The organism is Roseateles sp. GW821-FHT09G09 (genome assembly GCF_059415965.1).
The window spans coordinates 1,019,722-1,077,392 of record NZ_JBWKOG010000001.1; the positions used below are offsets into that span (position 1 = coordinate 1,019,722).

45 protein-coding genes and 1 tRNA gene (2 of these 46 only partly in view) are annotated in these 57,671 nt (G+C 69.3%); 30 read left to right on the plus strand and 16 right to left on the minus strand.

Annotated elements, in window-relative coordinates:
* Nucleotides 1-3,997 carry the 5' portion of a YhdP family protein gene (locus tag AC07O8_RS04420; protein WP_495046868.1) on the minus strand. It extends 272 nt beyond the left edge of the window, so the window shows 3,997 of its 4,269 coding nt (coding positions 1-3,997); it begins with the start codon at nucleotides 3,995-3,997; the stop codon falls past the left edge of the window.
* A gap of 25 nt (nucleotides 3,998-4,022) precedes the next feature.
* On the opposite strand from AC07O8_RS04420, the gene glnE reads away from it, so the two are divergent.
* The 4 genes from glnE to AC07O8_RS04440 all read left to right on the plus strand — a co-directional run bounded on the left by glnE (nucleotide 4,023) and on the right by AC07O8_RS04440 (nucleotide 10,578).
* Complete coding sequence (gene glnE, locus AC07O8_RS04425) at nucleotides 4,023-6,791, plus strand: bifunctional [glutamate--ammonia ligase]-adenylyl-L-tyrosine phosphorylase/[glutamate--ammonia-ligase] adenylyltransferase (protein ID WP_495046869.1); 2,769 nt, start codon at nucleotides 4,023-4,025, stop codon at nucleotides 6,789-6,791.
* A 21-nt stretch (nucleotides 6,792-6,812) separates the two neighbouring features.
* Complete coding sequence (locus AC07O8_RS04430; RefSeq protein WP_495046870.1) at nucleotides 6,813-7,445, plus strand: rhomboid family intramembrane serine protease; 633 nt, start codon at nucleotides 6,813-6,815, stop codon at nucleotides 7,443-7,445.
* A gap of 9 nt (nucleotides 7,446-7,454) precedes the next feature.
* The gene (locus AC07O8_RS04435; RefSeq protein ID WP_495046871.1) at nucleotides 7,455-8,339 is read left to right on the plus strand and encodes a DMT family transporter; all 885 of its coding nucleotides are present in this window, start codon (nucleotides 7,455-7,457) and stop codon (nucleotides 8,337-8,339) included.
* Nucleotides 8,340-8,937: 598 nt separating this feature from the next.
* Nucleotides 8,938-10,578, plus strand: coding sequence for a hypothetical protein (locus AC07O8_RS04440; protein ID WP_495046872.1), 1,641 nt, complete (start codon nucleotides 8,938-8,940; stop codon nucleotides 10,576-10,578).
* A gap of 71 nt (nucleotides 10,579-10,649) precedes the next feature.
* On the opposite strand, the gene AC07O8_RS04445 is transcribed toward AC07O8_RS04440, so the two are convergent.
* Nucleotides 10,650-11,291 carry a response regulator gene (locus tag AC07O8_RS04445; protein WP_495046873.1) on the minus strand — a complete coding sequence of 214 codons (642 nt, stop codon included), beginning with the start codon at nucleotides 11,289-11,291 and terminating at the stop codon, nucleotides 10,650-10,652.
* A 302-nt stretch (nucleotides 11,292-11,593) separates the two neighbouring features.
* Between AC07O8_RS04445 and AC07O8_RS04450 the strand changes: the two genes are divergently transcribed.
* Both AC07O8_RS04450 and AC07O8_RS04455 read left to right on the plus strand, forming a co-directional pair.
* Nucleotides 11,594-14,563 (plus strand): sensor histidine kinase, encoded by a 2,970-nt coding sequence (locus AC07O8_RS04450; RefSeq protein WP_495046874.1) that lies wholly within the window; start codon nucleotides 11,594-11,596, stop codon nucleotides 14,561-14,563.
* Between the two features lie 131 nt (nucleotides 14,564-14,694).
* Entirely contained in the window at nucleotides 14,695-15,480 is a 786-nt protein-coding gene (locus AC07O8_RS04455; RefSeq protein ID WP_495046875.1) for a class I SAM-dependent methyltransferase, read from the plus strand.
* A 66-nt stretch (nucleotides 15,481-15,546) separates the two neighbouring features.
* Here AC07O8_RS04455 and AC07O8_RS04460 read toward each other — a convergent pair whose 3' ends face one another.
* Both AC07O8_RS04460 and AC07O8_RS04465 read right to left on the minus strand, forming a co-directional pair.
* Nucleotides 15,547-16,506: a quinone oxidoreductase family protein gene (locus AC07O8_RS04460; RefSeq protein WP_495046876.1), complete on the minus strand. Its 960-nt coding sequence runs from the start codon at nucleotides 16,504-16,506 to the stop codon at nucleotides 15,547-15,549.
* Between the two features lie 26 nt (nucleotides 16,507-16,532).
* Nucleotides 16,533-17,246 (minus strand): SDR family oxidoreductase, encoded by a 714-nt coding sequence (locus AC07O8_RS04465; protein WP_495046877.1) that lies wholly within the window; start codon nucleotides 17,244-17,246, stop codon nucleotides 16,533-16,535.
* A 132-nt stretch (nucleotides 17,247-17,378) separates the two neighbouring features.
* On the opposite strand from AC07O8_RS04465, the gene AC07O8_RS04470 reads away from it, so the two are divergent.
* Nucleotides 17,379-18,266 carry a LysR substrate-binding domain-containing protein gene (locus tag AC07O8_RS04470; protein ID WP_495046878.1) on the plus strand — a complete coding sequence of 296 codons (888 nt, stop codon included), beginning with the start codon at nucleotides 17,379-17,381 and terminating at the stop codon, nucleotides 18,264-18,266.
* A gap of 99 nt (nucleotides 18,267-18,365) precedes the next feature.
* Here the strand turns inward: AC07O8_RS04470 and AC07O8_RS04475 are convergent, their stop codons facing one another.
* Entirely contained in the window at nucleotides 18,366-18,977 is a 612-nt protein-coding gene (locus tag AC07O8_RS04475) for an AraC family transcriptional regulator (RefSeq protein WP_495046974.1), read from the minus strand.
* 38 nt (nucleotides 18,978-19,015) lie between these two features.
* Between AC07O8_RS04475 and AC07O8_RS04480 the strand changes: the two genes are divergently transcribed.
* Nucleotides 19,016-20,029 (plus strand): aldo/keto reductase, encoded by a 1,014-nt coding sequence (locus AC07O8_RS04480; RefSeq protein WP_495046879.1) that lies wholly within the window; start codon nucleotides 19,016-19,018, stop codon nucleotides 20,027-20,029.
* A gap of 112 nt (nucleotides 20,030-20,141) precedes the next feature.
* Here AC07O8_RS04480 and AC07O8_RS04485 read toward each other — a convergent pair whose 3' ends face one another.
* From AC07O8_RS04485 to AC07O8_RS04500, 4 genes are all read right to left on the minus strand, one after another.
* Complete coding sequence (locus AC07O8_RS04485) at nucleotides 20,142-20,447, minus strand: putative quinol monooxygenase (protein ID WP_495046880.1); 306 nt, start codon at nucleotides 20,445-20,447, stop codon at nucleotides 20,142-20,144.
* 299 nt (nucleotides 20,448-20,746) lie between these two features.
* The gene (locus AC07O8_RS04490) at nucleotides 20,747-23,461 is read right to left on the minus strand and encodes an ATP-dependent Clp protease ATP-binding subunit (protein ID WP_495046881.1); all 2,715 of its coding nucleotides are present in this window, start codon (nucleotides 23,459-23,461) and stop codon (nucleotides 20,747-20,749) included.
* 189 nt (nucleotides 23,462-23,650) lie between these two features.
* Nucleotides 23,651-24,322 carry a BON domain-containing protein gene (locus tag AC07O8_RS04495; protein WP_495046882.1) on the minus strand — a complete coding sequence of 224 codons (672 nt, stop codon included), beginning with the start codon at nucleotides 24,320-24,322 and terminating at the stop codon, nucleotides 23,651-23,653.
* A 112-nt stretch (nucleotides 24,323-24,434) separates the two neighbouring features.
* Nucleotides 24,435-24,854, minus strand: a complete 420-nt coding sequence (locus tag AC07O8_RS04500; protein ID WP_495046883.1) for a PRC-barrel domain-containing protein — start codon at nucleotides 24,852-24,854, stop codon at nucleotides 24,435-24,437.
* A 272-nt stretch (nucleotides 24,855-25,126) separates the two neighbouring features.
* On the opposite strand from AC07O8_RS04500, the gene AC07O8_RS04505 reads away from it, so the two are divergent.
* The 8 genes from AC07O8_RS04505 to AC07O8_RS04540 all read left to right on the plus strand — a co-directional run bounded on the left by AC07O8_RS04505 (nucleotide 25,127) and on the right by AC07O8_RS04540 (nucleotide 34,193).
* On the plus strand, nucleotides 25,127-26,227 hold the full coding sequence (locus AC07O8_RS04505; protein WP_495046884.1) for an LLM class oxidoreductase: 1,101 nt from the start codon (nucleotides 25,127-25,129) through the stop codon (nucleotides 26,225-26,227).
* 36 nt (nucleotides 26,228-26,263) lie between these two features.
* Complete coding sequence (gene htpX, locus AC07O8_RS04510) at nucleotides 26,264-27,166, plus strand: protease HtpX (protein ID WP_495046885.1); 903 nt, start codon at nucleotides 26,264-26,266, stop codon at nucleotides 27,164-27,166.
* 58 nt (nucleotides 27,167-27,224) lie between these two features.
* Entirely contained in the window at nucleotides 27,225-28,682 is a 1,458-nt protein-coding gene (locus AC07O8_RS04515) for an NAD(P)/FAD-dependent oxidoreductase (protein ID WP_495046886.1), read from the plus strand.
* Nucleotides 28,683-29,010: 328 nt separating this feature from the next.
* Entirely contained in the window at nucleotides 29,011-29,850 is an 840-nt protein-coding gene (locus AC07O8_RS04520; protein WP_495046887.1) for a helix-turn-helix transcriptional regulator, read from the plus strand.
* A 283-nt stretch (nucleotides 29,851-30,133) separates the two neighbouring features.
* Nucleotides 30,134-31,753 carry a sigma-54 interaction domain-containing protein gene (locus tag AC07O8_RS04525; protein WP_495046888.1) on the plus strand — a complete coding sequence of 540 codons (1,620 nt, stop codon included), beginning with the start codon at nucleotides 30,134-30,136 and terminating at the stop codon, nucleotides 31,751-31,753.
* Between the two features lie 227 nt (nucleotides 31,754-31,980).
* Nucleotides 31,981-32,331, plus strand: a complete 351-nt coding sequence (locus tag AC07O8_RS04530; protein ID WP_495046889.1) for a GntR family transcriptional regulator — start codon at nucleotides 31,981-31,983, stop codon at nucleotides 32,329-32,331.
* Nucleotides 32,328-33,200: an ABC transporter ATP-binding protein gene (locus tag AC07O8_RS04535; RefSeq protein WP_495046890.1), complete on the plus strand. Its 873-nt coding sequence runs from the start codon at nucleotides 32,328-32,330 to the stop codon at nucleotides 33,198-33,200. The genes AC07O8_RS04530 and AC07O8_RS04535 overlap by 4 nt, the downstream gene beginning before the upstream one ends.
* A gap of 93 nt (nucleotides 33,201-33,293) precedes the next feature.
* Nucleotides 33,294-34,193, plus strand: coding sequence for a hypothetical protein (locus AC07O8_RS04540; protein WP_495046891.1), 900 nt, complete (start codon nucleotides 33,294-33,296; stop codon nucleotides 34,191-34,193).
* A gap of 45 nt (nucleotides 34,194-34,238) precedes the next feature.
* Here the strand turns inward: AC07O8_RS04540 and AC07O8_RS04545 are convergent, their stop codons facing one another.
* The 4 genes from AC07O8_RS04545 to AC07O8_RS04560 all read right to left on the minus strand — a co-directional run bounded on the left by AC07O8_RS04545 (nucleotide 34,239) and on the right by AC07O8_RS04560 (nucleotide 35,996).
* The gene (locus AC07O8_RS04545; RefSeq protein WP_495046892.1) at nucleotides 34,239-34,817 is read right to left on the minus strand and encodes an NnrU family protein; all 579 of its coding nucleotides are present in this window, start codon (nucleotides 34,815-34,817) and stop codon (nucleotides 34,239-34,241) included.
* 67 nt (nucleotides 34,818-34,884) lie between these two features.
* The gene (locus tag AC07O8_RS04550) at nucleotides 34,885-35,139 is read right to left on the minus strand and encodes a hypothetical protein (RefSeq protein ID WP_495046893.1); all 255 of its coding nucleotides are present in this window, start codon (nucleotides 35,137-35,139) and stop codon (nucleotides 34,885-34,887) included.
* Between the two features lie 38 nt (nucleotides 35,140-35,177).
* Entirely contained in the window at nucleotides 35,178-35,312 is a 135-nt protein-coding gene (locus AC07O8_RS04555; protein ID WP_297523812.1) for a hypothetical protein, read from the minus strand.
* 168 nt (nucleotides 35,313-35,480) lie between these two features.
* A complete protein-coding gene (locus tag AC07O8_RS04560) occupies nucleotides 35,481-35,996 on the minus strand; it encodes an Lrp/AsnC family transcriptional regulator (RefSeq protein WP_495046894.1) in 516 nt (171 codons plus the stop codon).
* Between the two features lie 197 nt (nucleotides 35,997-36,193).
* Between AC07O8_RS04560 and AC07O8_RS04565 the strand changes: the two genes are divergently transcribed.
* The 6 genes from AC07O8_RS04565 (at nucleotide 36,194) to AC07O8_RS04590 (ending at nucleotide 42,863) form a co-directional block, all read left to right on the plus strand.
* Nucleotides 36,194-37,288: a saccharopine dehydrogenase family protein gene (locus tag AC07O8_RS04565; protein WP_495046895.1), complete on the plus strand. Its 1,095-nt coding sequence runs from the start codon at nucleotides 36,194-36,196 to the stop codon at nucleotides 37,286-37,288.
* Between the two features lie 84 nt (nucleotides 37,289-37,372).
* The gene (gene amaB, locus AC07O8_RS04570) at nucleotides 37,373-38,878 is read left to right on the plus strand and encodes an L-piperidine-6-carboxylate dehydrogenase (protein WP_495046896.1); all 1,506 of its coding nucleotides are present in this window, start codon (nucleotides 37,373-37,375) and stop codon (nucleotides 38,876-38,878) included.
* Nucleotides 38,871-39,974 (plus strand): 2-oxoadipate dioxygenase/decarboxylase family protein, encoded by a 1,104-nt coding sequence (locus AC07O8_RS04575; RefSeq protein ID WP_495046897.1) that lies wholly within the window; start codon nucleotides 38,871-38,873, stop codon nucleotides 39,972-39,974. Before amaB ends, AC07O8_RS04575 begins: the two co-directional genes overlap by 8 nt.
* Complete coding sequence (locus AC07O8_RS04580; protein ID WP_495046898.1) at nucleotides 39,968-41,389, plus strand: FAD-binding oxidoreductase; 1,422 nt, start codon at nucleotides 39,968-39,970, stop codon at nucleotides 41,387-41,389. The genes AC07O8_RS04575 and AC07O8_RS04580 overlap by 7 nt, the downstream gene beginning before the upstream one ends.
* 78 nt (nucleotides 41,390-41,467) lie before the next feature.
* A tRNA-Leu gene (locus AC07O8_RS04585) sits at nucleotides 41,468-41,552 on the plus strand.
* A gap of 234 nt (nucleotides 41,553-41,786) precedes the next feature.
* Nucleotides 41,787-42,863, plus strand: coding sequence for a LacI family DNA-binding transcriptional regulator (locus tag AC07O8_RS04590; protein ID WP_495046899.1), 1,077 nt, complete (start codon nucleotides 41,787-41,789; stop codon nucleotides 42,861-42,863).
* A gap of 76 nt (nucleotides 42,864-42,939) precedes the next feature.
* Here the strand turns inward: AC07O8_RS04590 and AC07O8_RS04595 are convergent, their stop codons facing one another.
* A complete protein-coding gene (locus AC07O8_RS04595) occupies nucleotides 42,940-44,493 on the minus strand; it encodes a tryptophan halogenase family protein (RefSeq protein WP_495046900.1) in 1,554 nt (517 codons plus the stop codon).
* 180 nt (nucleotides 44,494-44,673) lie between these two features.
* On the opposite strand from AC07O8_RS04595, the gene AC07O8_RS04600 reads away from it, so the two are divergent.
* The 6 genes from AC07O8_RS04600 to glk all read left to right on the plus strand — a co-directional run bounded on the left by AC07O8_RS04600 (nucleotide 44,674) and on the right by glk (nucleotide 52,927).
* Entirely contained in the window at nucleotides 44,674-47,118 is a 2,445-nt protein-coding gene (locus AC07O8_RS04600; RefSeq protein WP_495046901.1) for a TonB-dependent receptor, read from the plus strand.
* Nucleotides 47,119-47,123: 5 nt separating this feature from the next.
* Nucleotides 47,124-48,425, plus strand: coding sequence for an ABC transporter substrate-binding protein (locus tag AC07O8_RS04605; RefSeq protein ID WP_495046902.1), 1,302 nt, complete (start codon nucleotides 47,124-47,126; stop codon nucleotides 48,423-48,425).
* A 10-nt stretch (nucleotides 48,426-48,435) separates the two neighbouring features.
* Nucleotides 48,436-49,443 (plus strand): carbohydrate ABC transporter permease, encoded by a 1,008-nt coding sequence (locus AC07O8_RS04610; RefSeq protein ID WP_495046903.1) that lies wholly within the window; start codon nucleotides 48,436-48,438, stop codon nucleotides 49,441-49,443.
* A complete protein-coding gene (locus AC07O8_RS04615; protein WP_495046904.1) occupies nucleotides 49,430-50,254 on the plus strand; it encodes a carbohydrate ABC transporter permease in 825 nt (274 codons plus the stop codon). The genes AC07O8_RS04610 and AC07O8_RS04615 overlap by 14 nt, the downstream gene beginning before the upstream one ends.
* 146 nt (nucleotides 50,255-50,400) lie before the next feature.
* A complete protein-coding gene (locus AC07O8_RS04620; RefSeq protein ID WP_495046905.1) occupies nucleotides 50,401-51,777 on the plus strand; it encodes a GH1 family beta-glucosidase in 1,377 nt (458 codons plus the stop codon).
* A gap of 151 nt (nucleotides 51,778-51,928) precedes the next feature.
* On the plus strand, nucleotides 51,929-52,927 hold the full coding sequence (glk, locus tag AC07O8_RS04625; protein ID WP_495046906.1) for a glucokinase: 999 nt from the start codon (nucleotides 51,929-51,931) through the stop codon (nucleotides 52,925-52,927).
* Nucleotides 52,928-53,102: 175 nt separating this feature from the next.
* On the opposite strand, the gene AC07O8_RS04630 is transcribed toward glk, so the two are convergent.
* Both AC07O8_RS04630 and AC07O8_RS04635 read right to left on the minus strand, forming a co-directional pair.
* On the minus strand, nucleotides 53,103-55,124 hold the full coding sequence (locus tag AC07O8_RS04630) for a M13 family metallopeptidase (protein WP_495046907.1): 2,022 nt from the start codon (nucleotides 55,122-55,124) through the stop codon (nucleotides 53,103-53,105).
* A 136-nt stretch (nucleotides 55,125-55,260) separates the two neighbouring features.
* A complete protein-coding gene (locus AC07O8_RS04635) occupies nucleotides 55,261-56,271 on the minus strand; it encodes a DMT family transporter (protein ID WP_495046908.1) in 1,011 nt (336 codons plus the stop codon).
* A gap of 138 nt (nucleotides 56,272-56,409) precedes the next feature.
* Between AC07O8_RS04635 and AC07O8_RS04640 the strand changes: the two genes are divergently transcribed.
* Entirely contained in the window at nucleotides 56,410-57,288 is an 879-nt protein-coding gene (locus AC07O8_RS04640) for a LysR family transcriptional regulator (RefSeq protein WP_495046909.1), read from the plus strand.
* A gap of 75 nt (nucleotides 57,289-57,363) precedes the next feature.
* On the plus strand, nucleotides 57,364-57,671 hold the 5' end (the start) of the coding sequence (locus tag AC07O8_RS04645) for an enoyl-CoA hydratase-related protein (protein ID WP_495046910.1). It continues 493 nt past the right edge of the window; the window shows 308 of its 801 coding nt (coding positions 1-308); the start codon lies at nucleotides 57,364-57,366; the stop codon falls past the right edge of the window.

Below are 57,671 nucleotides of genomic sequence, written 5' to 3' on the forward strand. Positions count from 1 at the left end.
CCAGGTCGGCGTTGCCCTCGATGAGCACGGCGGCCTGCAGGCCCTTCATGCGCAGGTTGTCGCTGCGGGCCACGCCCTTGCCGATCTTGATGTCGCCGGTGACGTTGTCGAAGGCGAAACCCTCGGCGAACACGTCGCGGAAGTCCAGCATCAGTCGCCGCGGGATGGACTGCAGGCTCAGCACGCCCAGCAGCCGCCCGACGCCGGGCTCGGCCTTGAGGAACTGGCCCTTCTCCATCTCGACGTTCAACTGGCCGCTCATGCTGGCGTAGTCGGGCGAGAGCGGCGAGCCCTGCCAGGCCACCTGTCCGGTGAGTTCGCCCTTGCCGCCGCGCAAGACCTGGCCCTGGCCGAGCCGCTCCAGCAGCCTGCCTGCGTCCGCGACGTCCAGCTTCCAGTCGAGTTCGGTGCGGCGCAAGGCCTGACCCGGCTCCGGCGCCCACTTGCCGGACGCGCTCAGCGTCGCGTCGGGGCTCTTGAGCACGAGCCGGCCGAGGCGCCAGTCGCGCGCGTCGCTCTGCTGCTGGGCGTCGATCTCGAGCCGGCCCAGCCGCTTGCCGCGCAGCTCGAAGTCCTCGACGACGATGTCCAGCGTGGGCACCGACTTCGGCTGCTTCTCGAGCAGCTGCTCGACGCCGTCGACGTCGCTGCGGGGCACGGACAAGCGCGACAGCCGCGCATAGACGCGGCCGGGCTGGTTGGGCTTCGCGGCGCGGACCTCGATGAGGCCGCTCAACTGCTGCGCGTCCATCGAGACGCGCCAGCCCGCGCCGGCGTCGTGCGAGATGCCGGCCGTGACCGCATTCAGCGTGCGGCCCGCGACCTGCAGGGTCTGCGCCTTCAGCGTGAGCTGCGACGGCGCATAACCGCCCTCGGCCATGCCCTCGGTCGCGCTGTCGAGCGCCGCGCCTTCCTTCGCGCCGCTCAGTCCCGGCAGCGCGGTCTGCCAGGCGTCGGCGTTGATCTGGTCGAAGGTGGCGCGGGCGACAACGCCCTGCGCCGGCAGCTCGGGCAGCTTCTCGCGCACGGCGACCGCGCCGCGCAGGACCTTGGCCTCGTGCGTCACGTCGCGCTGGTAGAGCGCCTGCAGCGGGCCGGCCTCGACGCGCAGCTCTTCGCGCTGGGAGCCCGCCGGGGCCGCGATCGCCCGCGTGGCGATGCGCAGGGGCCAGGTCTCGTCGGCGGCCTTGCGCATCGGCGCCGGCAGGTTCACCGCGATGCCCTGCATCGGGCTGGCGACGGTGATCTCCGTCTGTCCGCCCTTGAGCACGCCCAGCTCGAATCGCACGGCGGTCTGGCCGGTCATCACCGAGGCGACCTGGTGCAGGCCCAGCTCCGGCGCATTGCGCAGCGCATCGGCCGTCACCGTGCCCGACGCGGCGAAACGCATCGAGCCGTCGGGCTGGCTGCCGCCGTCGAAGCTCGCGTCGCCGCCCAGCACGCGCGCCTGACCGCCGCGGATCTGCAGCCCCTTCTGGTCGAAGCTCACCAGGGCCTTCGCCTGGCCGAGCAGCGGGGTGTCGGGCCGCAGGCGCACGTCGTTGCCGGTCAGCGTCACCAGGCCCTTCACCGTCGTGTCGTCGATGTGCATCAACGGCAGCCGCAGGTTGAGCTTGAGCGTCATCGGACCGGTGGCGCTGGTGTTGTCCAGCACGTGGCTGGTCAGCGCCGCGACGGGGGAACTCTTCACGTAGCGCAGGGCGTCCCCCAGCGCGCCGCGCGCCTGGCCATCGATTTCCAGCACCGGGGCGTGGTGGTACAGGTCGGGAATCGCGCCCTGCACATTGGCCAGGTCCACGCCCATCAGCCTGGCCTTGGCGTTGCGGATGCTCATCGAGGCGCGGTCGAAGATCAGCTCGGTGTCCAGCTGCTCCATCACCGGCCAGGGCGACTGGAAAGCCGGGTGATCGTCCTCGGCGGGATGGCTGGGCACGTAGGCCAGCGTCAGGTTGCGGACCTGTCCGGAGACGCGGAACTGGCCCTTGCTGCGCGGCGCGTCGAAGGGGAACTCGAGCAGGTCGCCCTGCAGCCGCACCTGGATCTTGTGGACGCTGCCGTCGCGGATCGCGTCGCGGACGTAGCGCCGGGCGTCACGCCCCATCGAGGCGGGCAGGTAGCGCAGCACGCGCGGCGCGCGGATCTCGTCGATGCGGCCGGTCAAGTCGAGCTTGCCGGCGTCGTGCGGGCGCTTGCCGTCGCCGCTCTGCCAGGAGCCGTCGATCTCGGCGCGCAGGTCGTCGTTGGCGATGCGCACGCCGTTGAACTGCACCGACCAGCGCGTGCGGGGCTCGGCGGGGGCCGAGGCCGCGCTCGCCACCGGGGCCGCCGCCAGCGGCCCGGTCGCCGGCGCCATGAGGGGGACAGCCACAGGCACAGGCACAGGCACAGGCGCCGGCGCGCGTTTGCCGCCGGCGAGCGGTGCCGGACGCTGCGCCTGCCAGCGCAGGCTGGCCTGCGCCTGCTTGAGCGGCACGGACGCTTCCTCGAAGACGCCGGGCAGCGTCACCTGGCCGTCGTTGATCGCCAGCGTGGCGGTGCCGCCCTGCTCATTGGCGTCGAACTGCAGATCGGCGCCGCTGACGCCGGGCCGGCCGGTCGGCGGCGCGGAGCCTGGATCCGCGGGAGACTCCGGCGCCGCGGCCGTCAGGTGCAGGCCTTGCAACTGGCCCTTGGCCCGGTAGCTGCGCGGCGCGTCGAGCGGGCCGTCCCAATGGAGTTGCAGCGCATGGAGCAAGCCGCCGGGTTTCATGTCGGCGATCAACTGGCGCTGCGATTCGGCCAGCGGCAGCCGGGCCAGGATCTGGGAGCCCAGCGTCAGGTCCAGCTGCTGCGCCTGGAAGTCCCCGCCGGTCAGCAGACCGGTCTTCGGGTCGCGCTTCACGTCCAGCAGCCAGTCCGAGCGCGGCCAGTCGAGGCCGTCGCCCGCCTGGAAGCCGAGCTGCCGGGCTTCCAGCGACAGCGATTCCGGCGTCTGCTTCAGCACCAGCCGGCCGCCGATCTTGGCCAGCGCCAGCTCCGGCAGCCCCGGCGCGACGCGCAGCTTCACCGCGCGCAGGCCCATGTCCAGGGTCAGGCTGCGCGGCTCGCCGCGATCGATGTCCAGCCAGGCGCGCAAGGCGCCGTCGCCTTCGTTGAGTTCGAAGGGCAGGTCCACGTAACGGCGCAGCTCGCTGACGTCGGTGCGCGGCAGATGACCGAAGAGCTGCCCGCTCCAGCGCTGCACCGCGCCGGGCCGGTCGAGCAGCGACTGGGTGAACTCGCCGCGCAGCGTGAAGCGCTCGCCCCAGCCGGCCGGCGGCGTCGCATCCAGCCGCAGCCGGTGGCGGCGCAGGCCGTTGCGCAGCACCAGGTTCAGGTCGAAGAGCTCCAGCGGCGGCGCGGCGCGCAGCTCGTCGACCCAGCGGATGCGGCCGTGCAGGATGACGAATTCATGCTGCTCGAAGAACCAGTCGGCGGCGTCGTCGGAGGCCTGCGCGTCGGCGGGGCCGTCGACGCTCAAGCCGGCGATGAAGACGCGGCCCTTGGCGTCGCGGCGCAGCAGCAGCTCCGGGCTGTCCAGCAGCAGCTGGGAGAAGCGCAACTCGAAGGCCAGCAGCGAGCGCGGCGACAGCGCGGCGCTGACGCGCGGCAGGTGCAGGGCCTCATGGCCGGCGGTGTCGATGATCCGGACGTCGCGCAGGTCCAGCGTGGGGATCCAGCCCGAGGATTTGGCGCTGATGGCGCCGATCTTCACGGGTACCCCCAATGCCTGGGTGGCCTGCTTTTCGAGCTGGGGTCGCCAGTCGTCGATGTGGGGCAGAATCGCCCAGTGCAATGCCAGCCAGGCCGCGATCAGCAGGGAGAAAACCCCTGCGGAAGCCACCCCGAGCCACAGGGCGCAACGTGCCCACCAGCGTCGCTTCGCGACCACGGAACCGGAGTCAGAACTGGTGGCGGCGGACGAAGACATGTAAGGGTGGACGGCGGTCGCCGAATCTAGCACAGCCATTCCGGCCATGAGCCAGCGAGAGCATTCTTTACCGATGGATTCAGTTGCCTCGGCAACCGCCGACCCGACGGGCGTTCCGACGCCCGCCGCGTCCGCGGACCACAGCCGTTTCGTTCAGCGCATCCGCCGCCGTTACGCGGCTGAATTGCCGTTGCTGCCGCCCGGGCTGCCGGACGACGTCACGATGCGTGCCGTCGTGGAGCGGCTCCGGCAAACCGGGCGCCCGCTCCCCGCCGCGCTGCGCGTGATGCGCCAGCTGGTGATGGAGCGGCTGGCCGTGCTCGACGTCGAGCAGGGCGCCCCGATGACCGACGTGACGCAGGCGATGACGCACCTGGCGGAAGTGGCGCTGGACATCGGCGTCGCCCACTGCCGCGCCGAGCTCGACGCCGAATACGGCGCGCCGCGCGACGCCGTCGGCCAGGACATCGACTTCTGGGTCGTCGGCATGGGCAAGCTCGGCGGGCGCGAACTCAACGTCTCGTCCGACATCGACCTGATCTATGTCTACGAGGAAGACGGCCTCACCCCGGGCAACGCCGCCGGCGGCCACAAGATCTCCGCGCACGAGTACTTCGCGCAGCTGTCGCGGCGGCTGTCGACGCTCATCGGCGACGTCACCGAGGACGGCCAGGTCTTCCGCGTCGACCTCGCGCTGCGGCCGAACGGGAACTCCGGGCCGCCCGCCGTGAGCATGGCGATGCTGGAGGAGTACTTCCTCGTCCAGGGGCGGGAATGGGAGCGCTTCGCATGGCTGAAGAGCCGTGTCGTCGCGCCGCGCGCCAGCGTCAAGGACGGTCGCGCGATGCAGCTGCGCAGCCTCGTGACGCCTTTCGTCTACCGGCGTTATCTGGATTACGGCGTCTTCGAAGGCCTGCGGCAGCTGCACCGCAAGATCCGCGACGAGGCGCAGCGCCGCGCCGCCGGCCGGCCGGAGCGGGCCAACGACGTCAAGCTGTCGCGCGGCGGCATTCGCGAGATCGAGTTCATCGTCCAGCTGCTGCAGGTGGTGCGCGGCGGGCAGTTCCCCGAGATCCGCACCCGCTCGACGCTGAAGGCGCTGACGCGGCTGGCCGCGCGCGGCCTGATGAAGCCCGAGACCGCCACGGCGCTGGCCAAGGGCTACGACTTCCTGCGCCGCGTCGAGCACCGCATCCAGTACCTGGACGACCAGCAGACGCACTGCCTGCCGGCGGCGGACGAGGACATCGGCTGGATCGCGCGCAGCCTGTGCCTGACCTGCGACAGCCGCGCCTGTCCGCTGCTGGACAAGCTGATGGAGGTGCGGGAGCTGGTCGCGACCGAATTCGACGCGCTGCTGCACGACGGCGTCTCGCCCGGCGGCAAGGGCAATTGCAGGAACGGCATGTGCGGCGGTCCGCCGCTGCCGATCGACAGCGAGGAGTTCCTCGAGAAACTGCCGCCGGAGCTGGCGGCCAACGTGCGCCGCTGGGCGCAGCAGGCGCGGGTGCAGAACCTGCGCGAGGACTCGCGGCTGCGTCTGGCCAAGCTGGTGGGGCGCGCGGCGCAGGCGGTGCGGCAGGGCGAGTGCACGATGGACGCGGCGCAGCGTTTCGTCGACTGGATCGAGCCGCTGCTGCGCCGCGAGAGCTACCTGGCGCTGCTGGTCGAGCGGCCCGCCGTGCAAGGCCGGCTGCTGCGGCTGCTGGGCCTGGCGCGCTGGCCGATGCGCTACCTGATGCAGCATCCCGGCGTGATCGACGAACTGGCCGACGCGCGCCTGCTGCTCGAGCGCTTCGACGGGCCGGCCTTCATCCAGGACCTGCAGGCGCGCCACGACGCCTGGGCCGAACACGGCGAGGCGAGCGAGGACGCGCTGCTCGACAGCGTGCGCCGCGCGCATCACGCCGAGGTCTTCCGCACGCTGGTGCGGGACGTGGAAGGGCAGATCAGCGTCGAGCAGGTCGCCGACGAGCTGTCGCTGCTCGCGGACGCCACGCTGCAATGCGTGCTCGACTGGGCCTGGGACCGCCTCAAGCAGAAGCACCGTCCGGCGCCGCGCCTGGCGGTGATCGCCTACGGCAAGCTGGGCGGCAAGGAACTGGGCTACGGCAGCGACCTTGACCTGGTCTTCCTCTTCGACGACGAGGACGAGAACGCTGCCGAGATCTACGGCGCCTTCATCCGCAAGCTGATCACCTGGCTGACGATACGCACGGCGGCCGGCGAGCTCTTCGACATCGACACCGCGCTGCGACCCAACGGGAACTCGGGGCTGCTGGTGACCTCGCTGTCGTCGTTCGAGAACTACCAGGGCGGGCGCGGCAGCAACACGGCCTGGACCTGGGAACACCAGGCGATCACGCGGGCGCGTTTCTGCGCCGGCGATGCGTCACTGGCCGAGCGCTTCGAGGCCACGCGCCGCGCGGTGCTGACGGCGCCGCGCGATCCGGCGGCGCTGCGCGAGGAGGTCGTCGCCATGCGCGAGAAGCTGCGCGCCGCGCGGACCGCGCGCGTCGGCTTCTTCGACGTCAAGCACAGCCCGGGCGGCATGGTGGATGCCGAGTTCGCGCTGCAGTACCTGATCCTGGCGCACTCCGCGCAGCATCCGGAGCTGCTGGCCAACGCCGGCAACATCGCCTTGCTGCAGCGGGCGGAATCGGCCGGGCTGCTGCCCGCCGACGTGGGGCGAGCGGCCGCCGACGCGTATCGCGAACTGCGCCGGGTGCAGCACCGGGCGCGGCTGAACGAGCAGTCGACCTCGCTCGACGCCGAGGCCGCCGAGGCGCTCCAGCAGCAACGCCAGGCGGTGCTGGCGCTCTGGCGGGCCGTCTTCGGCTGAGCGCCCGCAGCGGGACGCCGGATGCCGGGACGCGCGTGGCTCCTCGTCGCGATGGCGCTGGCCATCGGCTCGCTGGTGGCCTGGATCCAGGTGCCGCAGGTGCAGGCGGCGATGGAGTGGCGGCCGGGACTCGCGGGACTCGCGGGACACGAGCCGTGGCGGGCCGTCACCGCGGCATGGCTGCACTGGAGCCCGCAACACCTGATCGCGAACCTGGCCGGCTGCGCCGTGGTCGGCCTGCTCGGCGTCGCCGCGCGGCTGACCGCGCGCGACGCGGCGGCCTGGCTGCTGGCCTGGCCGCTCACGCAATTCGGCCTGCTGATCGAGCCGACGCTCGATCGTTTCGGGGGGGCGTCCGGCGTGCTGCATGCGGGCGTCGCGGTGGCGGCGATCGGGATGATGCGGATGCGGGCGTCGCACGGGCGGGAACGGGTGATCGGCCTGCTCATCGGCCTCGGGCTGATCGTGAAGGTCGCGGCGGAGCGCCCCTTGTCGGCGCCCGCCTTGCGTCACTGGGACGGCTGGAACATCGCGATCGCGCCGCTGGCGCACCTGACGGGACTGCTGGCCGGCGTGGCGACGGCGCTGCTGTGTGCGCTGGCCGCGCGGGCCTGGATGCGCCGCGCCAGTGGCGGCACGAGCCGCCGGGCATGATCCGGCCCCATGGAACGCAAGCAACATCTCGACAGCATGGCGGTGGTCATCCTTCTGGGATGTTGCGTGCTGTGGGGCCTGAACCAGGTCGCGGCCAAGGCCGCGCTGACGGAGATCGGCCCGCTGTGGCAGGCCGCGCTGCGCTCGGGCCTGGCCGGCGCGCTGGTGTGGGGCTTCGCGGCGGCACGCGGCATTGCACTGTTCCGACGTGACGGCAGCCTGCCGGGCGGCCTGCTCGCCGGCCTGCTGTTCGCGGCCGAGTTCGCCTGCATCTTCGTCGGGCTGCAGTACACGACGGCGTCGCGGATGGTGGTCTTCCTCTACCTGTCGCCGTTCGTCGTCGCGCTGGGCATGCCCTTGATCTCGCCGGCCGAGCGGCTGACGAAGCGGCAGGCCGTGGGGCTGCTGATCGCCTTCGGCGCGGTGGCCTTTGCCTTCGGCGAGGGCCTGCATGGGACCGGACAGACCCTGCAGTGGCTGGGCGACGCGTTGGGCGTGCTGGCCGCGCTGCTGTGGGGCGGCACGACGCTGGCGATCCGCGCGACGAAGCTGTCGTCCGCCAGCGCGGAGAAGACGCTGCTGTATCAGCTGGCGATCTCGGCCATCGCGCTCGCCGCCGGGGCGGTGGCCAGCGGCGAATCGTTGCCGCTCGACTGGTCCTGGCGCCTGCTGGGGCTGTTCGGCTTCCAGGCGGTGATCGTGTCGTTCGTGAGCTACCTGTTGTGGTTCTGGCTGATCCGCCACTACCCGGCGACCAAGCTGTCCAGCTTCACGCTGAGCACGCCGCTGTTCGGTCTCATCGCGGGCGCGCTGCTGCTCGGCGAGCCGATCACCCCGCGATTGATGCTCGCGCTCGCGGGGCTGGCGGCGGGGATCGTGATGGTGAATCGCTGAGGCAGAACGGGTCAGACGGTGTCGCTGGGTCACGCGCGGGCAGCGGGAAGCTTGATCCGTAGATTGCCACCGCCATGGAGCCGCGTTTCGTGAGTTCGAAGATCTTGTTGGCGGACTTTGAATAGCGAGGATGTTCGGCCCCCGCCGAACTGGTCATGGCACTGTCCGCGCCGATCACGGCGGCGCACTTGTTGAGGATCAGGATTTCGCTGGTCATCCGTTTTCCCGCTTCATGGAGCACTGACATTTCGAGCGCCGTCTGCCTGATGCGGAAGCGATCGATGGAAGCCTGAAATTGTTGAAGACCATCGCGGCAATTGGCAATTCGCCCATTTCGGTGAGCCCGGCGCAACTGCAGGTCATCACTCCCTCCAAATGGGAGTGCGTGAGTGGTTGATGACACCCCTTCGACCCTCGGATGGGGGAATCGCCCGTCACTTCGCATCACCATCCGCCAATTCGCCCGCGCAAATGCCATGACCGCATCGCCGTCCGACAGTGACTGCCTCGCTGCCGGATGAGGTGCTGGCGCCCGCGTGGCGTTCGACGTGGACCTCCTGATGTCGCCGGCAGACCCCGTCTGCAAAGGAAGGCGCTCATGTTGCCCAACGTCCAGAACCGCGCCGTCCCGTCGCCGATCGACACCACGCCCAGCGCACCGCCCAACACCCCGGTGTCGACGCCGGCAGGCGGGCAGGGCGGCGGCGCCGCGACGCAGTTCCCGGGCCTGGCGGCGCGTCCCACTGGCCCTTCCGCTGCCGGGGCCGGCGCTCCGCCGCGCCGCTCGAATTCGTTGCCGACGCTGCCTTCTCAGCAGCATGCGGCGACGGCATCGCCCTCCGGGCATCCTGCGCCGACACGTCCGACGTTGAGGATCGACACGACCGTCCCGCCGGCCCATTCGCAAGGGGTCTCGCCGAGTCAGGTGCCTTTGCCTGAAACGCCCGTGTCGCCGAGCAAGGTGCCCTTGCCCGAGTCGCCTGTCTCGCCGAGCAAGATCGCGTTGCCCGACAACCCCGTGTCGCCGAGCAAGGTGCCTCTGCCTGAAACGCCGGTCTCGCCCAGCAAGGTGGCGCTGCCCGACAGCCCCGTGTCACCGAGCAAGGTGCCTCTGCCGGAGTCGCCGCTCTCCGAAAACAAGCCTCAGGTGCCGGAGAGTTCAGTCGTTGCGGGCAAACGGCCCGCGACGTCGCTCGGCGGACCGTCGCTGCTCGCGACGAAGCCGCCGGCCAGGACATCCGCCACGCCGCCTCGGCTGAATCTCACGTCACCCCAGACGCCGACGCCGACACCCACTTCGACCGCGGCCGCTGCGGCCGCAACGGTGACGGCCGCCGCCAACACCACGACCACGGCAGCGACCACCACCGCCACCACCGGCACGCCGCCCGCCAACGTCTCCGCCAAGCAACTCACCGACGCCCTGCTGGCCACGCTCGGACAGCGTGCGACGACCTACGGCGGCGGTCACGCCATCGCCTGGGCGGTGCAGGCGATCACGCTGATGAGCGCCGGCGCGGCGGGGGCGTCGAAGGAGGCGCTCGGCGTGTCGTCCAGCGTGCTCGGCGGGCTGGCGGCCGCGCTGGGCAAGGAGTTCATCGGCGAGCACATGAAGACCAGACCGTCGCTCGGCGCGACGATCAAGCTGCCGGGAGACACCTTCATGCAGCGCGAGGGCCCGCGCGTGATGGCCGGCTTCAACGACATGTGGACGGCGATCGCCGGCGGCATGAGCGGCGTGGCCCTGGCCAACAAGCTGACGCCCGCGATGACGGAGGCCTTCAAGGCCAAGGGCATGCCGGAACCGATGGCGCAGGCCACCGCGATGATGGTCGCCGCCGTTGCGCAGCGCGCGGTGAGCGCCGGCTTCGACACCGTGTCCGACCTGACCAGCACGGTGATGAAGAGCAAGCTGCCTGGCGCGACCGGCGGCACCGCGGTCAACGACCAGGTGGACTACGCGACGATGAAGGCCGGCATGGCCGCCCGCATGATGATCAACTGGGGCCTGACCTTGCCGGTGGGCATTCCCGTGGGCCTGGGCAAGGCGCTGGCGGACGGCAACGCGTTCGCCAAGGCGGCGGCATCCAGCGCGCCGGCCTGGGCCGGCCTCAATTTCTGGATCAACGCCAAGATGAACATGGCCCCCATGTTCAAGAAGGACGAGCCCGCGGCCACCACGCCGCAGCCGCCCATCGCGTTGCATCGGATGGGCGCAGGCAACGACACGAACGTCTGACCTCCGGCCGGGTTGCGCATGTCGCCGCGCCGGTCCGATCAGCGCTCGATCAGCGCTCGATCAGAGCTCGATCAGAGCTCGATGATCCCGCGCTTCAGCGCGATGGTCACCGCATGCGTGCGGTCCTTCGCGGCCAGCTTGCCGAGGATGGTCCGCATGTGGACCTTCACCGTCTCTTCCGTCAACGAGAGGTGCTCCGCCACTTCCTTGTTGGCATGACCCAGCGCCACCAGTCGCAGCACCTGCGTCTCGCGCAGCGACAGCGCGCGGCTGCCGGCGTGCTGCGCGATGGCGGCCTCGATCGCCGGCGGCACCATCATCCGGCCGGCATGCACGCCCCGGATGGTGTCCAGCAGCTCGGTGCGCATCAGCCCCTTGAGCAGATACCCCACCGCGCCCGCCTTGATCGCGCGCGCGGCCTGGAAGTCGCCGGGGAAGGTCGTCAGGATCACGATCCGCGCCTGCGGGAACTCGCGCCGGATGGCGGTCATCGCCTCGATGCCGTCCATGTCCCGCATGCGCAGGTCCATCAGCGTCACGTCGGGCTGGTGCTGGCGGAAGCGCGACAGCGCTTCCAGGCCGGTCGTGGCCTCGGCCACCATGCGCATGTCGGGCTCGGCGTCGATGACCGTCGTGATGCCGCTGCGCATCAGCGCATGGTCGTCGACAGCCATCACGGTGATGGGGGAGGAGGTCGGAGCGGAGTCGTTCACGCGCGGTCAGCGGTCAGGTCGGAAGCGCCAGGATCGGCGGCGCGGAGGGCCAAGCGTAGCCGCAGCCGACAGTCCGGATCGCCCTCGGGGCCGATGACCCTCCCTCGAAAGAGTTAGCCCGGATCTGTCGCGCCGGCGCCTCGCCCCACCGCCTCATCCCACCGCCGCGGCTCGCCCGATCCTCCCCCTGCTTCTGCTAGTGTTCCGGCCCCATGACCTTGGCCCTTGCAATGTCCGTCGCCCCCCGCTTCGCGCCGCGGCCTTCGCCGATGGCAGCGGGGTTGCGCGGGATCGCAGGACTCATGACCGCGCTGCTGGTCGCGATGCTGCTGCTGGCCGCGGGTCCGGCCCGGGCGCTCGATCGCACGCTGGCCTTGAACCAGTTCCATCACCGCGCCTGGACGGCGGCGGACGGCGTACCGATGGAGACCTGGACCATGGCCCAGACGCCGGACGGCCTGCTCTGGATGGGCGGGCCGAACGGCCTGACCCGCTTCGACGGCGTGCGCTTCGAGCGCTTCCACCCGACGCCGCCCGCGGAGTTCCCGTCGGGCACCGTGGCGAAGGTGCTGGCGACGTCCGGCGGCGATTTGTGGGCGGCCTTCTTCCCGCGCGGGCTGGTGCGCATCCGCGGGGATCAGGTCTGGCGCGTGCCGGCGACGGAACCGGTGGCGACCGCCCGCATCCGGTACGTGGCGGAGGACGCGGACGGTGCGATCTGGGCGGGCGGCGCCACGGAGCTCTTCCGCTTCGGGAACGACCGCTGGGAACGCATCGGCGCGTCGTGGGGCGTGGAGGGTCGCGCCATCGACGGCGTGGTCGTGGACGGTCGCGGCACGGTCTGGCTCTGCGACAACGAGCGCCTGCTCGGACTGCCGCTGGGCGAGACGCGCTTCCGCATGGTCGGCGACTGCACGGGCGCGACCAGCCTGCAGGTCCTGCGCAGCGAGGCCTGGCTGGTCTTCGCGAACGAGATGCGCAAGGTGCCGGCGCTGTCCCGCCTGCCCGTCGCGGGGGATCCGCGGCTGTCGACGCGGCGTGGATCGTCGACGGTGGTGGACCGCGACGGCAACCTGTGGACCGTCTTCTGCCCGGCCGGCCTGTGCCGCCGCCGGCTGCCCTGGCCGCTGGAAGGGGACCGCGTGCCGCTGACCGGCGAGTACGAGCGCTTCGCCGCCCCCGAGGGCCTTTCGGGCGACTTCGGGATGATGATCCTGGAGGACGCGGAGGGCAGCCTGTGGGTCGCGACCAAGACCGGCCTGGACCGCTTCCGGCGCGCCCCGCTCGTGCCGGCGCCGATGCCGCGCGCCACCAGCAACTTCGCGCTCGCGGCGGATCCGGACGGCGGGGTGACCGTGGCGGCGTTCTCGCCGGTGGCGTCGACCGTGTGGCGCCTGTCGGGCAGCGCGAGCGAGGCCGGGAAGGTGGCGGCGCCGAGCGCGCAGATCACCGCGACGGGCCGCGACCGCCAGGGGCGGCTCTGGCTGGTCGGACCGGCGGGGCTCTGGCGCCGCGAGGGCGCGCGGTGGGCCGAGGTCCCCCGACCGCCGGGTGTCGGCGAGCGGTGGATCAGCGGCATCGTTCCCTACCGCGACGGCCTGATGGTGGCGTTCCAGCGCGGCGGCGTGCAGACCTGGGAGAACGGCCGCTGGCAGCCGCTGGCGCTGCCCGGCCTGCCCTCGCCGCTGGAGGCGGCCGTGGCCTGGGCCGGCGACGGCACCTACTGGTTCGGACTCAAGGACAACCAGGTCCTGCGCTGGAACGACGGCACGGTGCGCCGGTTCGGACCGGCGCAGGGCGTCGATGTGGGCGACGTGCTGCATGTCTACGCCGGCCGCACGCGCCTGCTGATCGCGGGCGAGCGCGGCGTGGCGATCCTCGGGGACAAGCGCTTCGTGCCCTTGACGACCGAGGTGCCGGAAACGCTGGCCGGCGTGTCCGGGATCGCCGAGACGATGACCGGCGATCTCTGGCTCAACGGCCGCAAGGGCGCGGTGCACGTGCGGCGCGACGACCTGCGCGCCTACCTCGACGATCCCGCGCGGCCCTTGACGGTCGAGGTGCTGGACACGCTGGACGGGCATCCCGGCGGCGCGACCGCGTTCTGGCCGCAGCCGAGCGTGGTGGAGGCCGCGGACGGTCGCCTGTGGTTCGCGGGCACGACCGGCGTGGCGTGGCTCGATCCCCTGCGACCGCGCAACAACCCGGTGGCGCCGGTGGTCCGCATCACCGGCTTGCGCGCCCATGGCGTCGACTACCCGTCGGGCGCGACGGTGACGCTGCCCCGACACGCCGAGATGATGGAGCTGCGCTTCTCCGCGGCCAACCTCGCGCTGCCGGAGCGGGTGCGTTTCCGCTACCGGCTGGATGGCGTGGACACCCGCTGGCGCGACGCGGGCGCGCGGCGGGAGACGGTCTACAACAGCCTGGGGCCGGGGAGCTACCGCTTCCATGTCCTGGCCATCAACAGCGACGGCGTCGTGGCGCCGGAGGAAGCGATCCAGGACATCGTCATCCCGGCCGCCTGGTATCAGACGGTGGTGTTCCGCGTGCTGTGCGTCGCCGTGGCGATCGCGTTGATCTGGGCCTTGCACCGGCTGCGCCTGAGGCAGGCCGCGCGGCGGGCGCGCGAGAAGATGCGCACCCGCATGGCCGAGCGCGAGCGCATCGCCCGCGAGCTGCACGACACCTTGCTGCAGGGCGTGCAGGGATTGATCCTGCGCTTCGAGACGCATTCGGCGCAGTTGCCGGCGGCGCACCCGGTGCGCGCGGCGATCGATGCGGACCTGGTGATGGCCGACGGCGTGCTGGACGAAAGCCGACGTCGCGTGATGGCCCTGCGCGGGACCGCGCCGGTCGGCGCCAGTCTGCCGCGGGCGCTGGAGGACATCGCCTCGCAGCTGGCGCGGGACTACGACGGCGAGTTCCGGCTCGAGATCGTCGGCCAGGAGCGCCCGCTGCGGGCGGAGGTCCGCGACGAGCTGCGGCTGATCTTCGGCGAGGCGCTGCTGAATGCCTTCCGGCATGCCCGGGCCAACCGGATCACAATGACCTGGCGCTTCGGAGGGTGGCGGCTTCGGGTGGAGCTGCGGGATGACGGTGCCGGCATGCCGGTGGATCTGGCGGCGACTGGCAAGCACGGGCACATGGGACTCGCGTCGATGCGGGAACGGGCCCAGACGCTGGGGGCGACGCTCAGGATCGAGAGCGCGCCCGACAAAGGCACGACGGTCGCGCTGACGATGCGGGCGTCCAAGGGCTATGCGGCCTGAAGACGCCTGGCCGGGCGGAGGTCCGCCATGAGCGGTCGTCTCACCGACACGTCACACCGACATGTCCACACCGATACGTCGCACCGACGCGCATCGCCGACTTGCATCATTGATCTGCAGAAGGACCCACGATGAGTTCAAGACTGTTTGCCCTCGCGAGCGCCGCGGCGCTCGTGTCCTCCCTGGCCGTGGCGCAGACGCCCGCCACCTCGCCAGCCGTCCCGCCCGCCGTCGGTGCCGCGGTCGCGGACCCGACCCGGCCGGCCAAGGACGTCCAGCAGGACGCCTCGCGCCGACCGGTGGACCTGGTGGCCTTCTCCAAGGTGAAGCCCGGCGACAAGGTCATCGACGCGGTGCCCGGCGGCGGGTACTGGACGCGGATCTTCTCGACCCTGGTCGGGCCGGGCGGCAGGGTCTACGCCTACGTGCCGGCCGAGTTCGCCGTCTTCAAGTCGAATCCACTGGCCACTGCCCGGGCCATCACGGCAGAGCCGGGCCATGGCAACGTCGAAGCGACGTCGAGCCCGCTCGCACAGCAGCCGCCGGCGGCCATCCACAACACACTCGACGTGTTCTGGACCTTCGAGAACTATCACGACTTCCACGACAGCTTCATGAAGGGCGCTGACGTGAACGCCTACAACCAGGCGGTCTTCAGCCTGCTGAAGCCGGGCGGCTACTACATCGTGGCCGACCACTCCGCCGTGGCGGGGTCAGGTCTGAAGAACACCGAGGACCTGCACCGCATCGATCGCGAGACGGTGAAGGCCGAAGTGATGAAGGCCGGCTTCGTGCTGGACGGCGAAACCGACGCCCTGGCCAATCCCGCCGACGACCGCACGCTGAAGGTGTTCGATCCGGCGATCCGCGGCAAGACCGACCGCTTCGTGCTGCGGTTCAGGAAGCCGGCGCAGTAAGAGGCCAGGCGGCCCGGGCGCCGCCTGCTTGCGCCGGATTGCGCCGAATCACGCCTGACCCCGCCCTCAGGGCAGCAGCACGATCTTGCCGATGGTCTGGCGGCTTTCCAACGCGCGATGGGCTTGCGCGCCGTCTCGCAACGCGACCGTCTGCGAGATGCGCGGCGCGACGGCGCCTGAGCGGATCCAACCGAACAGCTCCGTCGCGCGAGCGCGGCGCACTTCGACCGTCGTGAGCACGTTCCACAGATCGCCGCCGACGAGTGCCAGCGAGCGATCCATGAGCAGGCGCGGGTCCACCGGCGTCGGATCGCCCGCGGCCATGCCGTAGAACACGATCGTGCCGCCGGTGCGCGCGGCATCCAGGCTCTCTCGCAGCGTGGTGCCCACCGAGTCGTACACGACGTCCGCGCCGCGTCCGTCGGTGGCCGCCTTCGCGGCCTGCAACCACCCTTCGGTCGCGATCACGAGGTCAGCGCCGGCCTCGCGCACAGCTTGCCGCTTGGTCTCGGTCGACGCAATGCCGATGACGCGCGCGCCCAGGTGCTTCAGGATCTGCACGAGCAGCAGTCCCACGCCGCCCGCCGCCGCATGCACGACGGCCCAATCGCCGGGCCGCACCGCATCGCTGTCGCGGCACAGGTACTGCGCCGTCAGGCCCTGCAGCAGGCAGCCGGCGGCGGTCTCGAAGGAGATCTCGTCCGGCAGCGGAATGAGGCGACTCACGTCCACCGCGCAGAGCGCCGCGTTGGCGAACGGGCTGTCGGCGAAACCGACGCGCTGGCCGGGCCGCAGGCCGCTGTCCTCGGGCGCGACGATGATCTCGCCCGCACCCTCGTAGCCCAGGATCCACGGCGGCGAGCCGGCCAGGTGATAGTTTCCCTTGCGGCGGTAGACGTCCGCGAAGTTCAGGCCGATGGCGCGCATGCGCACCAGCGCCTGCCCGGGGCCGGGCACGGGATCGGGCACCGCTTCGTGGCGGAGGACGTCGGCATCGCCGAATTGGTGGAAGACCAGTGCGTGCATGGAGCGCTCCTTGCAGCAACTGCGTCTTACAACGATCTCGTCAGGCCGCCATCGACGCGCAGGTTCTGGCCCGTGATGTAGCCGGCCCCCTCGGACGCCAGGAACGCGATCGTCGCGGCGATCTCGTCGCTGCGGCCGTAGCGCTGCATCGGCACGCTGTCGCGGCGTTCGTCGGTCGCGGGCAGACTGTCGATCCATCCGGGCAGCACGTTGTTCATGCGGATGTTGTCCGCCGCGTAGGTGTCCGCGAAGATCTTCGTGAACGCCGACAAGCCCGCCCGGAACACGCCCGAAGTGGGGAACAGCCCGGACGGTTCGACCGCCCACGCCGTCGAGATGTTGATGATCGCGCCCGACTGCTGGTGCTGCATCGTCGGCACCACCAGCCGCGACGCGCGCACGACGTGGAGCAGGTAGGTGTCCATGCCGCGATGCCAGTCGTCGTCGGAGATCTCGAGCACCGGACCGCGGGGACCGTGCCCGGCGCTGTTGACCAGCACGTCGATGCGGCCCCAGCGCGCCAGCACCTGATCGACGAGACCGCGCAGGTCCGAGTCGGACTGGTTGGAGCCGGTAACGCCGATGCCGCCCAGTTCGCGTCCGAGCGCTTCGCCCTTCCCCGACGAGGAGAGCACGGCGACCCGGAATCCGTCCTGCGCGAGACGGCGCGCCGCGGCGGCGCCCATGCCGCTGCCACCCGCGGTGATGATGGCGACCTTTTCTACTGTCTCTGCTGTCATGGAAGCTCCTGTGCCTGGCCGTGCCGACGCCGGAGAGCGTCTATCCACGTTGCCCGCTACGCTATCAGCGCCGCTTCGATCCAGCGAGACCGCCCGCCTACATTCATCCAGTAGAAAAGCTACAGTCTTCGCATGACCAGTCCTTTGGAGATGCTCCCCTCGTTGAAGGCGCTGCGCGTCTTCGAGGTCGTGGCGCGGCATCTGAATTTCCGGCTCGCGGCGGAGGAACTCGAGGTGACGCAAGGCGCCGTGGCGCAGCAGATCCGCGCCCTCGAAGCCGACCTGCGCATCCGGCTCTTCGAGCGGCATCCGCGCGGCCTGGCGCCGACGGGGGCGGGCGCGGCCTATGCGCGCCGCGTGCGACTCGCGCTGGAGGACATCGCCGACGCCACGCGCCTGCTGCGGCCTGGCGACCGGCAGGTCACGATCAGCGTGGCGCCGACGATCGCCACCAAATGGCTGTTGCCGCGCCTGCCCCGCTTCACGGCGCGGCATCCCGACATCGACCTGCGGGTCCTGGCGACGGAACGCGTGTCCAGCTTTCAGGGGGAGGGCGTCGACCTGTCGATCCGGTGCGGACGCCCGCCCTTCGGCCCGGGTGTCGAGGCGCGACTGCTGCTCGAGAACCAACTGATCGCGGTGGGCAGTCCGGCGATGCTCGCCGGGGCGGCGGCCCTGTCATCGAAGCAACTGGCGAGCAGCCCGTTGATCCATGACGGGCATGACGCGTGGCCCGCCTTTCTGGCGCAGGCGGGTGTGGCGTCGCCGCCGCCCAAGGGCATCCGGTTCAACCAGACCGGCCTGGCGATCGACGCGGCGATCGCCGGTCAAGGCCTGGCACTTACCGGGCGTTTCTTCATCGAGTCCGATCTCGCCGCCGGACGCCTGGTGCAGGTGACGCCGCAGGTGATGCCGCTGGGCCTCGACTACCACCTCGTGTCGCCACGACGCGCTCGCAGCGATGCGCCGTTGGAAGACGTCGCCGCGTGGCTGGTCGAGGAGGCGTCGAGTCCGAGTTAAGGCCTCTGCTCATGAAGGGCCAGCTCCTTGCGCTCCGGGTCTTCATGCGCGTCGCCCGCACCGGAAGTTTCCCGGCCGCGGCGCGGGAGCTGGACCTGTTCAGGACACCGGTGCGGCGAACGCGCCCGTGCGCAAGCCTCCCGCGTCCTTTGCCGGCGGAAGGCCGAAGAGGCGCGAGTAGTCGCGGCTGAATTGCGATGGGCTTTCGTAGCCCACCCGGAAGCCGGCGTTGGCGGCATCCAGCCCGTCGCCCACCATCAGGCGCCGTGCTTCCTGCAGGCGCAACTGCGTCCTGAATTCCAAGGGGGTCATCGCCGTGACGGCCTTGAAGTGCTCATGGAAGGTCGAGCGGCTCATGCCGGCCACCTCGGCGAGCTCCTCGATGCGGAAGACCTCGCAGAAGTGCGCCCGGATCCACAGGATCGCGCGGGCGATCTGGGCATGGCGGCTGTTGGCCTGCGTCATCGCATGGATGACGCCGCCGTTCGGGCTGGACAGCAGGCGATAGAAGATCTCCTGCATCGCGATCGGGGCCAGGGCGGCGATGTCCTCCGGCGTATCGAGCAAGCCCACGAGGCGCGTCACGGCATCGAGCAAGCCGGGCGTGATCGCATTCAAGGTCAGCCCCGACACGGCGTCGTCGTTCTTGACGGCACGCGGAAACCGCAGCGCCAATTCGCCAAGCGACGCCGGATCCAGGTCCAGCTGCACGCTCAAGTAGGGATGGGTCGCCGAGGCACGGCCTGCGCGTGTCGCCGCTGTCGCTCGGCACGATGACCTTCGGTTCCGACTGGGGCTGGGGCGCCGACGACGCCGAGGCGCGGCGCATCTTCGACGCCTACGTCGATCGCGGCGGCAACTTCATCGACACCTCGGTCAACTACACCAACGGGGCGTCGGAGAAGATCCTCGGCCGCTTCGCGAAGGGCAAGCGGGAACAGCTGATCCTGGCCACCAAGTACACGATGGCCCGCGACCCGGCCAACATCAATTCCGGCGGCAATCACCGGTTCAACCTCGTGCGCTCGGTGGAGACCAGCCTGCGCCAGCTCGACACCGACCGGATCGATCTGCTGTATGTCCACGCCTGGGACTTCACGACGCGTCCGGACGAGGTGATGCGCTCGCTCGACGACCTGGTGCGCGCCGGCAGGGTGCTCTACCTGGGCATCTGCAACACGCCGGCCTGGCGTGTCGCGGAGCTCCAGACGCTGGCGGACCTGCGTGGCTGGTCGCCGCTGGTCGCGCTGCAGATCGAGTACAGCCTGGTGGAGCGGACCGTGGAGCATGAACTGCTGCCGATGGCCCAGGCGATGGGCCTCGGCGTCCTGCCGTGGTCGCCGCTGGGAGGCGGCATCCTGACGGGCAAGTACAGCCGCGCGGACCTGAGCGATGACAACGGCGCGGACGTCGCCAGCGACCGCAAGGGCGTCATCGCGTCGACGGGCCACCTCAACCAGCGCTCGCTGGACATCGCCGATGTCGTCGGCTCGGTCGCGGAAGAGCTGGGCGTGTCGCGCTCGCAGGTCGCGATCGCCTGGACGATGGCGCATGCCGCGGTGGTCTCGCCGATCCTCGGCGCCCGCACGGTGGCGCAGGCCGAGGACAACCTCGGCGCGCTGGAGGTCGTGCTGGGCGACGAGCACCTGGCCCGCCTCAACGCGGCCAGTGCGCCCGAGCCGATCTTCCCGGAGCGTTTCATCGGTCGACCGATGGCCCAGCAGCTCATCTTCGGCACCTCGCCGCTGAATGGACGGAGGTAAGCGATGCGACCTGGCGCCCGACGAGGACGTCATCCGGCGAGTGCCGGCGCCAGGAGGCCAGCGCCAACGGCGTCCGCCCGCATGATCAGCGCGCGCAGCTCAGGATGGAGCTTCACCGACCAGGCAGCTTGGCCGCCAGAACGTCCACCTTCTCGATGGACGGCGGCGTGGAAAACAGGTCGGCTGCCTGTGTCATGAGGGCTGCAGCGACCTTGCCGGCAAGATGAGCCTCACGACCCGCCGCGTCCGGAAAGGCATCGAAGATGCCAAACGTGGATGGCCCCAGGCGAAGACCAAACCATGCTGTGGTGGCAGGCTCCTCCTGGACCAACGCAAGTCCGCCAAGCAGAAATTGCTCGACTTCTGTTTCTTTCTCCGCCTTTGCTTCCAAGCGGACGAACAACGCTACTTTGACCATGGCTCTGTCCTCGGGTTGAGAGACAGCGTCGCTGCCTCCGGAAATCCTGATGACGCTCATGCGTCCCATGACCGCATCGCCCTATCGACCTGCACGGTCTTGATGTGGATCGGAGCGCTGCCATCCAGCCTTGACCATGGCTCTGTCCTCGGGTTGAGAGACAGCGTCGCTGCCTCCGGAAATCCTGATGACGCTCATGCGTCCCATGACCGCATCGCCCTATCGACCTGCACGGTCTTGATGTGGATCGGAGCGCTGCCATCCAGCCGAGCATCCGAAGCCGTCGCGGTACGAGGTCCTCATGCCGCCGCCTTGTGCTCGACCTCCGGCACGATGCGCACTTCCTCGGCTGCGGCGTCGTACGACAGCGTGGCCTCGGAACCCGGGCGCAGGTCGCCCTTGAGAAGTGCGGTCGCCAGCCTCGATTCCACCTGACTGCGCAGCTTGCGCTTGAGCATGCGCGCGCCGAACTCCGGGTCGTAGCCGACTTCGGCCAAGTGATCGACCAGCGACTTGTCAAACTTCAAGTGCAGGTCCTGCTGCTGCGCCGTGCGTGACACCCGCTGCAGCTGCAACTCCACGATGGCGCGGATCTGCTCGCGGCCCAGCGCGTGGAACACCACCACCTCGTCGACGCGGTTCAGAAACTCGGGGCGGAAGTGATGGCGCAGCATTTCCATCAGGCGGTCGCGCAACGCGGGGTAATCGAGCATGTCGCGCTCCTTGGCCGTCAGATTGCGCTGGATCACGTCGGAGCCCAAGTTGCTGGTGGCGATGACGACCGTGTTCGTGAAGTCGACCACACGGCCCTTGCCGTCGGTGAGCCGGCCTTCATCGAACAGCTGCAGCAAGATGTTGTGCACCTCGCTGTGCGCCTTCTCGATCTCGTCGAGCAGCACCACGCAGTACGGGCGCCGGCGCACGCGTTCGGTGAGCTGCCCGCCTTCCTCGTAGCCAACATAGCCGGGGGGCGCTCCCACCAGCCGCGCGACGGTGTGGCGCTCGGCGTACTCGCTCATGTCGATGCGCACCAGCGCCTCCTCACTGCCGAACACGGTGGCTGCCAGCGCCTTCGCGAGTTCGGTCTTGCCGACCCCCGTGGGCCCGAGGAAGAGAAGCGTGGCGGTCGGCTTGCCAGGTTCCTTCAGTCCGGCGCGGGCCAGGCGCACCGCCTCGGCGACCGCGCATACAGCCTCCTCCTGGCCGACCACGCGCTCGCGCAGCCGGTCTTCCAGCTGCAGCAGCTTCTCGCGGTCCTCGGTGGTCAGCTCCGACACCGGGATGCCGCTCAGCGAGGCCACGATCTCGGCCACATCCTGGGATGTCACGACTTCGGAGCTCGTGCCGCGCTGCTTTTTCCACTTCGCGGTCTCCTCGTCCAGGCGATGTTGCTCCGCCTTGGCTCGGCCCTCGAGCTCCTTGGCCTTGTCGTACTGGCGCGATGCGCCTGCCGCATCCTGCTCCTGGCGAAGGCGCCGAATGCCCTCATCGATGTCGTGCAAGGCCTTGGGTCGCGAGCTGGCGCGGATGCGCACGCGCGCCGCGGCCTGGTCCACGAGGTCGATCGCTTTGTCGGGCATGAAGCGCTGCGTGATGTAACGGTCAGCCAGCTTCGCCGCCGCCGAAATTGCCTCTTCGGTGATCTTCACCTTGTGGTGGGCCTCGAAGCGGTCGCGCAGGCCACGCAGGATCTCCACCGTCTCGTCTACGCTGGGCTCGGGCACCGTCACGGGCTGGAAGCGACGCTCCAGCGCCGCGTCCTTCTCGATGTGCTTCTGGTATTCGTTCAGCGTGGTGGCCCCGATCAGGTGCAGTTCCCCGCGCGCCAGCGCCGGCTTGAAGGTGTTGGCAATGTCGAGTCCACCTTCGCCGCCGCCCTGGCCGGCGCCGACGATGGTGTGCAGCTCGTCGATGAACAGGATCAGTTCGTTCTGGTTGGCAATCACCTCGTCGAGCATCTGCTTGACCCGCTCCTCGAACTCGCCACGGTACTTGGAGCCGGCGACCATGCTGTTGATGTTGAGTTCCACCAGCCGCTTGCCGCGCAGCACCTCGGGCACCTGCTCGTTGATGATGCGCTGTGCCAGCCCTTCGACGATGGCGGTCTTGCCGACGCCGGGTTCGCCGATCAACACCGGGTTGTTCTTCTTGCGCCGTGCCAGCACCTCGATCGTCGTCTCGATCTCCTTGGCGCGGCCGATGACGGGGTCGAGCTTGCCCTGGCGAGCCAGCTCCGTCAGGTCGCGCGCGTGCTTGTCGAGGTTGGGCGTGCCGCTGCGCTTTTTCACCTTGCCTTCCTCGGCGCCCTTGCCGACCACCTTCACCGTCTTCTGGCGCAAGGCCTCGCGCGTGAGACCGAGCTTGCGCAGCGCGTCCCCCGCGAAGCCGTCTTCCTCCCCGACGAGGCCGATGAGGAGGTGCTCGGGCCCGACGTAGCTGTGGCCCAACTCCCTGGAGGCGATCAACGCGTTGTCGAGTGCGCTCTTGGCGCGCGGCGAGACGCCGATGCGGGGAGTCTCATCCTCGGCGGGCCGGTACTCACCGCGCGGCGCGTGCTCGTCGATCTGCTGCTTCAGGTCCGCAGCGTCCAGCTTGAAGTCGCGCAGGATCTCCTGCACCACCTCGTGGTCAGCGAGCGCGTGCAGCAGGTGCTCGGTGTCGACCTCGTCCCGGCCGAGCTCCAGGGCCTTCTCGGCCGCGGCCTGCAAGCGGTCCATCGCCGCCTGGTTCAGGAAGGACTGCAGGTCCACGGCCTCGCGCGAGCGTGGCCGGCGCTGTGGCAGCCGCCGCACCGTGCTGCCGGACGGCTCGGACACGCCCGGCCAGGCGTCGCCGAAGAACTGGTTGAAAAGGCTGCCACCGAACAGCGACTCCAGCGGCGAGGCGGACAAGCGGCTTTGCCCCATCGCCTCGGCGTAGTGCTCGTCACACAGCGCAATCTGCTCTGTGCGGCGGTTCTGCCGCATCGTGACCTGGGCGGTCGCCGGGCGGCCGCAGATTCTGCATTGGGCCATGTCAAGCTCCTGTGAAAGGGCCGTGGTGTCCTGTCTGGTCGGGCGCGGTGCGGTGCGGTCAGCCGGGTAGCACGAATCCCTTGGCCATGCCCTTGATGAAGTCGTCGTCGATGCCGTACTCGGCCAGCGCGCCCGAGTCCGTTGCGGACAAGCTCGGCGAGCGGTTGCCGCGGCGTATCGCGGGCCGGCTCAGGAGGAAACGACGATGTGGTTGTCGACGGTCATCACGCCAGGCGCCCGCCAGGCGGCGCGCTCGGCCTCCCGGCGCTCGACCCAGGCGCGCACCGTGCCCTTGAGCGTGACCTTGCCGCCGTCGACTTCGACGACGATCTGCCCGGCATCGGTCTGCGCGCTACGCACCAGCGCCTGTTCGACCTGCCGCTTGATCTCCGCGGGCTGCGCCTTGGGCCGAACGTCGATCAGGTTGCTCACTCCCTTCACCCCGGCCAGGTTGCGCACGGCACGCTCGGCCTCCTGCTTCTTGTACTGCCAGTCGACCGTGCCTTTCAGCGTGATCCAGCCCTTGGAGACGGTCACGTCGATCTGCTCGGGCACCAGCAGCGCGTCCCATTGCAGGGCGCGGGCGGCGGCTGCGGCAATCTCGGGGTCGGTGCGCTCGCCCCGCGTGCTCAAGCGGACCTCGATGTCGTTGGCGACGGCCTTGACGCCGCGCACGCGATGCGTGGCCTCCTCGGCGGCCCAGCGCTTGGTGTAGGAGTCGACAAAGCCGGACAGCGTCACGACGCCGTCCTTCACGGCCACGCCGATCTCCGTGGCCTGCACGCGCGGCTCCCACTTCAACTCGCTCAGCACTTCGGCCTGGATGTCGGCATCGGTGCGCAGGGTGGTGCCAATGGTCATGGTGATTCCTCCGGGCCCGCTCGAGAGGGAGTCGCAGCCGGCCGCCGCGGGCGCGTGCGGACGACGCGAAAGTGGCGGTTTGAATGCCGGGAACAAGGTCCTGGGCTCAGGGTCAGACGTATTCGAACTTCGGCAAGGTCTTCAACTCGTCCTTGCTGGCCTTGGGCAGCACGGCCCTGGGCGCGATGTGGGTGAACTGCTTGACCGGGATCGCCACGAGGTGCTTGCCCATCCCGAGGAAGCCGCCGACGTTCACGATCGCGGTGGACAAGGTGCCGTCCGCGGAAAGAACGAAGTCGTCGACCGACCCTATCTTTTCGCCCTTGTCGTTGTAGACGTCCTGCTTGAGCAGCTTCGTGGCGCGGTAGCCCGTCGCGAGCAGCTGCGTCTCGGCGACGGTCACGCCGATGACGGCCCTCGCTGCGACCGGCACCACCGCCGCGGACGCGGCCTGGCCGCGGGCGGGATCGGCCACGATCATGGCCAGGGCTGCGCAGGCCATGCCTGCATGAATGACGATTCTTGGATGCATGGCACCACTCCTGGTTGGGGGTTGAGAACGCTTCCTGGGCCTTCGAGCTTCGAGCTTCGAGCTTCGGGGTTGGCGGGCTGTCATCACCTCTCGTCAGAAGGTTAGGTGCCGCCCCGCCCCGCGTATTGCGTGTTCCTGCCGAGCTGTTGCGCAAAGCTGCGCCCGGGCGAGGGGGTGCGCCGGGTCGCAGTCCTTGAACAGCTTTGCGCAGCAATCGGGAAGACCAGCGAGGGCGCGCGGCCTACGCTTGTCGACATCTCACCGGAGGACGCATGCTGCAAGTCAATCCGCTGGCCACCGTCACCCAAGCGCCGGGCTTCCGGCGCATGTTCCGCTCGGGCGGTCTCACCCTTGGCATCTTCTTCCCCATCGAAGCGTTCAAGGGCGACGAGCCGTCGATGCGCGACCAGGAGCGTCTGGCACAGCGCGCACAGGCTCTCGGCTACGGCGCGCTGTGGGTGCGCGACGTGCCCCTGCGCGATCCGAGCTTCGGCGATCTCGGCCAGATCCACGACCCCTGGGTGTACCTGGGTTGGATCGCGGCGCATACGCAGACGATTGCGCTGGCCACCGGCGCCATCGTGCTGCCGCTGCGCCACCCGCTGCATGTGGCCAAGGCGGCCGCCTCGGTCGATCAGTTGTCGGGCGGACGACTGGTGCTGGGCGTGGCGTCGGGCGATCGGCCGGTGGAGTTTCCCGCCTTCGGCGTCGACATCGAACGGCGCGCGGTCCTCTTTCGCGATCACCTCCGAGTGATCCGCCATGTGCTGGAGGGCGCGTACCCGACGCTGACGTCGACGGCCGGCGTACTCACCGGCAATGCCGACCTCGTGCCCAAGCCGCTCGGGCGGCTGCCGATACTCGTCACGGGCAACAGCGGACAGCCGCTACCCTGGATCGCCGAGCATGCCGACGGCTGGATCACCTATCCGCGCGGCATCGACCGCCAAGCCGAGGCGGCGGCGCGCTGGCGCGGTGAGGTCCAGGCTGCCATGGGGCCGAGCGCCTTCAAGCCGTTCGTGCAGTCGCTCTACGTCGACCTCGCCGACGACCCCCACCTGCCGCCCACGCCCATCCACCTTGGCTTCAGGGCGGGCCGACACTTCCTGCTGCGCTTTCTCGACTCGCTGCGCGTCGTCGGTGTCAACCACGTCATCCTCAACCTCAAGTACGGCGCGCGGCCGGCGTCCGAGGTGCTCGAGGAGATCGGCACTTTTGTGCTTCCGCCGCTGGCCGACCTGCAGGGAGACAGGCCCGCCGGAGGCGAACTGGAGCCGGACGATGCCGCTACCGCTACCGCTACCGCTACCGCTACCGCTACCGATGCCGATGCCGATGCCGACGTCGACGACGCGCTCGCGCCGCAACGCTGAGCGTCTGATGTCGACTGGCTCCCCAGGAGATCACCCATGAAACGCATCTTCCTCTTCCTCGCGACCAACCTGGCGGTGATGCTGGTGCTGTCGCTCACGCTGCGGCTGTTCGGCGTTGATCGCTACCTGACGGCGAACGGCCTCGACGTGGGCGCGCTGATGGTCTTTTCGCTGGTGGTCGGGTTTGCCGGGTCCATCATCTCGCTGCTGATCTCCAAACCGATGGCCAGATGGTCGACCGGCGCGCATGTCATCGAGTCGCCGCGCAGCGCAGAGGAAGCCTGGTTGCTCTCCACCGTGCGCCAGCTCGCGCAGCGCGCCGGCATCGGCCAGCCGGACGTGGCGATCTATGACGGCGCTCCGAATGCCTTCGCCACCGGCGCGTTCCGCGACTCGGCGCTGGTGGCGGTGTCCACCGGACTGCTGCAGAGCATGGGCCGCGACGAGATCGAAGCCGTGCTTGGTCACGAGGTCTCGCACGTGGCCAACGGCGACATGATCACTCTGGCGCTGGTGCAGGGCGTGATGAACACCTTCGTCGTGTTCTTCGCGCGCGTGGTCGGCTATCTCGTTGACAGCGTGGTCTTGCGCCGCGGCGACGACGAGCGGCACGTCGGCTCCGGACCGGGCTTCTACGCCACGGTCTTCGTCTGCGAGATCCTCTTTGGACTGCTCGCGTCGATGATCGTCGCGTGGTTCTCGCGCCAGCGAGAGTTCCGCGCGGACGCCGGATCGTCCCGCCTGCTCGGCACGTCGGTGCCGATGATCGCCGCGCTGAACCGCCTGGGAGGCCTGCGGCCCGGCGGCCTGCCGCAGTCGCTGCGGGCCTTTGGCATCACCGACATGCCGGCCTGGCTGACCCTGTTCGCGAGCCACCCGCCGATCGAGACCCGCATCGCGGCGCTGCGCGAATCCCACGCGACCGTGATGGCGCGCTGAGACCGACATGGCTGACATGACTGGCACCCACAAGCGCAAGGACACACGGTCGGACGAGGTGCCACCGGTGACCACCAGGGACGATCCGATCAACGATCCGCTCGACGATCCGGCCGTCGCGTCGACCGAGGCATCGACCGCCGCATCGCCTGACGCGTCGACCGAAGCATCGATCGACGAGGCGCTGGCCGAGAGCTTTCCAGCCAGCGATCCGCCGGCGTGGACCTTGGGGACGGACGGTCCCCGCACGGAGGCGTCATCGGCCCGGCGGCCCGTGCTGGTGAAAGTCTATGGGCGACTCGGCAATGCAGCCGCTTATGCGATCCGCGACTTCTTGCACCGGTGCGACGTGCCGTTCGAGTGGGTGCCGCTGGGCAGTGACGAGCAGGCGCGCGAGCAGGCCGGCGTCGAGCACCTGCGCGACGAGCGGCTGCCGGTCTGCGTGTTCCCGGATGGCGCGCGGATGGAGATGCCGACGATCCGCCAGCTCATCGAGCGACTGGGCTGGTTCAGGAATCCCTCGCGCGCCGAGTACGACCTGGCCATCTACGGCGCCGGGCCGGCCGGCCTCAGTGCGGCCGTCTACGCCGGCGCCGACGGGCTGTCCACCGTGCTCGTCGAACGCTGGGCCATCGGCGGGCAGGCCGGCAGCAGCTCCAGGATCGAGAACTATCTCGGCTTTCCCGGGGGCCTCAGCGGCGCAGACCTGGCGGAGCGGGCACGCAGGCAGGCCGAGAAGTTCGGCGTCGAGATTCTCCTCTCCCGCGAAGGCGTGAGCGCGCAGCTGCAGCCGGGCCGGGGCGTCGGCGTGCTCCAGGACGGCACGAAGATCGTCGCGCGAGCATCGATCTGCGCGACTGGCGTGACCTACCGCTGCCTGAATCTGTCCAACGAGTCGGAGTTTCTTGGCGCGGGGCTCTTTTACGGCGCCGGTGCGAGCGAGGCGCCGCTGACCGCGGGCGAGCAGGTGGTCATCGTCGGCGGCGGCAACTCCGCAGGGCAGGCCGCGATGCACTTCGCGCCGCATGCACAGCGGGTGCTCATGGTCGTTCGCGGCGAGTCGCTCAAGAGCACCTTGTCGCACTACCTGCTTCAGCGCATTGAGATGGCCCACAACATCGAGGTGCTCACGCGCACGGAAGTCACGGCGCTGCACGGGGACAAGACGCTGCGCGAGGTCACGTTGCGCGATGCCGCCATCGGCGAGGAGCGCCGCGTACCGACGCGCTGGCTGTTCGTGTGCATCGGCGGCGAGCCGCAAACCCAGTGGGCCAGCGCCATCGGCATGGCGCGTGACGATGCCGGGTACCTGGTCACCGGGCGCGACCTGCTGAGCGACGGCGCTCGCCCGTCAGGTTGGCCACTGGACCGAGAACCTTACTTCCTCGAGACCAGCATTCCCGGCGTGTTCGCCGCTGGAGACGTGCGCCACGGGGCGGTCCGCCGCTGCGCATCGGCCGTCGGCGAGGGCGCCATGGCGGTGGCGTTCGTGCATCGCGTGCTGGACGGGTGCTGAGCCGGATCGGGGCGGTTCGGGCGCGGCTGCCCGCCTGCCGTCGCCCACGACGGCAGGCGGGCAGTGCAGCCTGGCGTACGGTCTCGCGTGTCGCTGGAGGTGTCCGCTGCAAGCTCGCGTTTGCACAGGCCAATCACCCGGCGAGCGACGCCGCTTGACCACCCTTGTCCCGCCGGCACGAGATGTGCGCCTGTTGATTCAGGCCCGGCGGTCGCTTCGATCGTCGGTGCAGACCTGCCACAACAAGGGGACCCTCATGTCCAAAGAACCCAGCGAGGCAAGCAACCGCTCATCCAACGCCCCTGCGACGCAAAGACAGGGGTCGTCGATGAGCATCGCCTACCTCGACGTCGCGGACCTCGCCGGGGAACGCCTGCGCAATTCGGTCGACATTCTCCTGCCGACCGGCACGGCCAACTTGTCCGCGACCTACTGTGTCGGGCAGGGGCGCGAGCGGATCGCATGGCTGCGCGCGCCGCTGGTGTTGATCCTTGCGCCCGCGCTGCCCCATTCGCTGGCTGACCGGCCAGGGTCGCATACGCTCCTCCTCGGCATCGCCGCACCATTCTTCGACCGGGTGGCGCGCGCCATCGGTGTCGATCACCCGGTACTCGTCGAGCCGCACGCGAGCGTCGACCCGTTGATCCGCGAAGTGGGCAACGCCGTCGAACGCGACGTCAGGATCGGGCGTCCACCGGACGCGCGCTACGTGGAGTCGCTGGCCATGGTGCTGGCCGCGCATGTCGCGAGGAACTACGCGGTCGCAAAGGGCACGGATGCCGCATCGTGCGGCGGACTGGCGCCTCACAAGCTGCGCTGTGTCCACAACCATGTCTGCGAGCATCTGGCCGAGACGATCCGGGTTGAACAGATGGCCGAGGCGGTGCATCTGAGCCCGTTCCACTTCGCACGGATGTTCAAGCGCTCGACCGGCCAGTCGCCCCACCTGTACGTCCTGATGCAGCGCATCGAGCGGGCCAAGGAACTGCTGGCCCAGACCGATACCGCCCTGTTCGAAGTCGCGGCCAACGTGGGCTTTCGCACCCAGGGACACTTCACCGGCGTGTTCCACCGCTACGCGGGCTTCACGCCAGGGGCGTTCAGGCTCAACGCGCGGGAGACGGCGGCTTCCCAAGCACGTGTCGGCGGCGTTCTCGACGGGCGGTGATCACCCGTCAGGCGCGAGCGCGCATCTCCCGCAGCATCTGGTCCGGTGGAACGAAGGACGGATCCTGCTGCAGCGTCCTGCCCATCACGGCCCAGGCCCGACTTGGCCGGCAGGATCGGTCTCGTGCGAGGCCATGCCGGCATCGGCATCGGCATCGGCTCCGGTCACTGGTGCATCAGCGTGCTCGTGAAAGCGGCAATACGCCCTAACTTTGTTGTAAGGCGTAGGCTTACGTGAAAACAGCAGGCTCTTCTTTTGTACCGGTGGTCTTGTCGATGCCGGCTTGTTCGCCCAGTCCAGCGAATTTGCGATTCCCCCGTGGGTGCCAGCCGGCTTCACCATGTCCTCCTCTTCTTTCCCCTCCTCCTCATCGGCCTCATCCTCCTCCACCTCCCCCGATATCCGCAGGCTTCAAGACTGCTTCAACGGGCTGCTCAGACTCGTCGCCGCGCCCGCCCTGTGGTCCGGCAAGGGGCCGGATCGCGTCATGCAGGCCCTGCTGGAAATGCTGGCCCGACTGCTGGACCTGGACCTCGTCTATTCGCGCCTGGATGATGGCTCGGGCGGCGCCACGCGGGAGCTGGCCTGCAGCGAACGCTATCCGGACGCGGCGCGGCACGTCCACGAGATCCGCGACGCCGTCGAACCCTGGCTGAGTACCCAGCAGGCCGGCGAGAGCCATGTCGTGCCCAACCCACTCGGTGCGGGGACGCTGCATGTGTGCTCTCTCGGGCTGGGCGTGCGGGCGGGCGGCGGGCTGGTGCTCGCCGGCTCCAGCCGCCCGGGGTTCCCCACGGACACCGACCTGCTGCTGCTGCGGGTCGCCGTCAACCAGGCCGTGGTCGAACTGCAGCGGGCGCAGGTGTCGGCGGCGAACCGCCGCGCGGAGTCGGCGGAGGCGCACAACTCCTGCCTGCGCGAGGAGAGCGAACAGCACTGGGGCGGTGTCGTCGGCAAGAGCGCGTCGCTGACCAAGGCGCTCAAGCTGGTCGAGGAAGTCGCGCCCACGAACGCAAGCGTTCTCATCCAGGGCGAGACCGGCACAGGCAAGGAACTGATCGCACGCGCGATCCACCGACTGAGCCGCAGAAGTCAGCATGCGTTCGTCCGGCTCAATTGCGCCGCCATACCGGCGGGACTGCTCGAAGCCGAGCTCTTCGGGCACGAGAAGGGTGCCTTCACCGGCGCCGTCGCCAAACGAATCGGCCGCTTCGAGCTGGCAGACCGGGGCACGATCTTTCTCGACGAAGTGGGGGAGATCCCGCTCGAACTTCAGGCCAAGCTGCTTCACGTGCTGCAGGAGCGTGAATTCGAGCGGCTCGGCAGCGCCCACACCCGCCGCATCGATGTGCGGCTGATCGCAGCGTCCAACCGCGACCTTGCCCAGATGGTGGAGGACCGGTCCTTTCGCGAAGACCTTTACTACCGCCTGAATGTGTTCCCCGTCGAGATGCCCCCGCTGCGAGAGCGGGGCGGGGACATCCCCGTGCTGGCGCAACATTTCCTGCAACTGCATGCACGCGCGAACAACCGCTCTATTGCGGCGGTGGACCCTGAAGGGCTCGCAGCCTTGTGCCGCTATGCCTGGCCCGGCAATGTCCGCGAGCTGTCCAACGTCATCGAGCGCTGTGTGATCCTCACGCACGACTCAACGCTGCGCGTGCCTGCTGATGCGCTGAAGTCGCGCGGTGCGATCGCGGCGGTCGCGGCGGTGGCGGCGGTGGCGGTGGCGGTGACGGTGGACGACAGCCTGGACGGCGCGCAGCGCCAGCACATCTTGCAAGTGCTCGAAGAATGCAACTGGGTGATCGCCGGGCCAACCGGTGCGGCGGCCCGGCTCGGCTTGAAGCGCACCTCACTGCAATACAAGCTGCAGAAGCTGGGCATCGTGCGGCGTGCGTGATTGGCCGAAGTGTCGGCTCAGGTCCGCGGCGTCAAGCTGAAGGTCTCGCGCACTCCTCGCGACGGGGCCGCTGCGGTTCGCTCACAGGCGCAGGTGAGTCTCGGCAGACGCTCCCTCCGCTTCATCCCCCCTTTTCTGCAGTCTGTCGCCCCCCGCTGGGAGCGCGAGGGGGAGTCTTGCTATGGTGTGCTACATCAGCAACACACCGGCGCTCCGCGCCCCGCGTCATGCACAGCTGGAACGATCAAGCGCCGATCTATCAGCAGCTCGCCGACCGACTGGCGTCGCAGCTGCTCGACGGCGATCCCCCGGAGGGCGAAGCGCTGCCCTCCGTGCGCACGCTGGCAAGCCAGTACCTCATCAACCCGCTGACCGTCAGCCGCGCGCTGCAAGCCCTCGTCGACGAGGGCCTCGTCGAGAGCCGCCGCGGCCTGGGCATGTACGTGCGCGACGGCGCCCGCATCCGCTTGCTGCACACCGAGCGGGAGCAGTTCCTCCAGGAGGAATGGCCCCGCCTGCGGGAGAAACTTCGCCGCCTGGGCCTCCGGCCCCAGGACCTGAAATGGGAGGACGCATGAAGACGCTCATCGAGGCCAGCCATCTGAGCCTGAACTACGGCCGCAAGGCCGCCCTGCAGGACCTGTCCTTCACCATCCCCGCCGGCCGCGTCGTCGGGCTGCTCGGCCACAACGGCGCCGGCAAGACCACGCTGATGAAGACGCTCGTCGGCCTCAAGCGCGCCGAGGGCGACCTCCGCGTGCTCGGCCTGGATCCGCATGCCGACCGCGCGCAGCTCCTGACCTCGCTCTGCTACATCCCCGACGTCGCCGTCCTGCCGCGCTGGGCCAAGGTCTCCGAGCTGATCCGCCTCATGGCCGGCCTGCAGCCCAGGTTCTCCGCCGACCGCGCCCGGCAACTGCTCAGGCGCACCTCGGTCACCGAGAACGACAAGGTGAAGCATCTCTCCAAGGGCATGGTCACGCAGCTGCACCTCGCGCTGATCGCGGCCATCGACGCGAAGCTGATGATCCTCGACGAGCCGACGCTCGGCCTGGACGTGATGTCGCGCAAGAGCTTCTACGAGATGCTCATCGACGAGTGGTGCGACGGCGAGCGCTCGGTGCTCATCTCCACCCACCAGGTCGAGGAAGTGGAAAGCCTGCTGTCCGACGTGCTGATGCTCGACGAGGGCCGGCTGGTGCTGAACATCTCGCTGGCGGAAATGGACGAGCGCTTCGTCGCGCTGTCGCACGACCCCGACGCCGCGGAGCTGGTCGCCGCCAACCACCCGCTGCTGCGCTACCGCGTGCAGGGCCGCCCCGCGGCGCTCTTCGACGGCGTGCCGCCCGACGCCGTCGCCCACCTGGGCCAGCGCGTGCGTCCCAGCCTCGTCGACCTGTTCATGGCGCTGACCCGCAAGCCCGAGCGCCAGGCGACCGAGGTCTGACCGGCTCAGACCCGGCCCGGCCCGACAGCAACGCTCATAGACGCTCATAGACGCTCATAGACGCTCAGCGACCCCCTTCAAAGGATCACCCCCATGACACTCTTCAACACGCTGCTGCTGCGCGAGTGGCTGCAATACAAGCGGGCCTGGATCGGCCTGGTGCTGGCGCCCGTGCTGGTGCTGCTGGTCCTGGTGCCGTTCAGCCAGGTCGACGGCATCGACGTGCCGAGTCCCGAGCCGGTGGCGCTGATCGCCGGCCTGCTGACCGTCGGCCTGGTGCTGGCGCTGGCCCTGGCCGTGTCCGTCTACCAGCTGATGGGCCTGGCCCGTCGCGACCAGCAGGATCGCTCGATCGAGTTCTGGTCCTCGCTGCCCGGCAGCCATGCGGCGAGCATCGGCGCGCCGATCGTCGCCCACGGCATCCTCGTGCCCGTCGTCGCCACGCTGCTGGCGCTGGTCGGCGGCGCGATCGTCGGGTCGGCGATGGCGTTCAAGGAATTCGGCTTCGCCGCGCTGCAGCAGACGCAGTGGGGCGCGCTGTTCCAGGCGACCCTGTGGCTCGGCCTGCGGCTGGCCGTCGGGCTGGTGCTCGCGGCGCTGTGGCTCTCGCCCATCGTGCTCGCGCTCATGGCCGCCTCGGCCTGGCTGAAGCGCTGGGGCGCGCCGCTGCTCGTGATCGCGGTCTCGGCCTTCCTCAACATCTACAAGAACGAGACCGCCGCGGAAGTGCTGCGCAATGCGCTGATCACCCAGGTCGCCGGGGTCGGCCGATCGCTGGTCCAGACCGGGACCAAGCTGGTCATCGATTCGGACAGCGAGGGCCACCTCAACCTGCAGGACTTCTTCAACATGCTCTACAGCTTCCCGGACTACGCCCGGGAGGGCCTGCCGCAGGTGCTGCAGGCCGCGTGGCATCCGCAGTTCATCGGCGGACTGATCCTCGCGGCCCTGTGCTTCTGGCTGCTGGTCCTGCAGCGCAAGCGCAGCCTCTGAACGGACACGGAGCGCCCCTCGCGGGCGCTTCTTTCATCCCACCGTTCATCCCATCGTCGGGAAGGGGCTGACGCCGATGATCCACCGGTGCAGCCCCATGACCAGCGCGATCCAGGCGACCACGCCGATCGCCACCGAGATCGCCGTCCCCTTGGCGGTCCCCGCGGGAGGCGGCGGCGTGGGACGACGCCGGGCCGATCGGAAATCCAGGATCGCCCAGGCCAGGAAGGCGCCGAACAGCACGAGGTCCGCGACGGTGTTGTTGGCCAGCAGGTGACCGAAAGCCCACAGCTTCACGGCCAGCAGCATCGGGTGATGCAGCTTCGCCTTGAAGTGGTTGCGCGGCACGTGCGACGCCGCCAGCAGGATCAGCGAGGGCAGCATCAGCAGCCCGGCCAGGTGGTTCATGCCGCGGGGCGTCGCCCACAGCGGATGCGGATCCAGCCGCGCCTGCCCGTAGCCCCAGATGATCAGCAGCAGGCCGATCACGGAGACCGCGGTGTAGCTGAGCTTCCAGCGTTTCTCGCCCCAGGCGGCGAGGCGGCGGTCGCGCCAGGCTGGCGCCACGATGCGGACCGAATGAGGCCCGAGGAAAAGGATCAGTCCGAGGATGAGTGCCCACATGGTGAAGTCGCTCCTTTGCGGCGCGGACTATGCGCTCGCCGGGAGGACATCACCAGCGGTATCCGGATCAAGAGACCGTTGTCGCGGGCGGCTGGAATGCGGGCGACGTCACCGGGGTGGCGGACGACGGGTTCGTCGGCGCCCGGACTTGGCGCAGGTCACCTTCGGCATGGTCGAGCCAGGCCATCGCGGCCAGCAGGGCCAGCACCGCGACGAGGATGCCGATCGCGGGCAGCAGCAGGCGGCGCCAGCGGTGGGCGGCAATGGGCGGCTGCGCCGGAATGGGCGGCGCGGTGCCGTGCAGACGGGCAGGAGCTTTCATGGCGGGGACTCCGGTGGAGGTGGAGGTCGCCGCGGTGCTCAGGGCAGCACGGCGCCGAGGCCCCACAGCAGCGTCGGATAGACCGCGCCCCAGGCCACCGCGAGGATCGCGAGGGCCTTCATGCCGATGAAGATCGGCGGGACGTGCTTGGCGGTGACGGTGGGCTTCGACATGGTGCGCTCCTTGAGCTGGCGACTCATGATTTGCAAACGGCGTGCCAACTCGCCGCGTTGACGGCAGCGCCCCCCTAAAACATGACGTTACTCACGCGCCACACGACTGACAGAGTCCGGGCGAGGTGGCCTCAGGTGCGCTCACCTGAGCGCTTCATCGCGTGAGCGTCACGCGCTCCGGTCCACCCGCAGCGCCAGCAGCACCGACGTGTGCGTCTTGATCACGCCCTCGATGTCGCCGATCTCGTCGAGCAGCGCGTCCAGGCGCGCGGTGCTGTCGGCGCGCAGCGTGGCCATGTAGTCGAACTCGCCGCTGACCGACGCCAGTTGCCGCAGTTCGGGCAGGCGCGAGAGCAGCTTCACCACCTCGCGTCCGGCGCGGGGCTGCACCGTGATGCCGACGAAGGCCTGCACGCCGCGCTCGACGGCCTCTCCGCCCAGGCGCACCGTGTAGCCGGCGATCAGCCCGTCGGCCTCCAGCCGCGCCAGTCGCGCCACCACGGTGGTGCGGGCCACGCCCAACTTGCGTGCAAGGTCGGCGGTGCTCTCGCGCGCATTCGCCTGCAGCAGCGCGATCAGGTCGCGGTCGGTCTGGTCGCGCAGGGTCGCGGGCGATGAGGGCGATGACGGCGATGAGGGCAGCGATGCGGTGGCCGGTGTGGGCGCGGTCTTCTTCGCGTTCATGGAGGAGGCCTTCGGCAGGCTGTGACGGAGTGCTCGGGATAAACCCTCGTTTTCGCCGGAATGAAGGATCCGGCTGACGGATCGTCAGTATCGGGGTGTTTTTCGTCGAACTCGCGCTTTCTTTCGTCAGCGGAGCTTCGGACACTGCGGGCATCGCATCTGAAACCTCATCCGCACAGGATCACAAGGAGAACGACATGAAAGTGGCACTGCTGGGCGCCGGACACATCGGCCAGACCATTGCTCGACTGCTGCAGGGCAGCGGCGACTACCAGGTCACCGTGATCGACAAGAACGCCGCCGCGCTGCAGCTGCTGGCCGGCCAGGGCCTCGCGACGAAGACGGTCGACACCGAGGACAAGGCGCAGCTCGCCGCCGCGCTGCGCGGCAACGACGTGGTCGTGAACGCGCTGCCGTACCACTTGGCCATCACCGCCGCGCACATGGCGCTGGAAGCCGGCTGCCACTACTTCGACCTCACCGAGGACGTGGCCGCGACCAAGGAGATCAAGCGCATCGCCGAAGGCGCGAAGACCGCCTTCATGCCGCAGTGCGGCCTGGCACCGGGCTTCATCGGCATCGTCGCGCACCACCTGGCCAAGAGCTTCGACTCGCTGAGCGACGTGAAGATGCGCGTCGGCGCGCTGCCGGCTTTCCCGACCAACGCGCTGAAGTACAACCTGACCTGGTCCGTCGACGGCCTGATCAACGAGTACTGCCATCCCTGCGAAGCCATCCACGACGGCGCTTCCATCGCCGCGCTGCCGCTGGAAGGCCTGGAGCACTTCTCGCTGGACGGCACGGAGTACGAGGCCTTCAACACCTCCGGCGGCCTGGGCACGCTGTGCGAGACCTGGGAGAACAAGGTCCGCAACCTGGATTACAAGACCGTCCGTTATCCGGGCCACCGCGACCTGATGATGTTCCTGCTGGACGACCTGGCGCTGAAGAACGACCAGGAGAAGCTCAAGGACATCATGCGCAAGAGCATGCCGGCGACGATGCAGGACGTGGTGCTGGTGTTCGTGACCGTCTCGGGCATGAAGAACGGCGTGCTGATGCAGGAAGTCTTCGCCCGCAAGATCTTCGCCGAGCGCGACGGCGCCCAGCCGCTGTCGGCCATCCAGATCACCACCGCCGCCGGCATCTGCGCCGCGGTCGACCTGTTCCGCGAAGGCAAGCTGCCGCAGTCAGGCTTCGTCCGTCAGGAAGAAGTGGCGCTGCCGGACTTCCTGGCGAACCGTTTCGGCAAGGCCTATCAACAGTCGCGCCAGGTCGAATCGATTGGTTGAACGATCGATTCGATCGGCTGATCGATCGGCTGATCGATCGGCTGATCGCACGACCCGCCTGAACGCCTGAAGGAGAATTCCCCGATGACTTCCACCACCACCGACCTGCTGGCCGCCCTGGGCGTGCCGGCCGCCGCCTTCACGGGCGGCGCCATGACCGTCCGCAGCCCCATCGACGGCGCCGTGATCGGCGCGGTCCATGAGGCCAAGGCCGCCGACATGACCGCCGCGATCGCGAACGCGCAGCAGGCCTTCCTGGCCTGGCGCACCGTGCCGGCCCCCAAGCGCGGCGAACTGGTCCGCCTGTTCGGCGAGGAACTGCGCGCCAACAAGGCGGCGCTGGCCCGACTCGTTTCGCTGGAAGCCGGCAAGGTGACCAGCGAGGGCGAAGGCGAAGTGCAGGAGATGATCGACATCTGCGACTTCGCCGTCGGCCTGTCGCGCCAGCTGCACGGCCTGACGATCGCCAGCGAGCGTCCCGGCCACCGCATGATGGAGCAGTACCTGCCGCTGGGCGTGGTGGGCATCATCTCGGCGTTCAACTTCCCCGTGGCGGTGTGGGCGTGGAACTCGGCGCTCGCGCTGGTCTGCGGCGACACCTGCATCTGGAAGCCCAGCGAGAAGACCCCGCTGACGGCGCTCGCGACGCAGGCGCTGTTCGAGAAGGCCGTCGCCCGTTACGAGGGCGCGCCGAAGTTCCTGTCGCAGGTGCTCATCGGCGGCGCGGCCGTCGGCGAGGCGCTGGTCGACGACGCCCGCGTGGCGCTGGTCTCCGCGACCGGCTCGACGCGCATGGGCCGCGCGGTCGGCCCGCGCGTCGCGGCGCGCTTCGGCCGCTGCCTGCTGGAGCTGGGGGGCAACAACGCCATCGTCGTCACGCCGAGCGCGGACCTGGACCTCGCCGTGCGCGGCATCCTGTTCGGCGCTTACGGCACGGCCGGCCAGCGTTGCACGACCACGCGCCGCGTGATCGCGCATGAGGCCATCCATGACGAGCTCGTCGCCCGCCTGGACCGCGCCCGCGCGCAGCTGAAGATCGGCAGCCCGGTCGAGCCCGGCAACCTGATCGGCCCGCTGATCGACAAGGCCGCCTTCGACGCGATGCAATCGGCCCTGGCGGCCGCGCGCGAACAGGGCGGCGAAGTCAGCGGCGGCGAACGCGCGCTGGCGTCCCAGTACCCGGAAGCGTTCTACGCGGTGCCCGCGCTGGTCCGCATGCCGGCGCAGTCGGCCATCGTGAAGCACGAGACCTTCGCGCCCATCCTGTACACGCTGAAGTACAAGACGCTGGACGAGGCGATCGCGCTGCAGAACGACGTGCCGCAGGGCCTGTCCTCGGCGATCTTCACCAACGACATCCGCGAGGCCGAGACCTTCGTCAGCGCCAGCGGTTCCGATTGCGGGATCGCCAACGTGAACATCGGCACCTCGGGCGCGGAGATCGGCGGCGCCTTCGGCGGCGAGAAGGAGACTGGCGGCGGCCGCGAATCCGGCTCGGACGCGTGGAAGGCTTACATGCGCCGCACGACCAACACCGTCAACTACTCGCGCGAGCTGCCGCTGGCGCAGGGCGTGAAGTTCGATGTCTGAGCGGACCGCGGAGCTGAAGGCGTTGCCAGCGCTCACTGCCAAGGTCGCGGCGGCGGTGGACAGCGGGCTGTTCCAGCTGCTGCGCGGCGCGCTCGGCGACGAGGCGGCCCGTGCCGCCTTCGCACGCGTGCAGGTCGTGCAGTCGCTGCTGCGTCCGGCCGGCGAGCGTGTGTCGCGCGCCGAGCTGGCCCAGGCGCTGAACATGGCGCTGTTCCTCGACGTGACCGACCGCGTGCCGATGGCGGCGGCCTACGTGGCCGACCTGCAGCGCGACGGGCAGCAACTGGTCTTCGACCACGGCGCGCTGCGCACGGTGGCCTGGCCGTCCGGCGCGCTGCCGCCGGGCGAGGCCGCGATCACCCGCGTGTTGAGACCGCTGGGCTTCGCGATGGCGGCGACCTATCCGCTGCCGCGTCTGAAGATGACCGGCCGCGCCTGGCGCCACGCCGACTTCCCGGAAGACATCGCCCAGTTCTTCGTGTCGGAGCTGCATCCGGAGCGTTTCTCCGGCAGCTTCCAGGAGGCGGTGACGCGGGTGCTGTCGACGTCGCAGGATCCGCTGACGCCGGGTGAGCTCGCGCTGCTGGAGCAGCTCGCGCGCGACGGCGAGCTGCCGACCGCGTCGGCGGTGGCGCTGCTCTCGAAGCTGGTCGGCTGTTTCGCCCGGCAGCATGGGCTGTTCGAGGCGGACGACTACCAGCTGCTGCTCAGCGAATCGGCCGAGATGGCCTGGATCGCCACCGAAGGCAACGCCTTCAACCATGCGACCGATCGCGTGGCCGACATCGAGTCCGTCGTCGCGGCGCAGCGCGGGCTCGACCGGCCGGTGAAGGACACGATCGAGACCTCGGCGACCGGGCGCGTGCGTCAGACCGCGTTCAAGGCGGCGCGCGTGATGCGCGAGTTCCTCGATCGCGGCCAGCGCGTGATGCTCGAGGTGCCGGGCAGCTTCCACGAATTCATCCAGCGCGCGCCGCTCGATGATTCCGGCGCGTTGGACCTGGCCTTCGACGCGGGCAACGCGACCGGCATCTTCAAGATGACGGCCGGCGCCGCCAAGGATGCCGACACGGCGGGCGAGGCCGCGGCGTGCTGAGCTTCCAGGCCGGCGGTTTCCTCGCGGAGGCGATCGGCGTCTGCGGCGAAGCCTTCGTGCAGGTCGGCGCGGACATCGAGCCGCGCTTCCTCCAGCCGGCGCGCTACGCGGCGGGGCGGGCAGCCGCGCTCGTGCGCCCGGGCAGCCGCGACGAGGCGGCGCGGGTGCTGGCGCTCGCGGCGGCCTGCGGGCTGCGCGTCGTGGTGCAGGGCGCGCATACCGGGCTGGTCCGCGCGGGCACGCCGGACGACGCGAACGGAGAAGTGCTCCTGAGCACCGAACGCCTGCGCGAGGTCTTCGACCTCGACCTGCTCGATCGCACGCTGCGCGTGTCGTCGGGCTTCCGTTTGTCGGAGATCAATGAACGCCTGGAGCCGCACGGCCTGTGGTTCCCCGTCGACCTGAGCGCCGATCCGTCGATCGGCGGCATGGTCGCGCACAACACCGGCGGCACGCGGATGCTGCGCTACGGCGACGTGCGCGCCAACACGCTGGCGCTGGAAGTCGTGCTGGCGGAACCGGCGGGTCAGGTCCTGCGCCTGGGGCAGGGGCTGCAGAAGGACAACTCGGCGCTCGCCTTGGGGCAGCTGTTCATCGGCTCGTCGGGCAGCCTCGGGCTGGTCAGCGAGGTCACGATCAAGCTCGCGCCCTTGCCGCGTCAACGGGCCGTGGCGCTGGTGGCGCCGTCGTCGCTGGCAGCGGTGTTCCCGCTCTACGCCGATGTGATGCAGCGCTGGGGCGGGTTGGTGTCCGCCTTCGAAGGCATCAGCCGCGCGGCGCTGGAGGCCGGACTCCACGGCCAGGACGTGGCGCGGTGGTTCGAAAGACAACTGCCGGACTATGCGATGCTCATCGAGCTCAGCAGCGAGCTGCCGGCGGATCAGCTGGCGCTCGACGGACTGCTGCAGGGCTGGCTGGAAACCGAATTCGAATCCGGGCGCGTGCGGGATGCGGTGCTGGATGCCGACGAGGCGATCTGGGGCCTGCGCCATCGCATCAGCGAAGGGTTGCGGGTGCAGGGCAAGGTGATCGGACTCGATCTCTCGCTGCCGCGGCGCCACTTCATGGCCTTCCGCGAGCGCGGGGCGGCATGGCTGGCCGAGCGCTTCCCGCAGGTGCGGCTGGCCGACTTCGGGCACCTCGGCGACGGCGGGATGCACTTCAACATGGTGTGGCCGGTGGATGCCGGATCACTCACGCCGGAGCAAGAGCTGACCCTGCGCGAGGGACTGTATGCGCTGGTCGCGGAACTCGGCGGGTCCATCAGCGCGGAGCACGGGGTCGGGCCTCAACTGCAGGCGGCGTATCGGGCGCATTGGGAGCGCGTGGAGCCCGCGATGTTGGATTGGGCGAGGAGAGTACAGACGTTGTGGGATCCGCACACCCGTCTGGGAAAAGTGAGCTGGGGCGGCTGAATCGCTTGCCAGTATTCGAAAGCGTGCTAAAGTCCAATTCCTCGCTGCAACGCAAGTTGTGACGAAGAAATCCTGAAAGCCCAGGTGGCGGAATTGGTAGACGCACTAGTTTCAGGTACTAGCGGGTAACTCCGTGGAGGTTCGAGTCCTCTCCTGGGCACCAAATATGAAAAGCCGGCTTCCAGCCGGCTTTTCTCATTCTGAAGCCCAGGAAGTGATGTCCGGTGGACATCACGGGAGGACTCGAATGGTTTGGACCGGGAGGTCCAAACCGGGGTCGCGCTTGCGTGACCGAGTCCTCTCCGCGGTGGCAGCGTGCGGAGTTCAAATGCTCCAAGGCCGTATGCCCACGCGATCGTGTCCCTATGGCAAAGTCGGGCGAGCATTTCGGATTCTTATGCCGCCACGTAAACCCGCCACCATCATCGACGTTGCCCGAGAAGCGGGGGTCTCCATCAAGACGGTCTCCCGGGTCCTGAACCAGGAGCCGGGCGTTCATGCCGAAACCCGCGAGGCGGTCCTGAAGGTCGTGGCCGACCTCAAATACCGTCCCAAGCAATCGGCCCGCAGCCTGGCCGGCGGACGGTCCTTCCTGATCGGCCTGCTGTACTACGACCCGTCGGCGGCCTTCGTCGGCGGCGTGCAGCAAGGCGCGACGCTGCGTTGCCGCGAGGCGGGTTACCACCTCGTCGTCGAATCCCTCCACAACGACGCGCCCGACCTCGCGATGCAAGTCGACCGCATGGTCTCCGCGCTGCGCCCGGACGGCATGATCCTCACCCCGCCGCTGTGCGACAACCCGCAGGTGCTGTCGGCCTTGCGCGAGAGCCAGACGCCGTGCGTGCTGATCTCCCCGGCGGCCGACGAGCCCGACCACCCGAGCGTCCGCATGGACGACGTGCACGCGGCGGAGGAGATCACCAACCTGCTGATCAGCCTGGGCCACACCCGCATCGCGATCATCAAGGGCGCGAAGGAGCAGGTCGCGTCCAAGCGCCGCTACCAGGGCTACTTGGCCGCCCTGAAGGCGCACAAGCTGCCGCTGGACAAGGATCTGGTGGTGCAGGGCGACTTCACCTTCGACACCGGGGTCGAGGCCGCCTACCAGTTGCTGAGCCGCCGCCAGCGTCCGACTGCGGTCTTCGCGAGCAACGACGACATGGCGCTGGGCGTGCTGGCCGCGGCGCAGCGACTCGGCCTGGCAGTGCCGGGCGACCTCTCGATCGCCGGCTTCGACGACACGCCCGCGGCCGCGCGCGTGTGGCCGCCGCTGACGACGGTGCGCCAGCCGATGGACGACATGGCGCGGGTCGCGGTCGACCTGCTGATCGGCGCGCCGCGTGACGCGGAGCCTGAGCTGGAAGCCGACGAGGCCGCGACATCCCGCCATCGCGTGCTGCCGCACGAACTGGTCGTGCGCGATTCCACCGCAGTGCTTGGCACGACCACCGCGCCTCGTCTCAAGAAGGCGTGAACGCCGAGAAGCCTGAAGCCTCGAACGCCTCGAACGGCCCGAGGCCTGCCTCAGGACCCCCGGCTCGCGACGCCCTTCAGGCGGCCTGCCGCCCCGTCCGCGCGAGCAGCTGCTCGATCAACACCCGATGCGGCGGCAGGTCCCGCAGCGCATGCGCACCGAGCTGCGCGATCGTCGCGAACTCCCGCCGTGCGTCCTCGCCGCGCATCAACGCCGCGGCGCCGGCGCCGAGCCGCGTCTTGAATTCCATCCCGTAGAGCACGTACTGCCAACTCGCCGGCAGGTACATCTCCACATCGGTGATGAAGTCCAGCCGCTGCGGCGGCCGGCAGTGCCACATCGCGAGCTTCTCCTTCAAGGACTCGGTGAACGAGGCCGGATCCGCGTTGTCGCGCCAGAACGCGGTGTCCGTGCGCTGCGTCAGCCCGTAATGCAGCTTGATGAAATCGACGATCCGCGCGTAGCGCTCGCTCATGAACGCATTGAAGTGCTTCGCCACCGGCGCCGTGTCGCCGTTGAACGGGAACAGCTGTCCGATCAGGTAGGCCGCCGTCTCGATGAGCCCGATGCCCGATGATTCCAGCGGCTCCAGGAATCCCCCCGACAGGCCGACCGCGACGCAGTTCTTCACCCACTGCGTCTCCCGATACCCGATGTGGAGCGCGAGCTTGCGCGGCGTCAGCGTCTCCGACGCCGGCCCGATGTAGCGACGCAGCGCGCGCTCCGCCTCGTCGTCGTCGCAGTGCCGGCTGCTGTAGACGTGGCCGATGCCGCGTCGCTCCTGCAGGCCGATGTCCCAGATCCAGCCGTGGTCCTGCGCGCTGGCGATCGTGTACGACGCGATCGGCGCGTCGAGCCGCGCATAGGGCACCTGCATCGCCAGCGCGCTGTCGACGAAGAGCACGTCGCGCATCGACCTGAACGGCGAGCCCAGCGCCTCGCCGATCAGCCGCGCGCGGAAGCCGCTGCAATCGACGTACAACCCGGCCCTCAGCGTGCCGGCCTCCTTCGTGTGCACTGCGGCGATCGCGCCCTGTTCATCGAGATCCACGCGATCCACCGTCGCGATCACGCGCTTCACGCCGAGGGCCTGCCCATGTTCCGCCAGCAGCGCCGCGAAACGCCCGGCGTCGAAGTGGTACGCGTAGTTCAGCGGCCCGAGGAAGTCCCCGTCGCTCGCGCGTTTCGGCCCGTGCCGCGCATCGGCGACGGCTTTCTGCAGCGTCACCGCCTCGGCGAACGCGCGGCCCTCGCCGGCATCGCCCATCAGCCAGTACGGCAGCAGCTCCGGCGCGCCGGGGCGCTGGCTCGGCTGGCTGAAGGGATGGAAGTAGTGATCGGCGCCCGGCGTCCCCGGCGGCCGCACCCAATGCTCGAAACGGATGCCCTGCTTGTAGGTCGCCGAGCAGGCCTCGAGGAACTCCGCCTCCCCGATGCCGATCGCCGACAGCGTGCCGCGGATCGACGGGAAGGTGCCTTCGCCCACGCCGATGATGCCGATGTCGCTGGACTCCACCAGCGTGATGCGGATGCCGCCGTGCGCGGTGCCGAGCTGCCGCGCGAGGAACGCGGCGGTGAGCCAGCCGGCCGTTCCGCCGCCGACGATGAGGATGTCCTGGATGGGCTGCATGCGCTTGTCTCCTGAGGTCTGCCGGTGGATCCCGGTCTACGGGTAAATGATAGTGAGCAAAATGACAACGATGTCAATCAGAGCGTTGACAACGTTGTCATCCGTTGCCTACGATGCACGCAAATTAGAAGAACACCACCCGGAACAGAGCTTCGAATCGAGAGCCACCCAGGAGACAACATGACTGACCGCCTCATCCGCCGGCCGCGCCTCGGCCTTTCCTCGCCCGTCCAGATCGCCGTGCTCGCGCTGCTGGCCGGAGCGGCCCACGCCCAATCGACCGAGGCCCCCGCGCCGGCGCCGCAGGCCGACACCAGCGCCGCCGCGGCCTCCGCCGACGGCAAGGAGAGCAAGGCCCTGCCTCAAGTCGTCGTCACGGCGACCAAGCGCGCCACCTCGCTGCAGAAGACCCCGATCGCGGTGACCGCGATCAGCGCATCGACGATCGACGACGCCCACGTCAAGAGCATGCTCGACGTGTTCAACCTCGTGCCCAGCATGCAGGGCACCGGGCAGGGCGACCACGGCATCGTGAGCATCACGCTGCGCGGCATCGGCAACGACTCCGCCAAGACCGAGTACGCCGACCCCGAGGTCGCGCTGTTCGTCGACGGCGTCTTCGCCCCGCGTCCCGAAGGCGCCGCGACCATGCTGTTCGACCTCGATGGCATCGAAGTGCTGCGCGGCCCGCAGGGCACCCTGTGGGGACGCAACTCCACCGTCGGCACGATCAACATGAAGACGGCCAAGCCGGTGCTGAAGGACAACTCCGGCTACGTCGAGCTCGGCACCGGCACCTACAACCGCCTGGGCGCCAAGGGCGCGATCAACATCCCGCTGAGCGACACGCTCGCGGCGCGCGTGGCCTTCATCCACGAGCAGCACGACGGCTACGTCGATTACCAGAAGCCCACGCAGTACACGCTGGCGCAGCAGCAGGCCGCTTACAACGCGGGCAACACCGGCGGCACCTTCCCGCCGTTCCAGCCGATCAACTACAACCTGTTCACCACCGGCGGACCGAAGTACAACGCCCAGGACCAGACCGCCGCGCGCCTGAGCTTGCTGTGGCAGCCGATCAAGGAATTCCGCTGGGACGTGTCGGTGGAGCAGTTCGCCGACCGCGGCACGCCGTCGATGAGCCTGATGCAGACGCCGCGGGCCGGCGAGAAGCTGTGGTCCGCGCTGATCGACACCGCGCCGTCGCTCAAGCGCGACTCCACCTCGATCCGCAGCCGCGCCGAGTACGACCTGGGCGGCATGTCGCTGGCGTACGTCGCGGGCTACACGCACTTCAAGGGCTCGGGCACCTTCGACCAGGACTTCGGCGTGCAGATGCCGACCAGCTTCACGACGGGCGCCACCCACCAGGAAGACAACACCGTCTGGACCAGCTACCGCAGCCAGAGCCATGAGCTGACGCTGCAGAGCACGCAGAAGCAGACCATCGACTGGGTGCTGGGCCTGTACTACGCGGCCGAGGACAACGGCATCCGCTTCGACATCCCGATCATGAACGGGACGCAGCAGGGCACCGTGAGCTGGCAGGGCTCGTTCATCCAGCCGAAGGAGACGGTCGATTCCAAGGCCGCCTTCGGCCAGGCGACCTGGAACCTGACCGACGCCTTCCACGTGACCGGCGGCCTGCGCTACACGCACGACGACCGCAAGAACATCGGCGGCCGCGGCTGGACCTGGGCGTACAACGCGGCGGCACCGCAGATCCCGCTGAACCCGACGATCGACCCGACCGATCCGGCCAACGGCTACCAGGCCGGCAACATCAACGACGCGCACTACACGGGCAGCAAGACGACCTGGCTGGCGCGCGCGACCTACGACATCGACAAGAGCTCGATGGCCTACGGCAGCGTGTCCACCGGCTACAAGTCCGGCGGCACCGGCGACGGCGGGCTGCCTTACGGCCCGGAGACGCTCACCAACTACGAGGTCGGCTACAAGACCTCGCTGCTGGACGGTCGCATGACCTTCAACATCAGCGCGTACCACATGAAGTTCAAGGACTTCCAGTTCAGCGCGCCGGTGATCGTCAACGGCAACCGCCAGTTCGCCTACTCCAACGCGGAGGGGGCGAAGGTGTCCGGCCTCGAGGTCGAGACGGCCTGGATGATCACCAACGACGACAAGCTGATGCTGTCGGCCTCGTACACGAAGACCAAGCTCGGCGCGCTGGTGGCGGCGTCCAACGACTACCAGCTGCCGACCTGCTTCGACCCGACGCTGGGCGGCACCTGCCTGAACGTCACCGGCAACGAGCTGCCGCATGCGCCCAAGGTGGCGATCCAGCTGATGTACGAACACGTGTTCCCGCTCGCCAACGGCGACCAGGTCGCGCCGCGCATCAGCTACCACTACCAGTCGACCAACTGGCTGTCGGTCTTCAACCTCGGCGACGGCGATCGTCAGAAGGCGTACTCGACGGCGGACATCAGCGTGCGCTACACGTCGAAGAAGAACTGGTACGTCGACGGCTTCGTGCGCAACGTCTCGGACGAGAAGATCAAGACCAGCGCCGGCAGCTCGGTCAGCTTCGCCAATCCGGTCTGGACCGCGCAGTACGCGGCGCCGCGGACCTTCGGCGTGAACGCGGGCTACAACTTCTGAGCGCTGTGCCCGACTTCCTCCTGACCCGGCGATCGGCGGCGCGCGCGCTGCTGGCGGCCGGGGTGGCCGCCGCCCTTCCTGCGACTTTCCCCGCGGCGGCCCAGGGGGGCCCGACGCGCGCACCGACGTCGGTGCTGCGCGTCGCCACATTCCCCGATCTCGACCGTGCCGCGATCGCGGCCGCGCCCCGCTGGCGCGCGCTGCATCCGGACGTCGAGCTCAAGTTGCTGTCGATGCAATACGCGGATCACCACCTGTCGATGACGACGGCGTTGGCGACGGGCTCCGGCCTGCCTGACGTGATGGCGATCGATCTGCGCTACATCGGCAAGTTCGCCGGCTCGGGCGGCTTCGTCGACCTGAACCAGGCGCCGTTCAACGCGGCCACGCATGCCGACGACTACGTCCGCTTCGCGATGGCGCAGGGCGCGGGCCCGAACGGCGCGCAGGTCGCGATCCCCGCCGACATCGGACCCGGCACGCTGATCTACCGCAAGGACCTGCTCGACAAGGCAGGCGTCAGCGAAGCGGAGATCACCCGCGACTGGGCCTCGTACCTCGCCGCGGGCGAGCGCATCCGCAAGACTACCGGCGCCTACCTGATGGCCGACGCCGCCGACCTGCGCGACATCGCGCTGCGCCAGGGGCTGCAGGACGGCGAGGGCCTCTACTTCGACGCGCAAGGCCGCGTGCTCGTGGAATCCGCGCGTTTCCGCCATGCCTTCGAACTTGGCCGCGCCGCGCGCCGCGCGGGCCTGGACGCGCGCGCGATCGCATGGACCAACGACTGGGCGGCCGGCTTCAAGCAGGGCCGCATCGCGACGCAGATGATGGGCGCCTGGCTCGTGGGCCAGCTGCGCAACTGGATCGCGCCGCAGACGGCGGGGTTGTGGCGCTCGGCGCCGCTTCCCGGTGGCGTGCAGGCCGCCTATGGCGGATCGTTCTACGCGATCCCGAAGAAGGCCGCCAACAAGACGGCGGCCTGGGACTTCATCCGCCTGATGACGGCCGACGCGCAGGTGCAGCTGGAATCGCTCCAGGTGCTGGACAGCTTCCCCGCGATGCGCGCGGTGTTGCGCGATCCGGTGATGGACGAGCCGATCGCCTTCCTCGGTGGCCAACGCGCGCGCCAGCTGTGGCGTGAGACCGCGTCGCACATCCCCGCGATCCCGGTGAACCGGTTCGACGTGCTCGCGACGACCGTGATCCGAGACGAGTTCGAGCGCGTCATCTCCAAGGGCAAGGCCATCGCCGACGCGCTGGCCGACGCGCGGTCTCTCATCGAGCGCCGCGCGCGCCGCCGCTGAGGCTACACGCATGAACGCGCGCCCATCCCCGTCGCTCGCCGCCCCGCGCCCGTCATGGCTGCGGTTGCCGGCGCTGCGCTCGCGTCGTCTCGCGCCCTATCTGTTCATCGCGCCGTTCTTCGCGCTGTTCCTGGTGTTCAGCCTGTTCCCGCTGGTCTTCTCGATCTACCTGTCGCTGCAGCAGTGGAACCCGGCCGAGGGTCTGCACACGATGCACTGGGTCGGGCTGGAGAACTACGGCTACGCGCTCACCGACCCGTGGTTCTGGGACGCGCTCTACAACACCGCCTGGTTCGCGCTGGTGGCCGGCGTGCCGCAGCACCTGGTGGCACTGCCGCTGGCCTTCTTCATCCACCGGCGCTTCAAGCGCGGCCGCGACCTGATCGTCGGCGCCTACTTCATCCCGTACATCACGTCGAGCGTCGCCATCGCGCTGATCTTCTCGACGCTGTATTCCAAGGACTACGGCCTGATCAACGCGGCGTTGGCGGAGCTCACCCGCATCCCGTTGATCGGCAGCCCGCTGGCGTCGCTCACGGCCTTGAAGGACGGCGGCATCGACTGGCTCGGCGACGCCGACGTCACGCGACCCGCCGTCGCCTTCGTCGTGTTCTGGCGCTACCTGGGCTGGAACCTCGTGCTCTACCTGTCCGGCCTGCAGGTCATCGACAAGGACCTCTACGAAGCCGCGACGCTGGACGGCGCCACCGAGTGGCAGCAGTTCCGGCATGTCACGCTGCCGCTGCTCAAGCCGATGATGTTCTTCGCGGTGACGCTGACGATCATCGGCAACCTGCAGCTGTTCGAAGAGCCGTTCATCCTCGTCGACGGCGAGAAGGGCGTCGCGTCCTCGGTGATGACGACGGCGATCTTCATGTACCGGACGGCGTTCTCGGACGGCGACTTCGGCACCGCGTCGGCGATGTCGTGGCTGATGTTCGTGCTGATCGCCGCGCTGACCTGGGTCAACGCGCGGCTGTTCGGCCGCGATCCGAGGAGCCGCCGTGGCACGCGCTGAACGGAACTGGCCGGCGTGGCTGGTCGCGGGGACGGGCGCGGTGCTGCTCGTGGCGCCGCTGTACTTCACCTTCGTCTTCGCGACGCACGGGCGCACGGAGATCTTCGACACGCCGCCGCCGCTGTGGTTCGGCGACGCCGCGCCCTCGAACCTGAGGCTGCTCGAGGAGCGCCTGCCGTTCTGGCGCAACCTCGGCATGAGCCTCTACGTGGCGAGCATGACGACGGTGCTGAATCTGCTGCTGTGCTCGCTCGCCGGTTACGCGTTCACGATCTACGAGTTCCGCTTCAAGGGCACGCTCTTCGCGATCGTGCTCGGCTCGATGATGCTGCCGGCCTTCCTGCACATGATCCCGAGCTTCATGGTGATGGACGCGCTGGGCTGGATCGACGAGCCGCGCGCGCTCTACGTGCCGGCGGCGGCGAGCGCGCTGGGCATCTTCCTGATGCGGCAGTACATCGGCTCGGCGATCCCGCCCGACCTCATCGACGCCGCGCGCATCGACGGCTGCGGCGAGCTGCGCATCTTCTGGAGCATCGTGCTGCCGCTGCTCATGCCGGCGTTGGGCACGCTGGGCCTGATCACCTTCATCGCGAGCTGGAACAACTTCGTCGCGCCGTTGGTGGTCATGCGCTCGGCCGAGCACTACACGCTGCCGCTGGCGCTGCGCTCGATGCAGGCGCCCAACAACACCGAATGGGGCGCGCTGATGATCGGCAGCGCCATCGCGATGCTGCCCTTGCTGGTGGCCTACTTCTTCAGCGCCCGGCGGCTGGTCGCCGGACTGACCTCGGGGGCCGTGCGCGGCTGACCGAACCGACCGCCGGAAACGCCATGCCCACGCCCGCGACCTCTGCTGCGCACGCTCCCGGGACATCCAGCGGGATGTCCTCGGCCTCCCCGGATCCTTCGATCTCCCCGAATCCCTCGATCTCTTCGACCACGACCGCCACCACCATGCACGCGAACGACGCCAACCCCGCCGCCGACACCGCCACCTTCCAATCGCTGATCCAGTCGTTGCCCGCGGACTTCCAATGGGGCTCCGCCACCAGCGCCGCGCAGATCGAGGGCGCCGCCCGCGAGGACGGGAAGGGCGAGTCGATCTGGGACCGCTTCTGCGCCCAGGCCGGCCGCATCAAGGACGGTTCCAACATCGACGTGGCCTGCGACCACTACCGCCGTTATCCCGACGACGTGAAGCTGATGAAGTGGCTGGGGCTGGACGCCTACCGCTTCTCGTTCTCGTGGCCGCGCGTGCAGCCGCTGGGGCGCGGCGCCTGGAACGAGGCCGGCTTCGCCTTCTACGACCGGTTGATCGACGAACTGCTCGCCGCGGGCATCAAGCCCAACGCGACGCTGTACCACTGGGACCTGCCGCAGGCGCTGGACGAGTCGATCGGCGGGCTGCTGTCGCGCGACGTGGTGCCGCTGTTCGCCGACTACGCCGCGGAGATCGCCCGCCGCTTCGGTGACCGGCTGTCGACGATCGCGACGCTGAACGAGCCGTGGTGCTCGGCGACGCTGGGCTACGAGACCGCGCAGTTCGCGCCCGGCCACACCAGCCGCGCCGAGGCGTACCAGGTCTCGCACCACCTGCTGATGATGCACGGGGCGGCGATCCAGGCGATGCGGGCGGTCGGCTCGAAGGCGCAGCTCGGCATCGTGCTGAACCACACGCCGTCCTTCCCGGCCGACCCGCTCAGCGAGGACGACCGCCGCGCCGCGCGCATCGACGACGGCACCAACGTGCGCTGGTACATGGACCCGGTGTTCCGCGGCCAGTACCCGGCCGACATCGTCGAGCACCTCGGCGCCGACGCGCCTCAGCTCCAGGACGGCGACCTGGCGCTGATCCAGCAGCCGCTGGACTTCCTCGGAATCAACTTCTACACGCGCAGCGTGCTCAACGGGCAGCAGCAGTTCGTGACGCCGCCGGGGGAACTCGGCTTCACCGACATGGGCTGGGAGATCTATCCGCAGGCGCTGACCCAGCACCTGCTGCGCATCACCCGCGAGTACACGCCGCCGCCCATCGTCATCACCGAGAACGGCATGGCCAACGCGGACAGCGTCGTCGACGGCCGCGTGCCGGACGCGGCGCGCATCGCCTACCTGCGCGGCCACCTGGAGGCCCTGGCCCAGGCGGTGGCCCTGGGCGCCGACGTGCGCGGCTATTTCTACTGGAGCCTGCTGGACAACTTCGAGTGGAACTCGGGCTATCTCAAGCGCTTCGGTCTGTTCCACGTCGACTATGCGTCGCAGGAACGGCTGGCCAAGGACAGCGCGCACTGGTATCGCGACGCGATCGCAGCGTTCAAGGCGGGTCGTTGAAGGGGCGTTCAGCGTGACGCGCTAAACACCGGCCGCGACGACGTCCGCCATCGGGATCCGCCGGCGGGCTGTGGCAGCATCCAAGGCTTTTGCGGGCAGGCGACACACTTGCCCGGCAAAGCCATGGAGCATCGGTGAAGGAAGACAAGGCATGAGACAAGGCGCAAAGACGGCGCCGGCGCGCTTGCTGGCGGACGTGGGCGCGACGCACGTGCGTTTCGCCAGCCAGGGCGGCGCGGCCGATCCGCTGGAGCACGTGGCGCGGTATGTCTGCCAGGATTTCGACACGCTCGCGGACGCGATCTTCTATCACCTGCATCGCGAGGGCCTGCGGACGCCGCGCAGCTGCGCGATCGGCATCGCGACGGCGGTCACCGGCGACCACGTCCGGATGACCAACCACCATTGGAGCTTCTCCACGCGCGCGCTGCAGTCGGCGCTCGGCGCGGAGCGGCTGCTGGTGATCAACGATTTCACGGCGCTCGCGCTGGCGTTGCCGACGATCGGCCCGCAGTCGACGCGCAAGGTCGGCGGCGGCGAGGCGGTCGTCGGCGCGGCGCGCGGGCTGGTCGGGCCGGGCACGGGATTGGGCGTGTCGGGCTTGCTGCCGTCCGAGGACGGCAGCTCCATGGTCGCCGTCGGCGGGGAGGGCGGACATGCGACGCTCTCGTCCTACGAGCCCGAGGAGCGCGCCGTGCTCGATCTGCTGCATCGCCGCTTCGGCCACGTGTCGGCGGAGCGCGCCGTGTCCGGGCCGGGGCTGGAGAACCTCTACACGGCACTCGCCGAATTGCGGGGGCTGAAACTCGCCCCGGGCGAGGGCCGCGCCGCACCGGCGATCACCGCCGCCGCGCTCGCGGGCGAGGCCTTCAGCAGCGACGTCGTGAGCCTGTTCTGCGCGCTGCTCGGCGACATCGCCGGCCACGTCGCACTCACGCTCGGCACGCGCGGCGGGCTCTACATCGGCGGCGGCATCGTGCCCCGCCTCGGCGAGTGGTTCGATCGCAGCCCCTTCCGGGCACGCTTCGAAACCTGCGGCCGGTTGACCTCCTACCTGCGCGCCATCCCGACCTTCGTCGTCCACGAGGCGGATCAGGCGCCGCTGCTCGGGGCCAGCCGGGCGCTGGATCGGGAGGGGATGACGCACTGAGGACGCCCGTCCTGCCTTGGTCCGGGCGTTGGCCGCCGATGCGTGGGGCCTTGGCGGCAAGCGCCAAAACCCCACGCATCGCCGTCCCCCATCACTGTCGTCCTGTCACGGTTTTGTGACGGGGACTGCAATGAAAACGGCCGGGGAGGCCGGCCGTTTGTTGAAGGGTCAGGTCTTACCAGATCCGGATGCGGTCGTCGCTGGACTTGAACATCCTGTCGCCCGGCTTGGTCTTGAACGCCTCGTGGAAGCCGTCGTGGTTGACGGCGGCACCGTTGGCGCGGAACTCGGGCGGCGAGTGCGGGTCGATCGTCAGCAGCTGCAGCTTGCGCTCGTCTCGGGCCTTCTCGCGCCAGGCCTGCGACCAGCCCATGAAGAAGCGCTGCTCGCCGGTGTAGCCGTCGATCACCGGCGCCGGCTTGCCGCCCAGCGAGCGGAGGTAGGCCTTGTAGGCGATCTGCAGGCCGGACAGGTCGGCGATGTTCTCGCCCAGCGTCAGCTTGCCGTTCAGGTGCTTGCCGGCGATGGGCTCGTAGCCTTCGTACTGGGCGACCAGCTTGCTGCCGATGGCGTCGAAGGCCTTGCGGTCGTCGTCGGTCCACCAGTTGCGCAGCTTGCCGTCGCCGTCGAACTGGCTGCCCTGGTCGTCGAAGCCGTGGCTGATCTCATGCCCGATCACCGCGCCGATGGCGCCGTAGTTCACCGCGTCGTCCGCCTTCGTGTTGTAGAAGGGCGGCTGCAGGATCGCGGCCGGGAAGACGATCTCGTTGAGCGTCGGGTTGTAGTACGCGTTGACCGTCTGCGGTGTCATCAGCCACTCGCGGCGATCGACCGGCTTGCTGGCCTTGGCGGCCTGGCGCTTCCATTCGAAGACCGAGGCGCGCAGGTTGTTGCCCACCGGATCGCCCGCCTTCACTTCCAGCGCGCCGTAGTCGCGCCAGACGTCGGGGTAGCCGATCTTCACCATGTACTTCGACAGCTTGTCCTGCGCCTGCGCCTTGGTCGCCGGCGTCATCCAGCTCAGCTTGTCGATGGACTCCTTGTAGGAGGCCAGCAGGTTGTCGACCAGCTGCACCATGCGCGCCTTGTCGGCGGCCGGGAAGTGGCGCTTGACGTAGACCTCGCCGACGGCCTCGCCCAGCGCGCCGTTGACGTTGCCCACGGCCTGCTGCCAACGGGGCTGCTGGCTCTTCGCGCCGGTCAGGGCCGCACCGTGGAAGGCGAAGTGCGCGTCGCGGTAGACCTTGGGCAGCGTCGTGGCGTTGGCGTCGATGGTGCGGAAGGTCAGGTAGAGCTTGAGGTCGTCCAGCGAGGCCTCGCCGAGGATCTTCGCGGCGCCGGTCAGGTAGCTCGGTTGCGAGGCGGACAGCTTGTCCAGGCCCGGCAGCGAGGCGGCGGTGAAGAAGGCGTTCCAGTCGAAGCCCGGCGCCTTCTGCGCCAGTTCGGCCGGCGTCATCGGGTTGTAGGTCTTCTGCGGATCGCGCAGCTCGACCTTGTCCCATTGCACTTGCGCCAGGCGCTCCTCGATCGCCAGCACGCGCTGCGCGCTGCCGGCCGGATCGGCGATGCCGGCGGTCTTCGCCAGCGTCTGCAGGTAGTCGACGTAGGCGCCGCGCGCCTTGCCCAGACGCTCGTCGTCCTTCTTCAGGTAGTAGTCGCGGTCCGGCAGGCCCAGGCCGCCCTGCCAGGTCTGCAGGCGGTTGATGGTGGGATCCTGGTAGTCGGCCTCGATGCCCAGCGGCACCGGCAGGTCGACGACGCCGGTCTGCGCACCCAGCCAGGTGGCGAGCTGCTCGCGCGTCTGGATCGCGGCGATGCTGTCCAGCAAGGGCTTGATCGGCGCGAGGCCGGCCTTGTCGATCGCCGCGGTGTTCATGTAGGCGGCGTAGTAGTCGCCGATCTTCTGCTCGACGGTGCCGGCCTTGGCCTTCTTCTTCGAGAGGTCGTCGATGATGGCGCGCGCCCGCTTGTCCGAGAGGTCCGCCAGCTGGTGGAAGGCGCCGTAGGAGGACTTGTCCGCGGGGATCTCGGTGGTCGAGAGCCAGTGGCCGTTGGCGGCGCGGAAGAGGTCGTCCTGCGGCCGGACCGACTTGTCGTAGCCCTTGAGGTCCAGGCCCGACTGCGGCGGTGCCGCCATGGCGAAGCCGCCGAGCTGCATCAGCAGGGCGAGGGTGGTGAGGCGGAGGGCATTCTTCATCGCAAGCAGCTCATGAGCGCGGGCCGGGGCCCGACGAGGCCGCCAGCCTATGCCAGAAGACAGGCCCATGACAAAAGGCATGAGGCCGTCTGTGGCGGCTGTCGCACCGGGACTTTCCAGCTTGCCGGAAGACGCATCAAGTGGCTGGGCACCGCCCGCCGGCACCCGCCATCGCCCCGGCCTTGACCTCCGCTTGACCGGTGACGCCGTTTCCCGCTCCGGCGGCGCCGTCGATCCGCGCCGGGGTTGTCGAGGTCGGCGACCGCGTGCTCAGCGTGAGGGCTGCGATGACGAGGGCCGCGCCTATCCATTCCTGCGCCGCCGGATGCTGGCCCAGCGCGACGCTCATCAGCAGCGCGGACACCGGAACGCCGTTCAGGAACAGCGTCCCGCGCGAGGCGCCCAGCTGCCGCACGCCGAAGTTGAAGGCCACCACCGCGGCCACCGTCGGCACGGCCGCGATGTAGATCAGATGCGGCGCGACGGTCGTCACGTCCTGCCAGGCGGGTGCGTCTATCCATCCGCCGGCCGTCGCGACCAGCGCGAAGGCCACCTGCCACGGCAGGGCCGCGATGGCGGTGAGGCCGGTGTATTCCAGCGGGCTGAGCGCCGGCACCTTCGCCGCGCCCCGCGTGTAGAGCACCCAGCCGACCGTGCCCAGCAGGGTGAGCGCATCGCCGAGCAGCATGTGGGGCGGTCCGTCGCTGCGACCGAGCACGCCGGAGACGAGGATGACGCCGCTCAACGCCAGCACGGCCGCGCCGGCGACGGCGATCCCCGGGCGTTGGCCGTCGAGCAGCCAGCGCAGCAGGATGGTCGTCATGGGCATCGTCGCCATCAGCACGGCGCCGTGCGAGGGCAACGAGAGCTTCAGCCCTTCCAGCACCAGGATGCCGAAGAAGCCGTAACCCAGCACGCCGTAGCGTGTCAGCGTGCCCCCGTGCGCGCGGAGCTTGGCCCAGGGGCGTTCGCCGAAGACGACGACGAGCACGGTCATGCCGACGCCCGCGAGCAGGTAACGGACCGCCGTGAACCAGATCGGGTCGAGTCGGCTCAGCACCGGCTTGCCGACGAGGAAGAGGCTGCCCCACGAGACGGCCGCGAACAGCATCGCGACGGTGGCGGCATAGGGGTTGGAGAGGCTCATGGCGCCCTTCGCTTTCGCAAGACTTCGATGGAACGGAAGTCTGGGCGCCGCCTCGCACGCGGTCTATGCGCATCTTTGGAACACGCGTTCCGAGAATGTGAACAACGGTCCCGCAGCGGCTTGTCAGAATCCGGACCCATGGAGCTGTACCAGCTGAAGAGTTTTCTGGCCGTCGTGGCCGAACGCAACCTGACCCGCGCCGCGGAGAAGGTGTTCACGTCCGTGCCCGCCGTGAGCGCGCAGATCAAGGCGCTGGAGGAGGAGCTCGGGGTGCAGCTGTTCGAGCGCAGCTCGCGCGGCATGACCTTGACGTCCGCCGGGGAGAAACTCGCCGAGGAGGCCCGCCGCACGCTGGAGGCCGCGCAGCGCCTGCGGCACGCCGCCGCGCAGATCCGCGGCGACGTGCAGGGCGTGCTGCGCATGGGCACGGTCAGCGATCCGATCTCGCTGCGGCTGGGCGACGTGCTGGTCAAGCTGGCGGAGCGGCATCCCGGCATCGGCCTTCAACTGATGCAGCGCCTGTCGCTGCAGAGCGTGCAGGCGCTGCGCCAGGGCGAGGTCGATTGCGCCTACGTGCTTCACGACAGCGAGATCGCGGACGGGCTGGTCGTCAATCGCCTGCGGCGGATGGAGCTCGCGATCGCGGTGCCGCGCCGATTCGCCGATCGCGAGTGGCCGGTGTCGAGGGAGGCGCTGTTGTCGCTGCCCTGGATCGGCACTCCGGTGGTCTGCGGTCTGCGCGCCGCGGCGGAACGGCTGTTCCAGAGCGCCGGCCGCGAACCGCCGCACAGCCTGATGGCCGAGACCGAGTCCGCCGTGCGCGGCATGGTCGCGAGCGGGCTCGGGGCCGCGATTCTCCGGCTCGACCAGGCCCAGGCCGCCGCCGAGGCCGGCGAGCTGCGCATCTGGCCGCACTGGCAGGACGAGACCTGGCTGTGCTGGTTGCAGAAGGAAGGCCCCGAGGAACATGCGTTGACCGCGGTGCGGGAGCTGGTCGAGGAAGTCTGGCGGGACTGACGCGAGTCCAGGGGATTCTTTTTCGACCGACCGGTCGGGCTGCGATACTCCGTCGATCACAACGGAGACTGCATCGTGGAGACCCTGCAGATATCGACCGACGCGCGTGGCGTGGCCCGCGTGACGATGAACCGGCCCGAGGTGTTCAACGCCTTCGACGAAGCGATGATCGCGGCCCTCGATGCCGCCTTCGAGCGCCTCGGCCAGGACCCGGCCGTGCGGATCGTCGTGCTGGACGGCGCCGGCAAGGCCTTCAGCGCCGGCGCCGATCTCCAATGGATGACACGCGCCTCCGAGGCGACGCAGGCGTGGAACGTCGAGGACGCGCGGCGCTTCGCCGGCATGCTGGACCGCATCGCGCGCTGTCCGAAACCGACGATCGC

Bases quoted from the DNA above. Each gene is read 5' to 3' on its own strand.
- glnE (WP_495046869.1), top strand. From the start codon at position 4,023: ATGGATTCAGTTGCCTCGGCAACCGCCGACCCGACGGGCGTTCCGACG.
- AC07O8_RS04430 (WP_495046870.1), top strand. From the start codon at position 6,813: ATGCCGGGACGCGCGTGGCTCCTCGTCGCGATGGCGCTGGCCATCGGC.
- AC07O8_RS04435 (WP_495046871.1), top strand. From the start codon at position 7,455: ATGGAACGCAAGCAACATCTCGACAGCATGGCGGTGGTCATCCTTCTG.
- AC07O8_RS04440 (WP_495046872.1), top strand. From the start codon at position 8,938: ATGTTGCCCAACGTCCAGAACCGCGCCGTCCCGTCGCCGATCGACACC.
- AC07O8_RS04450 (WP_495046874.1), top strand. From the start codon at position 11,594: ATGACCGCGCTGCTGGTCGCGATGCTGCTGCTGGCCGCGGGTCCGGCC.
- AC07O8_RS04455 (WP_495046875.1), top strand. From the start codon at position 14,695: ATGAGTTCAAGACTGTTTGCCCTCGCGAGCGCCGCGGCGCTCGTGTCC.
- AC07O8_RS04460 (WP_495046876.1), bottom strand. From the start codon at position 16,506: ATGCACGCACTGGTCTTCCACCAATTCGGCGATGCCGACGTCCTCCGC.
- AC07O8_RS04465 (WP_495046877.1), bottom strand. From the start codon at position 17,246: ATGACAGCAGAGACAGTAGAAAAGGTCGCCATCATCACCGCGGGTGGC.
- AC07O8_RS04470 (WP_495046878.1), top strand. From the start codon at position 17,379: ATGACCAGTCCTTTGGAGATGCTCCCCTCGTTGAAGGCGCTGCGCGTC.
- AC07O8_RS04485 (WP_495046880.1), bottom strand. From the start codon at position 20,447: ATGGTCAAAGTAGCGTTGTTCGTCCGCTTGGAAGCAAAGGCGGAGAAA.
- AC07O8_RS04490 (WP_495046881.1), bottom strand. From the start codon at position 23,461: ATGGCCCAATGCAGAATCTGCGGCCGCCCGGCGACCGCCCAGGTCACG.
- AC07O8_RS04495 (WP_495046882.1), bottom strand. From the start codon at position 24,322: ATGACCATTGGCACCACCCTGCGCACCGATGCCGACATCCAGGCCGAA.
- AC07O8_RS04500 (WP_495046883.1), bottom strand. From the start codon at position 24,854: ATGCATCCAAGAATCGTCATTCATGCAGGCATGGCCTGCGCAGCCCTG.
- AC07O8_RS04505 (WP_495046884.1), top strand. From the start codon at position 25,127: ATGCTGCAAGTCAATCCGCTGGCCACCGTCACCCAAGCGCCGGGCTTC.
- htpX (WP_495046885.1), top strand. From the start codon at position 26,264: ATGAAACGCATCTTCCTCTTCCTCGCGACCAACCTGGCGGTGATGCTG.
- AC07O8_RS04520 (WP_495046887.1), top strand. From the start codon at position 29,011: ATGAGCATCGCCTACCTCGACGTCGCGGACCTCGCCGGGGAACGCCTG.
- AC07O8_RS04530 (WP_495046889.1), top strand. From the start codon at position 31,981: ATGCACAGCTGGAACGATCAAGCGCCGATCTATCAGCAGCTCGCCGAC.
- AC07O8_RS04535 (WP_495046890.1), top strand. From the start codon at position 32,328: ATGAAGACGCTCATCGAGGCCAGCCATCTGAGCCTGAACTACGGCCGC.
- AC07O8_RS04540 (WP_495046891.1), top strand. From the start codon at position 33,294: ATGACACTCTTCAACACGCTGCTGCTGCGCGAGTGGCTGCAATACAAG.
- AC07O8_RS04545 (WP_495046892.1), bottom strand. From the start codon at position 34,817: ATGTGGGCACTCATCCTCGGACTGATCCTTTTCCTCGGGCCTCATTCG.
- AC07O8_RS04550 (WP_495046893.1), bottom strand. From the start codon at position 35,139: ATGAAAGCTCCTGCCCGTCTGCACGGCACCGCGCCGCCCATTCCGGCG.
- AC07O8_RS04555 (WP_297523812.1), bottom strand. From the start codon at position 35,312: ATGTCGAAGCCCACCGTCACCGCCAAGCACGTCCCGCCGATCTTCATC.
- AC07O8_RS04560 (WP_495046894.1), bottom strand. From the start codon at position 35,996: ATGAACGCGAAGAAGACCGCGCCCACACCGGCCACCGCATCGCTGCCC.
- AC07O8_RS04565 (WP_495046895.1), top strand. From the start codon at position 36,194: ATGAAAGTGGCACTGCTGGGCGCCGGACACATCGGCCAGACCATTGCT.
- amaB (WP_495046896.1), top strand. From the start codon at position 37,373: ATGACTTCCACCACCACCGACCTGCTGGCCGCCCTGGGCGTGCCGGCC.
- AC07O8_RS04575 (WP_495046897.1), top strand. From the start codon at position 38,871: ATGTCTGAGCGGACCGCGGAGCTGAAGGCGTTGCCAGCGCTCACTGCC.
- AC07O8_RS04590 (WP_495046899.1), top strand. From the start codon at position 41,787: ATGCCGCCACGTAAACCCGCCACCATCATCGACGTTGCCCGAGAAGCG.
- AC07O8_RS04595 (WP_495046900.1), bottom strand. From the start codon at position 44,493: ATGCAGCCCATCCAGGACATCCTCATCGTCGGCGGCGGAACGGCCGGC.
- AC07O8_RS04600 (WP_495046901.1), top strand. From the start codon at position 44,674: ATGACTGACCGCCTCATCCGCCGGCCGCGCCTCGGCCTTTCCTCGCCC.
- AC07O8_RS04610 (WP_495046903.1), top strand. From the start codon at position 48,436: ATGAACGCGCGCCCATCCCCGTCGCTCGCCGCCCCGCGCCCGTCATGG.
- AC07O8_RS04620 (WP_495046905.1), top strand. From the start codon at position 50,401: ATGCACGCGAACGACGCCAACCCCGCCGCCGACACCGCCACCTTCCAA.
- glk (WP_495046906.1), top strand. From the start codon at position 51,929: ATGAGACAAGGCGCAAAGACGGCGCCGGCGCGCTTGCTGGCGGACGTG.
- AC07O8_RS04630 (WP_495046907.1), bottom strand. From the start codon at position 55,124: ATGAAGAATGCCCTCCGCCTCACCACCCTCGCCCTGCTGATGCAGCTC.
- AC07O8_RS04635 (WP_495046908.1), bottom strand. From the start codon at position 56,271: ATGAGCCTCTCCAACCCCTATGCCGCCACCGTCGCGATGCTGTTCGCG.
- AC07O8_RS04640 (WP_495046909.1), top strand. From the start codon at position 56,410: ATGGAGCTGTACCAGCTGAAGAGTTTTCTGGCCGTCGTGGCCGAACGC.